This is a genomic window from Phenylobacterium immobile (ATCC 35973) (genome assembly GCF_001375595.1).
GTDB lineage: Bacteria > Pseudomonadota > Alphaproteobacteria > Caulobacterales > Caulobacteraceae > Phenylobacterium > Phenylobacterium immobile.
Genome location: NZ_CVJQ01000001.1, coordinates 1,776,855 through 1,833,708 on the forward strand (window position 1 = coordinate 1,776,855; position 56,854 = coordinate 1,833,708).

General features: G+C 66.9%; 49 protein-coding genes and 2 tRNA genes (2 of these 51 only partly in view). 28 read left to right on the forward strand and 23 right to left on the reverse strand.

All coding sequences use genetic code 11. The features are described from left to right. Nucleotides 1-222: the end of a GNAT family N-acetyltransferase gene (locus tag BN1313_RS08720; RefSeq protein WP_245620146.1), read on the forward strand. Its footprint begins 915 nt before the window's first position; only the last 222 of its 1,137 coding nucleotides appear in the window; its start codon lies off the left edge, out of view; the stop codon is at nucleotides 220-222. A 103-nt stretch (nucleotides 223-325) separates the two neighbouring features. Next, nucleotides 326-763 carry an HIT family protein gene (locus BN1313_RS08725; protein ID WP_091739181.1) on the forward strand — a complete coding sequence of 146 codons (438 nt, stop codon included), beginning with the start codon at nucleotides 326-328 and terminating at the stop codon, nucleotides 761-763. 52 nt (nucleotides 764-815) lie between these two features. Here the strand turns inward: BN1313_RS08725 and clpA are convergent, their stop codons facing one another. From clpA to BN1313_RS08740, 3 genes are all read right to left on the reverse strand, one after another. Beyond that, nucleotides 816-3,155 (reverse strand): ATP-dependent Clp protease ATP-binding subunit ClpA, encoded by a 2,340-nt coding sequence (gene clpA / locus BN1313_RS08730; RefSeq protein WP_091742538.1) that lies wholly within the window; start codon nucleotides 3,153-3,155, stop codon nucleotides 816-818. Between the two features lie 4 nt (nucleotides 3,156-3,159). Further along, nucleotides 3,160-3,495 (reverse strand): ATP-dependent Clp protease adapter ClpS, encoded by a 336-nt coding sequence (gene clpS / locus BN1313_RS08735; RefSeq protein ID WP_091739184.1) that lies wholly within the window; start codon nucleotides 3,493-3,495, stop codon nucleotides 3,160-3,162. A gap of 150 nt (nucleotides 3,496-3,645) precedes the next feature. Continuing rightward, nucleotides 3,646-4,920 carry a DNA polymerase IV gene (locus BN1313_RS08740; RefSeq protein ID WP_091739186.1) on the reverse strand — a complete coding sequence of 425 codons (1,275 nt, stop codon included), beginning with the start codon at nucleotides 4,918-4,920 and terminating at the stop codon, nucleotides 3,646-3,648. A 160-nt stretch (nucleotides 4,921-5,080) separates the two neighbouring features. Between BN1313_RS08740 and BN1313_RS08745 the strand changes: the two genes are divergently transcribed. Continuing rightward, nucleotides 5,081-5,458 (forward strand): response regulator, encoded by a 378-nt coding sequence (locus tag BN1313_RS08745; protein ID WP_091739189.1) that lies wholly within the window; start codon nucleotides 5,081-5,083, stop codon nucleotides 5,456-5,458. Nucleotides 5,459-5,518: 60 nt separating this feature from the next. Here the strand turns inward: BN1313_RS08745 and rpmG are convergent, their stop codons facing one another. From rpmG to ruvX, 10 genes are all read right to left on the reverse strand, one after another. Continuing rightward, nucleotides 5,519-5,686, reverse strand: coding sequence for a 50S ribosomal protein L33 (rpmG, locus tag BN1313_RS08750; protein WP_091739192.1), 168 nt, complete (start codon nucleotides 5,684-5,686; stop codon nucleotides 5,519-5,521). 119 nt (nucleotides 5,687-5,805) lie between these two features. Continuing rightward, nucleotides 5,806-6,504, reverse strand: a complete 699-nt coding sequence (locus BN1313_RS08755) for an NUDIX hydrolase (RefSeq protein WP_091739195.1) — start codon at nucleotides 6,502-6,504, stop codon at nucleotides 5,806-5,808. Between the two features lie 2 nt (nucleotides 6,505-6,506). Next, a complete protein-coding gene (rnr, locus tag BN1313_RS08760) occupies nucleotides 6,507-8,849 on the reverse strand; it encodes a ribonuclease R (protein ID WP_091739198.1) in 2,343 nt (780 codons plus the stop codon). Between the two features lie 61 nt (nucleotides 8,850-8,910). After that, nucleotides 8,911-11,541 (reverse strand): type I DNA topoisomerase, encoded by a 2,631-nt coding sequence (gene topA / locus BN1313_RS08765; protein WP_091739201.1) that lies wholly within the window; start codon nucleotides 11,539-11,541, stop codon nucleotides 8,911-8,913. 119 nt (nucleotides 11,542-11,660) lie between these two features. Further along, complete coding sequence (gene dprA, locus BN1313_RS08770) at nucleotides 11,661-12,731, reverse strand: DNA-processing protein DprA (protein ID WP_091739204.1); 1,071 nt, start codon at nucleotides 12,729-12,731, stop codon at nucleotides 11,661-11,663. After that, complete coding sequence (gene plsY, locus BN1313_RS08775) at nucleotides 12,728-13,348, reverse strand: glycerol-3-phosphate 1-O-acyltransferase PlsY (protein ID WP_091739207.1); 621 nt, start codon at nucleotides 13,346-13,348, stop codon at nucleotides 12,728-12,730. The genes dprA and plsY overlap by 4 nt, the downstream gene beginning before the upstream one ends. A gap of 1 nt (nucleotide 13,349) precedes the next feature. Beyond that, nucleotides 13,350-14,636, reverse strand: a complete 1,287-nt coding sequence (gene pyrC / locus BN1313_RS08780; protein WP_091739209.1) for a dihydroorotase — start codon at nucleotides 14,634-14,636, stop codon at nucleotides 13,350-13,352. Further along, nucleotides 14,636-15,625 (reverse strand): aspartate carbamoyltransferase catalytic subunit, encoded by a 990-nt coding sequence (locus BN1313_RS08785; RefSeq protein ID WP_091739214.1) that lies wholly within the window; start codon nucleotides 15,623-15,625, stop codon nucleotides 14,636-14,638. Before BN1313_RS08785 ends, pyrC begins: the two co-directional genes overlap by 1 nt. Nucleotides 15,626-15,665: 40 nt before the next feature. Then, on the reverse strand, nucleotides 15,666-16,112 hold the full coding sequence (locus BN1313_RS08790) for a VOC family protein (RefSeq protein WP_091739217.1): 447 nt from the start codon (nucleotides 16,110-16,112) through the stop codon (nucleotides 15,666-15,668). 158 nt (nucleotides 16,113-16,270) lie between these two features. Next, the gene (gene ruvX, locus BN1313_RS08795) at nucleotides 16,271-16,723 is read right to left on the reverse strand and encodes a Holliday junction resolvase RuvX (protein WP_091739220.1); all 453 of its coding nucleotides are present in this window, start codon (nucleotides 16,721-16,723) and stop codon (nucleotides 16,271-16,273) included. Nucleotides 16,724-16,794: 71 nt separating this feature from the next. On the opposite strand from ruvX, the gene gatC reads away from it, so the two are divergent. Genes gatC through gatB form a run of 3 tightly spaced genes read left to right on the forward strand, consistent with a single transcriptional unit; the run spans nucleotide 16,795 to nucleotide 20,059 of the window. Then, the gene (gene gatC / locus BN1313_RS08800; RefSeq protein ID WP_091739223.1) at nucleotides 16,795-17,082 is read left to right on the forward strand and encodes an Asp-tRNA(Asn)/Glu-tRNA(Gln) amidotransferase subunit GatC; all 288 of its coding nucleotides are present in this window, start codon (nucleotides 16,795-16,797) and stop codon (nucleotides 17,080-17,082) included. After that, nucleotides 17,083-18,555, forward strand: a complete 1,473-nt coding sequence (gatA, locus tag BN1313_RS08805; RefSeq protein WP_091739226.1) for an Asp-tRNA(Asn)/Glu-tRNA(Gln) amidotransferase subunit GatA — start codon at nucleotides 17,083-17,085, stop codon at nucleotides 18,553-18,555. A 4-nt stretch (nucleotides 18,556-18,559) separates the two neighbouring features. Further along, nucleotides 18,560-20,059: an Asp-tRNA(Asn)/Glu-tRNA(Gln) amidotransferase subunit GatB gene (gene gatB, locus BN1313_RS08810; protein ID WP_091739229.1), complete on the forward strand. Its 1,500-nt coding sequence runs from the start codon at nucleotides 18,560-18,562 to the stop codon at nucleotides 20,057-20,059. 3 nt (nucleotides 20,060-20,062) lie between these two features. Here gatB and BN1313_RS08815 read toward each other — a convergent pair whose 3' ends face one another. Beyond that, on the reverse strand, nucleotides 20,063-20,464 hold the full coding sequence (locus BN1313_RS08815; protein ID WP_176695949.1) for an RcnB family protein: 402 nt from the start codon (nucleotides 20,462-20,464) through the stop codon (nucleotides 20,063-20,065). Between the two features lie 149 nt (nucleotides 20,465-20,613). On the opposite strand from BN1313_RS08815, the gene BN1313_RS08820 reads away from it, so the two are divergent. The 7 genes from BN1313_RS08820 to BN1313_RS16970 all read left to right on the forward strand — a co-directional run bounded on the left by BN1313_RS08820 (nucleotide 20,614) and on the right by BN1313_RS16970 (nucleotide 28,471). Beyond that, a complete protein-coding gene (locus tag BN1313_RS08820) occupies nucleotides 20,614-21,342 on the forward strand; it encodes a glutathione S-transferase family protein (protein WP_091739235.1) in 729 nt (242 codons plus the stop codon). A 109-nt stretch (nucleotides 21,343-21,451) separates the two neighbouring features. Continuing rightward, a complete protein-coding gene (locus BN1313_RS08825; protein ID WP_091742541.1) occupies nucleotides 21,452-21,727 on the forward strand; it encodes a hypothetical protein in 276 nt (91 codons plus the stop codon). 74 nt (nucleotides 21,728-21,801) lie between these two features. Continuing rightward, nucleotides 21,802-21,891: transfer RNA gene (locus BN1313_RS08830), tRNA-Ser, on the forward strand. Nucleotides 21,892-22,008: 117 nt separating this feature from the next. Further along, entirely contained in the window at nucleotides 22,009-22,935 is a 927-nt protein-coding gene (locus tag BN1313_RS08835; protein WP_245620147.1) for a DMT family transporter, read from the forward strand. Nucleotides 22,936-23,073: 138 nt separating this feature from the next. Further along, nucleotides 23,074-24,012, forward strand: coding sequence for a DMT family transporter (locus BN1313_RS08840; RefSeq protein WP_091739238.1), 939 nt, complete (start codon nucleotides 23,074-23,076; stop codon nucleotides 24,010-24,012). Between the two features lie 75 nt (nucleotides 24,013-24,087). After that, entirely contained in the window at nucleotides 24,088-25,137 is a 1,050-nt protein-coding gene (locus BN1313_RS08845) for an aldo/keto reductase (protein ID WP_091739241.1), read from the forward strand. Nucleotides 25,138-25,228: 91 nt separating this feature from the next. Beyond that, complete coding sequence (locus BN1313_RS16970; protein ID WP_141653106.1) at nucleotides 25,229-28,471, forward strand: beta strand repeat-containing protein; 3,243 nt, start codon at nucleotides 25,229-25,231, stop codon at nucleotides 28,469-28,471. Between the two features lie 4 nt (nucleotides 28,472-28,475). Here BN1313_RS16970 and BN1313_RS08865 read toward each other — a convergent pair whose 3' ends face one another. Both BN1313_RS08865 and BN1313_RS08870 read right to left on the reverse strand, forming a co-directional pair. After that, a complete protein-coding gene (locus tag BN1313_RS08865; protein WP_091739250.1) occupies nucleotides 28,476-30,326 on the reverse strand; it encodes an ABC transporter ATP-binding protein in 1,851 nt (616 codons plus the stop codon). A gap of 3 nt (nucleotides 30,327-30,329) precedes the next feature. Then, nucleotides 30,330-32,228: an ABC transporter ATP-binding protein gene (locus BN1313_RS08870; protein ID WP_218054337.1), complete on the reverse strand. Its 1,899-nt coding sequence runs from the start codon at nucleotides 32,226-32,228 to the stop codon at nucleotides 30,330-30,332. A gap of 144 nt (nucleotides 32,229-32,372) precedes the next feature. On the opposite strand from BN1313_RS08870, the gene BN1313_RS08875 reads away from it, so the two are divergent. After that, complete coding sequence (locus tag BN1313_RS08875; protein WP_091739253.1) at nucleotides 32,373-32,780, forward strand: DUF2513 domain-containing protein; 408 nt, start codon at nucleotides 32,373-32,375, stop codon at nucleotides 32,778-32,780. A gap of 1 nt (nucleotide 32,781) precedes the next feature. Here BN1313_RS08875 and BN1313_RS08880 read toward each other — a convergent pair whose 3' ends face one another. Then, complete coding sequence (locus BN1313_RS08880; RefSeq protein ID WP_091739256.1) at nucleotides 32,782-33,456, reverse strand: peroxiredoxin-like family protein; 675 nt, start codon at nucleotides 33,454-33,456, stop codon at nucleotides 32,782-32,784. Nucleotides 33,457-33,629: 173 nt separating this feature from the next. Between BN1313_RS08880 and BN1313_RS08885 the strand changes: the two genes are divergently transcribed. Further along, nucleotides 33,630-34,958, forward strand: a complete 1,329-nt coding sequence (locus BN1313_RS08885) for an LLM class flavin-dependent oxidoreductase (RefSeq protein ID WP_091739259.1) — start codon at nucleotides 33,630-33,632, stop codon at nucleotides 34,956-34,958. Between the two features lie 12 nt (nucleotides 34,959-34,970). Next, nucleotides 34,971-35,918, forward strand: coding sequence for an ABC transporter substrate-binding protein (locus BN1313_RS08890; protein ID WP_091739262.1), 948 nt, complete (start codon nucleotides 34,971-34,973; stop codon nucleotides 35,916-35,918). A 39-nt stretch (nucleotides 35,919-35,957) separates the two neighbouring features. On the opposite strand, the gene BN1313_RS08895 is transcribed toward BN1313_RS08890, so the two are convergent. After that, a tRNA-Cys gene (locus tag BN1313_RS08895) sits at nucleotides 35,958-36,031 on the reverse strand. A gap of 127 nt (nucleotides 36,032-36,158) precedes the next feature. Here BN1313_RS08895 and BN1313_RS08900 point away from each other — a divergent pair. From BN1313_RS08900 to BN1313_RS08920, 5 genes are all read left to right on the forward strand, one after another. Next, the gene (locus BN1313_RS08900) at nucleotides 36,159-36,731 is read left to right on the forward strand and encodes a protein-L-isoaspartate O-methyltransferase family protein (protein ID WP_091739264.1); all 573 of its coding nucleotides are present in this window, start codon (nucleotides 36,159-36,161) and stop codon (nucleotides 36,729-36,731) included. A 101-nt stretch (nucleotides 36,732-36,832) separates the two neighbouring features. After that, on the forward strand, nucleotides 36,833-38,392 hold the full coding sequence (locus tag BN1313_RS08905; RefSeq protein WP_091739267.1) for a TolC family outer membrane protein: 1,560 nt from the start codon (nucleotides 36,833-36,835) through the stop codon (nucleotides 38,390-38,392). 59 nt (nucleotides 38,393-38,451) lie between these two features. After that, nucleotides 38,452-38,943, forward strand: a complete 492-nt coding sequence (locus BN1313_RS08910) for a DUF2497 domain-containing protein (protein ID WP_218054338.1) — start codon at nucleotides 38,452-38,454, stop codon at nucleotides 38,941-38,943. A gap of 59 nt (nucleotides 38,944-39,002) precedes the next feature. After that, nucleotides 39,003-41,669, forward strand: a complete 2,667-nt coding sequence (locus BN1313_RS08915) for a valine--tRNA ligase (RefSeq protein WP_091739270.1) — start codon at nucleotides 39,003-39,005, stop codon at nucleotides 41,667-41,669. Nucleotides 41,670-41,677: 8 nt separating this feature from the next. After that, entirely contained in the window at nucleotides 41,678-42,427 is a 750-nt protein-coding gene (locus tag BN1313_RS08920) for a TlyA family RNA methyltransferase (RefSeq protein WP_091739272.1), read from the forward strand. A 63-nt stretch (nucleotides 42,428-42,490) separates the two neighbouring features. On the opposite strand, the gene BN1313_RS08925 is transcribed toward BN1313_RS08920, so the two are convergent. Continuing rightward, nucleotides 42,491-44,839, reverse strand: coding sequence for a TonB-dependent receptor (locus BN1313_RS08925; protein WP_176695950.1), 2,349 nt, complete (start codon nucleotides 44,837-44,839; stop codon nucleotides 42,491-42,493). Between the two features lie 326 nt (nucleotides 44,840-45,165). Then, nucleotides 45,166-45,777 carry a glycine zipper 2TM domain-containing protein gene (locus BN1313_RS08930; protein ID WP_091739278.1) on the reverse strand — a complete coding sequence of 204 codons (612 nt, stop codon included), beginning with the start codon at nucleotides 45,775-45,777 and terminating at the stop codon, nucleotides 45,166-45,168. Between the two features lie 232 nt (nucleotides 45,778-46,009). On the opposite strand from BN1313_RS08930, the gene BN1313_RS08935 reads away from it, so the two are divergent. Then, nucleotides 46,010-47,239, forward strand: a complete 1,230-nt coding sequence (locus BN1313_RS08935; RefSeq protein ID WP_245620227.1) for a class I SAM-dependent RNA methyltransferase — start codon at nucleotides 46,010-46,012, stop codon at nucleotides 47,237-47,239. Between the two features lie 5 nt (nucleotides 47,240-47,244). Next, a complete protein-coding gene (locus tag BN1313_RS08940; RefSeq protein WP_091739283.1) occupies nucleotides 47,245-48,237 on the forward strand; it encodes an LLM class flavin-dependent oxidoreductase in 993 nt (330 codons plus the stop codon). Here BN1313_RS08940 and BN1313_RS08945 read toward each other — a convergent pair. Then, entirely contained in the window at nucleotides 48,234-49,334 is a 1,101-nt protein-coding gene (locus BN1313_RS08945) for a PA0069 family radical SAM protein (protein ID WP_091739286.1), read from the reverse strand. The genes BN1313_RS08940 and BN1313_RS08945 overlap by 4 nt on opposite strands. Nucleotides 49,335-49,476: 142 nt before the next feature. Between BN1313_RS08945 and BN1313_RS08950 the strand changes: the two genes are divergently transcribed. Then, nucleotides 49,477-49,896 carry a VOC family protein gene (locus tag BN1313_RS08950; RefSeq protein ID WP_091739288.1) on the forward strand — a complete coding sequence of 140 codons (420 nt, stop codon included), beginning with the start codon at nucleotides 49,477-49,479 and terminating at the stop codon, nucleotides 49,894-49,896. A 17-nt stretch (nucleotides 49,897-49,913) separates the two neighbouring features. Then, nucleotides 49,914-50,342, forward strand: a complete 429-nt coding sequence (locus BN1313_RS08955) for a hypothetical protein (protein WP_091739290.1) — start codon at nucleotides 49,914-49,916, stop codon at nucleotides 50,340-50,342. An 11-nt stretch (nucleotides 50,343-50,353) separates the two neighbouring features. Here BN1313_RS08955 and BN1313_RS08960 read toward each other — a convergent pair whose 3' ends face one another. After that, a complete protein-coding gene (locus BN1313_RS08960) occupies nucleotides 50,354-51,175 on the reverse strand; it encodes a uracil-DNA glycosylase (protein WP_245620148.1) in 822 nt (273 codons plus the stop codon). Nucleotides 51,176-51,308: 133 nt separating this feature from the next. Here BN1313_RS08960 and BN1313_RS08965 point away from each other — a divergent pair, with 133 nt between their 5' ends. The 3 genes from BN1313_RS08965 to BN1313_RS08975 are packed head-to-tail and all read left to right on the forward strand — an operon-like array spanning nucleotide 51,309 to nucleotide 55,638. Further along, on the forward strand, nucleotides 51,309-52,985 hold the full coding sequence (locus BN1313_RS08965) for an electron transfer flavoprotein-ubiquinone oxidoreductase (protein ID WP_091739295.1): 1,677 nt from the start codon (nucleotides 51,309-51,311) through the stop codon (nucleotides 52,983-52,985). Nucleotides 52,986-53,032: 47 nt separating this feature from the next. Beyond that, nucleotides 53,033-54,757 (forward strand): tetratricopeptide repeat protein, encoded by a 1,725-nt coding sequence (locus BN1313_RS08970; RefSeq protein ID WP_091739298.1) that lies wholly within the window; start codon nucleotides 53,033-53,035, stop codon nucleotides 54,755-54,757. Continuing rightward, the gene (locus BN1313_RS08975) at nucleotides 54,757-55,638 is read left to right on the forward strand and encodes a 4-(cytidine 5'-diphospho)-2-C-methyl-D-erythritol kinase (RefSeq protein WP_091739301.1); all 882 of its coding nucleotides are present in this window, start codon (nucleotides 54,757-54,759) and stop codon (nucleotides 55,636-55,638) included. Before BN1313_RS08970 ends, BN1313_RS08975 begins: the two co-directional genes overlap by 1 nt. Nucleotides 55,639-55,707: 69 nt before the next feature. Here the strand turns inward: BN1313_RS08975 and BN1313_RS08980 are convergent, their stop codons facing one another. Continuing rightward, nucleotides 55,708-56,854: the 3' portion of an ammonium transporter gene (locus BN1313_RS08980; protein WP_218054340.1), read on the reverse strand. Its footprint extends 371 nt past the window's final position; the window shows 1,147 of its 1,518 coding nt (coding positions 372-1,518); its start codon lies beyond the right edge, outside the window; it ends in the stop codon at nucleotides 55,708-55,710.

Here is a 56,854-nt window from a genome sequence, read left to right on the forward strand (position 1 = left end):
TGGGCGATCGACCATGGCCTGAAGCGCGTGGAGGCCGGCGCCCAGGGCGAGCACAAGATCGCCCGCGGCTATTTGCCGAGCCCCGTCTACTCAGCCCACTACATCTCCGATCCGCGGTTCCGCGCTGCGGTGATGGACTTCCTCGCCAATGAGCGCGCCCAGGTCGAGGAGCGTATGGAATGGCTGGAAGAGGGTTACTCGCCCTTCAAGACCGCAGGTTAGGGGCGGGCGGCGCCATCCTGCCGCCGCCTGCTGGTCTCAAGGCCATGGGCCGCCCCTCGACTGTCGTGTTACAGCCGAAACCTGCATCTTGCGGGAGTAAGCCATGAGCCTGGACGGGACCTACGACGAAGGCAATATCTTCGCCAAGATCATCCGCGGCGACATGCCGGCGGTGCGGGTGTTCGAAGATGACCGGTTGCTGGCCATCATGGACGTGTTCCCGCAGTCGCGCGGCCACGCCCTGGTGATCCCCAAGCTGAGCCAGGCGCGCAACCTGCTCGAAGAGACCCCGGAGAACGCTGCGGCGCTGATGCTCGGCGTACAACGGTTGGCCAAGGCCTGCCGTGCGGCCCTTTCCCCGGATGGGATCCGGATCGCGCAGTTCAACGGCGAAGTCGGCGGCCAGACCGTGTTCCACCTGCACGTGCACGTTCTGCCCGTCTGGGACGGCCAGCCGATCGGCCGTCACGGTCAGACCGGCATGGCTGACCTCGATGAACTGAAGGCGCTGGCTGAACGGATCGCCGCAAAACTCAGCTGAATGCAAAAAGGCCCGGGCGAGCCCGGGCCTTCCGCATTTTCTGTCTGGAAACCTAGTCCGCGAGCGCGGCCTTGGCGTCCTCGGCCGGGTGTTCGATGATCGGCGCGCCGGGTTCGGTCTCATCGCCCTCGATATCGAAGGCCAGCTTCCCGTCGCGCAGCACCACCTTCACGTGGCCGCCCTTGGTCAGCTTGCCGAACAGGATCTCGTCGGCCAGCGGCTTCTTGATGTTCTCCTGGATGACCCGGGCCAAAGGCCGGGCGCCATAGAGTTCGTCGAAGCCGTTCTTCGCCAACCAGTCGGCCGCTTCGTCGGTGGTTTCGATCGTCACGTGGCGGTCGGCGAGTTGCGCTTCCAGCTGCATGACGAACTTCAGCACCACTTGGCGGATGATTTCCGGCGTGAGGCCGGCGAAGGCCACGATCGCGTCCAGACGGTTGCGGAACTCCGGCGTGAAGACCCGCTTGATCGCCTCATCCGCCTCATCCGCATTCTTCCCCCGGCCGAAGCCGATCGAGTTGCGTTGAGCGTCCGACGCGCCGGCGTTGGTGGTCATGATGAGCACCACATTCCGGAAGTCGATCTTCTTGCCGTTGGAGTCGGTCAGCTGGCCGTTGTCCATCACCTGCAGGAGGATGTTGTAGACGTCCGGGTGAGCCTTCTCGATTTCGTCCAGCAACACGACCGCGTGCGGGTGTTGATCGACAGCGTCGGTTAGGAGTCCGCCCTGGTCGAAGCCGACATAGCCCGGAGGCGCCCCGATCAGGCGGCTCACCGTGTGGCGCTCCATGTACTCGCTCATGTCGAACCGCAGGAGTTCGATGCCGAGCGTGGAGGCCAGTTGGCGGGCCGTTTCGGTCTTGCCGGTGCCGGTAGGACCGGAGAACAGGTAGCAGCCGATCGGCTTGTTTGGATCGCGGAGACCCGCCCGGGCCATCTTCATGGCTGAGGACAGCTGGTCGATCGCATTGTCCTGGCCGTAGACGGCGCGCTTCAGGTCGCTTTCCAGCTGCTTCAGGGCCTCCGTGTCGGTCTTGGACACCGACTTCGGCGGGATGCGGGCGATCTTGGAGACCACCGCTTCGATCTCCTTCACGCCGAGGATCTTCTTGCGGCGACCTTCCGGCAGCAGCATCTGGCTCGCGCCAGCCTCGTCGATGATGTCGATCGCCTTGTCCGGCAGCTTACGGTCGTTGATGTAACGCGCGGACAGCTCCACCGCCGACCGGATGGCGTCGTTGGTGTAGCGCAGCTTGTGGAAGTCCTCGTAGTAGGTCTTGAGGCCCTTCAGGATCTTTACCGTGTCTTCGATGGTCGGCTCGTTCACGTCGATCTTCTGGAAGCGACGCACCAGAGCGCGGTCCTTCTCGAAGTGCTGACGGAACTCCTTGTAGGTCGTCGAACCCATGCAGCGGAGCGAGCCTGACGCCAGCGCCGGCTTCAGCAGGTTCGAGGCGTCCATGGCCCCGCCGCTGGTCGCGCCGGCGCCGATCACCGTGTGAATCTCGTCGATGAACAGCACCGCGTCCGGATGGTTCTCGAGTTCCTTCACCACCTGCTTGATGCGCTCTTCGAAGTCGCCGCGATAGCGGGTGCCGGCCAGCAGCGCGCCCATGTCGAGCGAGAAGATGGTCGAATTGGCCAGGACTTCAGGGACCTGCTTGTTGATGATCTTGCGAGCAAGACCTTCGGCGATCGCCGTCTTGCCAACGCCCGGGTCGCCTACCAGAAGCGGGTTGTTCTTGGTTCGGCGGCAGAGAATCTGGATGCAGCGTTCGACCTCGGCGTGACGGCCGATCAGGGGGTCGACCTTGCCCTGCTTGGCCTTCTCGTTGAGATCGACGCAGTAGGCCTCGAGAGCCTCGCCGCCGGTCTTCACCGGCGCCTTGTCTTCATCCTCGGGCGGAGCCGAAGAGGCGCCCTTGGTCTGCTTCGCCGAGGCCGACGAACCCGCTTTCTTGGCGATGCCGTGGGCGATGTAGTTCACGGCGTCATAGCGGGTCATGTCCTGCTCTTGCAGGAAGTAGGCCGCATGGCTCTCGCGCTCGGAGAAGATCGCCACGAGGACGTTGGCCCCGGTGACTTCTTCGCGGCCCGAGGACTGCACGTGGATGACGGCGCGCTGAATGACGCGCTGGAAGCCGGCGGTCGGCTTGGCGTCCTCGCCATCGTCGACGACAAGCGAGCGCAGCTCGTTGTCCACATAGTTGGTGAGGGTGGTGCGCAGCGACGTAAGGTCGACGTCGCAGGCGCGCATCACTCCGGCGGCCTCCTCGTCGTCGACCAGTGAGAGGAGCAGATGCTCCAAGGTCGCGTATTCGTGCTTACGCTGGTTGGCGTAGGCGACGGCGCGGTGAAGGGTCTCTTCGAGGTGGCGCGAGAATGACGGCAGGGTACTAGTCCTTCTCCATGGTGCACTGAAGCGGATGCTGATGCCGCCGTGCAGTATCAACGACCTGGGCCACTTTTGTTTCCGCCACTTCGTATGTGAAGACCCCGCACACACCGATACCGTGTTGGTGGACGTGTAACATGATCTTCGTCGCTTCTTCGCGCGACTTGTTAAAATACTGCTCTAAAACGTACACCACGAATTCCATCGGTGTGTAGTCGTCGTTGAGTATAAGCACCCGGTACATCGAGGGCTTTTGAGTCTTCGGCTTGGTCTGCGTCACCACCGCCGAACGGACGCCGGCGCCGGAATCTGCATCACTGAGTTTGCGTTCGGCCATTTAACCGGTCTCCTGGCGACGCGACCGCGACACCCACAGGAGATTAGATATGGAAAACATCTCCGTTTGAAAGGGCGGAATCGTCACGCGTGGTGGATATCTCCGGTCAAGGCAGAGCCCAGGCGCCGCGCCAGGGCGCAGAAAACAGCCTCAATCATCTTCCGACGCTGCTTTTGCGCGCAGAATCCGTCCTGAGGTCACCGCGCCCGCGCCGAAGCGGTCTCGCAGCGAGTCGAGCGTTCGCTCGCTGGCCAGCGTCTTCTTCTCGGCGCCGGCGAAAAAATCTGCTTCCGCGGCATCCGCCGGCGCCAAATCAGAGAAGCCAGCGCCGATCAGACGCCAGGACCGGCCGTCCGCCTCGCGGGCCAGCAGTTCGCGCGCCACCGCGAACAGGGTGCGCGCAGTCTGAGTCGGCAGGGCCAGCGTCCGCCTGCGGGTGACGATACGGAAGTCGGTGGCGCGTAGCTTCAGGGTCACCACGCGGCCCGCTACGCCAGCGGCGCGGGCCTGGCGGGCGACGCGCTCGCAGAGCGGCGCAAGCTTATCCTCCAGGTCGGAGACCGCGCTCAGGTCGACGTTGAAAGTCGTCTCGGCGCTGATACCCTTGCGCGATTGATCGGGATCGACCGCGCGCGCGTCCTGGCCATGGGCGAGCCGGTGAAGCCGTAGCCCGCCAGAACCGAAGCGCTCGGCCAGTTCGCGGATATCCGTACGGGCGATATCGCCCACGGTGCGAAGACCCGCGCGCTCCAGACCCGCCACCATGGCCGGCCCCACGCCGGGCAGTACGCCGACCCTGAGGGGCGCCAGGAAACTCTGGGCTTCGGCGGCGCCAATGATGGAGAACCCGCGCGGCTTGTCGAAATCCGAAGCGACCTTGGCCAGGAACTTGTTGGGCGCAAGCCCGATGGAGACGGTGAGGCCCGTCTCGGCCTCGATGCGGGCCTGCAACTTGGCGAGCGTCAGGGCCGGCGCCGCTCCATGTAGCCGCGCGGTGCCCGACAGGTCCATCCAGGCTTCGTCCAGCGACAGGTTCTGGACCAGAGGCGTCAGCTCCGCGGCCATGCCCAGGATCCTCTGGCTCTCGGCGCGGTACTTGGCGAAGTCCGGCTTGATGACCACGGCTTCCGGGCAAGCCTGAAGCGCCTTGAACATCGGCATGGCCGAACGCACGCCTTTGATGCGGGCGATGTAACAACAGGTGGTGACGACGCCGCGCACCCCGCCGCCGACGATCACCGGCTTGTCGCGGAGCTCTGGCCGATCCCGCTTCTCGACCGAGGCGTAGAAGGCGTCGCAATCCATGTGGGCGATGGCGAGGGTGTCGAGCTCATCGTGGGCGACCAGGCGTGGCGACGCGCAGACCGGACAGCGTGCAGGCCGGTATTCGAACTTGGCGAAGCAGTCGCGGCAGAAGCTCTTCATCTCAGCGCCGGCGGATCACCCTGCGGATATACCTGATTTGTTCCATCTCGTCCGCTCTTCAGCGCAGGGCCACTAACGAAGTTTAAGGGAAGGCCGTGGAATCAGTCTCGCTTCGCTGGCGGTCTTGCGCCTCTGGCCCCACGGGACTCGTGCGCCGCCAATGGCCAAGACCATCCTCATCGTCGAGGATAACGAGCTCAACATGCAGCTCTTCAGCGACCTGGTCGAGGATGAAGGCTACGCCGTCCTCCAGGCCCGCGAAGGCGTGAGCGCCCTGGCGCTTGCCCGCGAGCATCGCCCCGACCTCATCGTCATGGACATCCACTTACCCGAGATCTCCGGTCTGGAAGTCACCAAATGGCTGAAGGACGACCCGGCGCTGGCCGGCATCCCAGTCTTCGCGGTGACGGCCTTCGCCATGAAGGGCGACGAGGAGCGCATTCGTGAGGGCGGAGCAGAGGCCTATATGGCCAAACCCGTCTCGATGGACCCGTTCCTCGCGACGATTCGGCGCTTGATCGGATCCGTCGGGGACTGAAAATGAAAACGCCCGGCGGTGAGGCCGGGCGTCTCGAAATTTTCAAGCGGGAAGGCGATCCTACTTGATCTTGCCTTCCTTGAACTCGACGTGTTTGCGCACGATCGGGTCGTACTTATTCATGACCAGCTTCTCGGTCTTGGTGCGGGCGTTCTTCTTCGTGACGTAGAAGAAGCCGGTGTCCGCCGAGGAGTTCATGCGGATCTTGATGGATGCGGGCTTCGCCATGGGCGGGTCCTTGGTGCGGGGCTGACAGGCGACGCCGTCGGCGGTGTTCTAAAGAGCGGCGGAAAATACGAATCTTCGCCGCGAAGTCAACCTATCTCCCTCGGCGCGCCGTCTGTCGATCAGAGCGCCGAGATCATTCGCCTGGCGCCGACGAAGCGGAAGCTGGGACGCGGTCGACTTGAATCGTCGAGTCGGGCGATGGCTTCGGCCAGGATCAGCCGGGTAATGCCTGGCAGCGGCAGCGCGTCGGCTTCAGGGGGCGTGATCCAGGCGATCTCGTCCAGTTCGCCGCAGTCCGGTTGGCGATCCTGGCTCAGCAGCCGCGTAGCCTCCGCCATGAAGAACCAGGTATCGTAGCGGCGAGCGATGTCCGGCGGGGTGATGGCGCGCGCAAGAACCTCCAGCGCTGAGAGATCGGGCAGGGCGCCCTGGGCCAGGAAGGGCCGCCACGCGCCCGCGCCGGGGCGTGTTGGGGCGGGGGTCGCGATCAGAAGACCCGCCTCCTCGAAGGTTTCACGGATGGCGGCCAGGGCCAGGCCGCGGGCGCGGGCGGATTGGCCGTTGCGTTCGAATAGCGCGACGACGTCGGGTGCGAGTTCCGTTGCGGCCGGCGCACGATGGTCGCCGCGGTCCATGCGGCCGCCAGGGAAAACCCAGCGGTCAGGCATGAAAGCGTGGCCGCTGTGGCGGCGGCCCATCAGCACCCGCAGGCTGTCGGCGTCGCGCCGGATCAGGATCAGGCTCGCGGCCGCCTTGGGCCTTACCGTCTTGTCGCCTTGCGGAAGGGGTGGGCCGTCGCGTTTGGGACGAACCGCCATGTCTAGCGTTTCCCCTTGCGCCCGCCGGGCTTGCCGCCGCGCGCGCTGGGCTTGCGTGGCGCAGTCGAGCGGCCTGGGTCGCGGAATTCCGCGCGCGCACGCACACCGGGCCGCGGCCGCGCGGCGGTGGGATCGGGCGGCGCCGGCTCGCTCTGCATGTCGAACAGGAGGCCGCCGGTGATGGGGGTGGCTTCGACGAGGCGAACCTCGACGGGCATGCCGAGCGGCCAGCGTGCGCCGGAGCGTTCGCCGACCAGGGCGTGGCTGCGGTCGTCGTGGACGAAATACTCGCCGCCCAGGCGCGAGACCGGAACCAGGCCATCCGCGCCGGTTTCGTCCAGGCGCACGAACAGGCCGAAGCGGGTGACACCGGTGATCCTGCCGGCGAAGATCGCGCCGACGCGGTCGGACAGGAAGGCCGCCACATAACGGTCGGTGGCGTCTCGCTCAGCGGCCATGCCGCGGCGTTCGGCGTTGCTGATCTTCTCGGCGGTGTCCTTCAGCTTGCCGATCTCGGAGTCGGTCAGGCCATCATCGCCAAGGCCCAGCGCCCGGATCAGGCCGCGGTGTACGATGAGGTCGGCATAGCGGCGGATCGGTGAGGTGAAGTGGGCGTAGCGGCCGAGGTTCAGGCCAAAGTGACCGATGTTGTCGTTGGAATAGACCGCCTGCATCTGGCTCCGCAGGACCACCTCATTGACGATGTCGGCGTGGGGCGTTTCGCGCGTCTGCTCCAGTAGTCGGTTGAAGCGATCGGTGCGCGGCGCCTCACCCTTGGTCCAGGGCACGCCGATGGTCTCAAGGAAGTCGGCCAGGGACTGGACCTTTTCCTGGCTGGGCGTGTCGTGGATCCGATAGATCAGCGGGGTCTTCTTGCCTTCGAGCTGTTCCGCCGCGGCGACATTCGCCTGGATCATCATCTCCTCGATCAGCCGGTGAGCTTCGAGGGATTTGCGCGGCATGATCGAGGCGACCTTGCCGTCCTCGCCGATGATGATGCGGCGCTCCAGGCTTTCGATGGCCAGGGGCGAGCGGGCCAGGCGGCCCTTCAGCATGCAATGATAAGCCTCCCAGAGGGGCTTCAGGATGGTCTCGAGGATTGGGCCGGTCTTATCGTCCGGCTCGCCGTCGATGGCCGCCTGGGCCTGTTCATAGGAGAGCTTGGCGGCAGAACGCATCAGGCCGCGGACGAAACGATGGCCGCGCTTGCGGCCATCGGCGCCAAAGACCATGCGCACGGCCATACAGGCGCGGTTCTCGCCCTCGACGAGGGAGCACAGGCCGTTGGACAGGCGCTCGGGCAGCATGGGCTCGACCCGGTCGGGGAAATAGACGCTGTTGGCCTTCTCGCGCGCCTCGCGGTCCAGGGCGGTGTCGGCGCGGACGTAAGCCGCGACATCGGCGATGGCGACCCAGACGATCCAGCCGCCGGCGTTCCCCGGCTCTTCGTCGGCCTGCGCATAGACGGCGTCGTCATGGTCGCGGGCGTCGGAGGGGTCGATGGTGACGAAGGGTACGGCGCGCAGGTCTTCGCGCCCGGTAAGGGTGGGGGGTTGGGCGGCCTCGGCTTCGGCCTCGGCGGCGGCGGTGAAGCCGGTCGGCAGGTTGTGGGCGTGGATGGCGATGATCGAGGCGGCGCGAGGCTGGTCCTCGCGGCCGATCACCTCCAGGACCTTGCCACGCTTCGGTCCGAAGCGGCCCTCCGCGGCGGTCTCCTGGGCGACCACCAGGTCACCATCGCGCAGGTCGTAGGCGGAGGGGTCGGTGAGCAGCAGGCTGGTCTTGGAGCGGCGATCGACGGGCTCGACCCGAACCTCGCGGCGCGCTTTGCGAATCACGCCCAGCACCTTGTCGGCGCCGCCGCCGACGGTCTTGATCAGACGGGCGATCCAATCGCCGCTCTCGAGCTTCTCAAAACGCACCAGCAGCCGGTCGCCAACGCCCGGCGCAGGCCCCGTGTCGCGGCTTGAGGACGGCGCGAGCGGGACCAGCGGGGCGTCGTCACCCTTGGTGAGGCGGACGAGCAATTCACCATCAGCGTCGCGCTCGACGACATCGGCGACGCCGACCTCGGGCAGGGCGCCGGCCTCGGCGTAGCCGCGCCGGCCGCGCCGGCCCAGCGCGCCTTCGGTCTCCAGAGATTGCAACATTTCGCGCAGGGCCCGGCGTTCGGCGCCCTTCAACCCAAAGGCCTGGGCGATGTCCGCCTTGGCGGCCTCGCCATTCTCACGAAGGTATTTAAGCAGGGTCTCGCGGTCGGGCAGCCCTTGGGGCGCGCGAGCCGCCGCCTTCTTGGCGGCGGCGGGGAAGCGACTCGACTTCGGCGTGCGGGGCGGTTTGGCCATGAGGAAGCGTTAGCACTTTTTCCGTTGGGAGCCCTTCATCCCTGCGCGACGGGCAGGAGGGTTAGGCGTCCGCCACCTTCTTCGCCGGCGCCTTCTTCCTGGCGGTGGCTTTCTTGGCCGGCGACTTGGTCTTGACGACCTTGGCGGTGGTCTTGGGCGGGGCCTTCGCCTTGGCAGGGGCCTTCTTGGCGGCGGGCTTCTTCTTGCCGCCGCCCTTGGCCTCGCGTTCCGCGATGAGCTTGACGGCCTCTTCCAGGGTCAGGTCCTGGGGGTCGGTCCCCTTGGGCAGGTTGGCGTTGGTCGAGCCGTGCTTGATGTAGGGGCCGTAGCGGCCAGAGAGCACCTTGATCGGTGCGCCGTCGACGGGGTGGGCGCCCAGGTCCTTGAGCGCGTTCGCCTCGCCGCGGCCGGCGCGGCCGGCGCGCTTTTCGGCGAGGAGGGCCACGGCGCGGTTCACGCCGACATCGAAGACCTCGTCGGCGCTCGGCAGGTTCGCATAGGTGCCGGCGTGCAGGACGAAGGGTCCGAAGCGGCCGATTCCAGCGGTGATCGGCTGGCTGTCTTCGGGGTGCAGCCCAACTTCGCGCGGCAGGCGCAGCAGGCGCAGGCCCTTCTCCAGGTCCATGTCCGGCGCCGACCAGCCCTTGGGCAGGCTGGAGCGCTTGGGCTTTTCGCCCTCTCCCAGCTGGACGTAGGGGCCGAAGCGGCCGGACTTCAGAAAGACCGTCTCGCCGGTGACGGGGTCTGTGCCCAGTTCACGGTCGCCGCTGGGCGCATCGCCCTCGGTCTGCTGGCCGATGGGACGGGTGTAGCGGCATTCCGGATAGTTGGAGCAGCCGACAAAGGGGCCGAAGCGGCTGGTCTTCAGGCTGAGATGCCCCGTGCCGCAGGTCGGGCAGACGCGCGGGTCGGCGCCTTCCGAGACCTGCGGAAAGAGGAAGGGCGCGAGGACATTGTTCAGTTCGTCAAGCACGTCGCGGGTGCGCAGGCCGCTGACCTCCTCGGTCTTGGCGTGGAAGTCGTTCCAGAACTCGCGGAGCAGGACCTTCCAGTCGAGATCGCCCGCCGAGACCAGGTCGAGCTTTTCCTCAAGGTCGGCGGTGAAGTCGTACTCGACGTAGCGACGGAAGAAGCTTTCCAGGAAGACGGTCAGCAGCCGGCCGTTGTCCTCGGGATGGAAGCGATTCTTCTCCATGCGGACGTAGCCGCGGTCGCGAAGGACCCCCAGGACCGAGGCGTAGGTGGACGGCCGGCCGATGCCGAGCTCCTCCATCTTCTTGACGAGGCTGGCTTCGGAGTAGCGCGGGGGCGGCTCGGTGAAGTGCTGGTCCGCGCGGGCTTCGGCGACCCGGGCGTCGGCGCCTTCATGGACGATGGGCAGGCGGCCGCCTTCCTCGTCGTCGGCGTCGTCGCGGCCTTCCTCATAGACGGCGAGGTAACCGTCGAAGAGCACGACCTGGCCGGTGGCGCGCAGGCCGATACGGCCGTCGGAGGTCTCCATGTCGATGGTGGTGCGCTCGAGCCGCGCCGATTCCATCTGCGAGGCGATCATCCGCTTCCAGATCAGCTCGTAGAGCCGGCCGAGGTCGGGATCGAGGCGCATGCGGCCGGGGTTGCGGGCCAGCGACGTCGGGCGGATCGCTTCGTGGGCCTCCTGAGCGTTCTTGGCCTTGGTCGAATAGATGCGGGCCTTCTCGGGCACATAAGGCGCCCCGTACAGACCACCGATGACATCGCGCGCCTCGTCGAGGGCTTCGGGCGCGGTCTGCACGCCATCGGTCCGCATGTAGGTGATGAGGCCGACGGTCTCGCCGCCGATGTCGACGCCCTCATAGAGTTTCTGGGCCGCCTGCATGGTGCGCTGAGCCGAGAAGCCGAGCTTGCGCGAGGCCTCCTGCTGCAGGGTCGAAGTGGTGAAAGGCGGCGGCGGTGAGCGCCGGGCCGGCTTCTTCTCGAGCGCCGTGACAGTGAACTGCGACTCGCGCACCGCGTCGCGGGCGGTGGTGGCGGCGGCCTCGTCGCCCAGGTCGAACTTGGTCAGGCGCTTGCCGCCGAACTTGGCGAGGCGGGCGGTGAAGGGGTCGCCGCCGGCCGAGACGTCGGCCTCGACGGTCCAATATTCCTGGGTGCGGAATTTCTCGATTTCGATCTCGCGGTCGACCACGAGACGGAGCGCCACCGACTGCACGCGGCCGGCCGAACGCGAACCCGGCAACTTGCGCCAAAGCACGGGCGAGAGGGTGAAGCCCACAAGATAGTCGAGGGCGCGGCGCGCGAGATAGGCCTCGACCAATTCCATGTCGAGGTCGCGCGGGGCCTTCATGGCTTCGGTGACAGCGGACTTGGTGATGGCGTTGAAGACGACGCGCTGGACGGCGATGTCCTTCAAGCCGCGCTTCTTCCGCAGAACCTCCAGGACGTGCCAGGAGATGGCCTCGCCCTCGCGGTCGGGGTCGGTGGCCAGGATGATCTGGTCGGCGCCCTTGGCGGCTTCGGCGATGTCGGACAGGCGTTTGGCGCCCTTGGCGTCGGCCTCCCAGGTCATCGCGAAGTCGTCGTCCGGCTTCACCGAACCGTCCTTGGGCGGCAGGTCGCGGACGTGGCCGTAGGACGCCAGGACCGTGTAGTCCGAGCCCAGATACTTATTGATGGTCTTAGCCTTGGCCGGGCTTTCGACGACGACGAGCTTCACTTATGCGGCGCTTTCCGAGGGCCGCTGAGGCCCCCTCTCAGGGAGGCGGAAAGTGGGGGCGGCCCTAGGGCTCTGTCAACGCCCCAGCTTTCCGCCGGCCAGCAGCCTGCTTCGCAGGCTTAAATTCGCGACGCCATGCCGCCTGGCGCGAGCTCGCAGCGGCCGGCGATGGAGAGTTCCACCAGCGCGGCGAAAACCAGCGACGCCGGCGCAGCGCACGCGCGGACGATCTCGTCGATGGGGGCCGGGGTCGGCGAGAGGAGGGCGTAGATCCTCTCTCGCAGGGCTTCGTCCGGGTCGCTTGGCGCGCCGCGGTAGGGATGTTCGGGTTCGCGCAGGCCGGACAGGCCCTCCAGGGCGCGCAGGACGTCGTCGGCGCCTTCGCAGAGTGCGGCGCCCTGCCGGATAAGGTCGTTGGCGCCGCGGGCGCGCGGATCCAGCGGCGAACCGGGCACGGCCAGGACTTCGCGGCCCTGTTCAGCGGCCAGGCGGGCGGTGATCAGGGAGCCGGAGCGAATCTCCGCCTCGACCACCACGACGGCGCGGCTGAGGCCGGAGATGATCCGGTTGCGGCGGGGGAAGTCGCGGGCGACGGCCTTGCGGCCGGGTTCGTTCTCGGAGACCACGCAGCCGGATTCCACGATCTGGCCGTAGAGGGCGGTGTTCTCGGCCGGGTAGATGTCGTCGACGCCGCCGCCGAGCACGGCGACCGTGCCGGTGCGCAAGGCGCCCTCGTGGGCGGATTTGTCGATGCCGCGGGCGAGGCCGGAGACGATGACCAGGCCTGCCGCGCCAAGCTCGGCGGCCATGCCGCGGGCGAAACCTTGCGCCGAAGCTGAGGCCACACGAGCGCCGACGATGGCGACAGTGGGCCGGACCAGCAGTTCGGCGTTCCCCCGCGCCCACAGCACCGGCGGCGGCGGGTCCACGGCGGCGAGAAGGGGCGGGAAGGTGAGTTCGCCCGAGCAGAGGAGCCGGGCGCCGAGGGTCTCGCCGGCGGCGAGCTCGCGGTCGATGGCAGCGTCGCTGGGCGGTATGACCGAGCGGCCGGCGTTGCGGGCGAGGTCGGGGAGGGCGGCGAGCGCGGCCTCGGCGTCGCCGAAGCGGTCGATCAGGTGGGCGAAGGCGACGGGGCCGACCGTCTCGGTCCGCGCGAGCTTCAGCCAGGCGCGACGTTCGTTCGGGCTCACGCCTTATCGCCGCCGATCTTCGGCTCTTGGCCCTTGAGCAGGCGACGGATGTTCTCGGCGTGCCGGAAGTAGACCAGCGTGGCCATGACGGCGGCCAGGAGCGCGATAGGCCAGGGGCGGCCGAGCGCCAGGGCGACGACCGGTGCGGTCGCGGTTGCGACCAACGCCGACAGCGAACTGAATTTGAAAAGTTTCGCCACAACCAGCCAGGTCGCGCAGGCGATCAGTCCGACCGGCCAGGCGGCCGCCAGCAGCGTGCCCAGGAAGGTGGCCACGCCCTTGCCGCCGCGGAACTTGAGCCAGACCGAAAAGAGGTGGCCGAGGAAGGCCGCCCCGCCGGCCAGGGCCGTCAACTGGACCTGGACCATGGGACCGGCGTCACGGGTGGCTAGCCAGGCGCAAAGGACCGCCAGCGCGCCCTTGCCGCCGTCGCCCACCAGGGTGACGAAGGCCAGGCCTTTGCGGCCCGTTCGCAGGACGTTGGTGGCGCCGATGTTGCCCGAGCCGATCTGGCGCAGGTCGCCGGCGCCCGCCAGGCGCGTGACGATCACGCCGAAGGGGATCGAGCCCAAAAGGTAGCCGCCCATGACGGCGGCGAGGATCAGGGTGGGCGTCATCTCAACCAGCCTGGAAGACGGTGCGACCGTCGACAAGGGTGCGCAACACCTTGCCCTGCAGGCGGCGGCCGTCGAACGGCGAGTTCTTGGACTTGGAGGCGAGCTTGGCGGCGTCGATCAGCACCGGCGCGTTGGGATCGCAGAGCACGAGGTCGGCCGGGGCGCCTTCGTTCAGGCGCCCGGCGGGCAGGCGCAGCAGGTCGGCTGGCGCAGCGGTCACCGTGCGGATCAGGTCGATGAGCGGGATGCGGCCATCGTGATGGAAGGCCAGCAGGGCCGGCAGCAGGGTTTCGAGCCCCACGGCGCCGGGGGCGGCCTCGTCATAGGGTAGGCGCTTGTCCTCGGCCGGGGCGGGGGCGTGGGCGGAGACGACGATCTTGATCAGGCCTGAGGCGACGGCGTCGATGACCGCCTGGCGGTCATCTTCGCTCCGGAGCGGCGGCTCGACCTTGCAGAAGGTGCGGTAGTCGCCGATGTCGATCTCATTGAACGACATGTGGTTGATCGAGGTGGTGGCGACGGCGTTCACCCCGCGACCAAGGGCTCGCTTCAGGCTGTCGAGCGCGCCGGCGGTGGTGATCTGGTCGACCAACAGCCGCGCGCCAGTGACTTCGGCCAGGGCCAGATCGCGCTCCAGCATGATCCGCTCAGCCACGGCGTGGACGGAGGGCAGGCCCATGCGGCCGGCGAACTCGCCCGAGGTGGCCGCGGCGCCCTTGGACAGCCAGGGGTCGGCCGGTCGGTGGGCGACCAGGACATCGAAGCCCCTGGCGTAGGCGAAGATCCGCTGCAGCACCTTGGAGTCGACGATCGGGTGGTCTGCGTCGGTGATGTAGACGCAACCGGCCTCGGCCATGAGGCCGATCTCAGCCATCCGCTCGCCCTTTGCGCCCTTGGTGGCGGCGCCGGCGGCGTAGACGTGAACCAGTTCAATGTCGCGGGCGCGGCGCAGGATGAAATCGACCACGGACGGGTCGTCGACCACGGGATCTGTGTCGGGCTGGACGACGATGGAGGTGACGCCGCCCGCCGCCGCGGCGCGGGAGGCGGACTTGAGCGTCTCCTTGGGTTCGGCCCCGGGCTCGCCGGTCTTGACCCGAAGGTCGATAAGGCCGGGCATCATTAGCTTGCCCTGGCCGTCGATAATCTCGGCGCCGGCGGGGGCCGCGATCTCGCCGCCCTGGGCCACCTTGGCGATCTTACCGCCCTCGACAAGGAGGGCGCCCGGGCCCTCATAGCCGCTGGCCGGATCGACAAGGCGGACGTTGGTGAACAGCGTCGCGGCCATCAGGCGTTGTCCAGGCGCTGGGCGAGCGTCGCCAGAACGGCCATGCGGGCGGCGACGCCCATCTCGACCTGATCCTGGATCAGGCTGATGGCCAGGTCGTCGGCGACGTCGGAGTCGATCTCGACGCCGCGGTTCATCGGACCCGGGTGCATGACGCGCACGCCGGGGTCGGCATAGGCCAGCTTCTCGCGGTCGAGGCCGAAGTAACGGAAGTATTCACGCTGGGAGGGGGCCATGACCCCGTCCATGCGCTCCAGCTGCAGGCGCAGCATCATGACCACGTCGCAGCCGGCGATACCGTCGCGCATGGTGTTGTGGACGGCGGCGCCCCAGCGCTCGGCCTGTGCCGGCATCAGGGTGGCGGGGCCGACCAGCCGCACTTCGGCGCCCAGCATCTGCAACATGGCGACGTTGGAACGGGCGACGCGGCTGTGCAGGACGTCGCCGCAGATGGCGACCTTCAGCCCGGCGATCCTGCCGAAGGCGCGGCGCATGGAGAGCGCGTCGAGCAGCGCCTGGGTCGGGTGTTCATGCTGGCCGTCGCCGGCGTTGATCACCGAGCAGGTGACCTTCTGCGCGAGCAGGGCGGCCGCGCCGGAGGAGGCGTGACGCACGACCAGCAGGTCGGGCTGCATGGCGTTCAGCGTCACGGCGGTGTCGATCAGGGTCTCGCCCTTGGCGATCGACGAGGAGCGCGGGCTCATGTTGACGACGTCGGCCCCAAGTCGCTTGCCGGCCAGCTCAAAGGAGCTCTGGGTGCGCGTCGAGTTCTCGAAGAACAGATTCATCAAGGTCCGACCGGCCAGGAGGTCGAGCTTCTTGGACGTCTGACGGTTCAGGCTGACGAACCGGTCGGCGAGGTCGAGGAGGTTCGCGACCTCGACCTCGTTCAGGTCCAGCACCGACAGGAAATGGCGTTTCGGGAACGGCGCGATGCGCCCAAGCGCCTCGCTCAAGCCGGGATCGGTGAAGGGCGCTCTATCGTTCATCAAAGCTGCGTCTTAGGGGGCTTCTGGGGGGAAGGGAAGGTCAGGACGGCGAACGTTCCCCAAGATCAGCGGCCATCAGGACAAGGTATCCGTCAGGATCCTGCACGACGAACTCACGCTTGCCGCTCTCGCGGTCACCCGTGCGACGCCAGACCTCGCGCGGTTGGGCGTAGAGGGGGTGAGCCCGCGCGCTCAACCGTTGCAGTTCAGGTTCGATATCGCCGACGAAGACCTGGATAATCACGCCGCGCCCAAACGGCGGAACAAGCTCGGCGGTTTCCCACTTGGCGGATCGGTCGCACAGCATGATCTGACCGCCTTCAGGCCGTTCCAGATACACGAATCCCGGCCGTTGATAGGCCTGGCCGAAGCCGAGGACATCGATCCAGAAGGCGCGGCTGACCGCAAGGTCGCTGACCAGCAACTCCGGCGCGAGCTTCGCCCAGCCGCCTTTTGGAGGTGATCCAAAGTCAAAAGTTTCGGTCATGCCTAACCTTAACCGTCATCCCGGGCGTAGCGAAGCGCAGACCCGGGACCCAGGGGTCGTTGCACGCGCCGTCTCCTCCGTACCGACGGCGCAGCCGTGCAGAACCCTCCTGGGTCCCGGATAGCCCCTGCGGGGCTTCCGGGATGACAGTGGATTTCTTAGCCCTGCCGCAACCGCTCCAGGGCGCCTTGCAGGATCCAGGCGGCGGCGGCTTTGTCGACGAGGTCGGCGCGGCGGGTGCGGCTGACGTCGGCTTCGTCGATCAGCATGCGGTTGACGGCCGCCGAGCTCAGACGTTCGTCCCAGAAGGCGATCGGGATGTCACGCAACCGCAGCAGGTTGCGGGCGAAGGCGCGGGAGGACTGGCAGCGCGGCCCCTCGGTCCCGTCCATGTTCACCGGCAGGCCGACGACGATCCCGCCAACGCCGCGGTGATCGATGACCTTGAACAGGGCCTCGGCGTCCTGGGTGAACTTGGTCTTGCGGATCAGTTCGAGAGGCGAGGCGATGATCCGGGCGCCGTCTGAGACGGCGACGCCGATGGTCCTTTCGCCCAGGTCGAGGCCGACGAGGGGCGCCACGGGGAGGTCTTGCAGGTCTACGATGGCCATGGCGGCTCCCATATCATTGAAAAAGCGCTTCGCGGCGGCTAACCCAGCGCGACACATTCAAGGAGGCCCTCATGGCCATCGACGCGGCGACCGTGCGCAAGGTCGCCAGGCTGGCGCGTCTCGCCCAGCCTGAAGAGACGCTGGACGAGACCGCCCGGCAGCTGTCCGGCATCATCGACTGGATCGAGCAGCTGGCGGAGGTCGACACCGACGGGGTCGAGCCGATGACCTCGGCGGTCGCCGTGACCCTGCCGATGCGTGACGACGTCGTGACGGAGGGCGGCGATCCGGACCGTGTGCTGGCCAACGCCCCGAAACGCGTCGGCGACTTCTTCGTGGTGCCGAAGGTGGTGGAATAGATGTCGTCGCTCACCTCGCTGACGTTGAAGGCCGCTCTGGACGGCCTGAAGGCGAAGACCTTTTCCGCAGAAGAGCTGACGCGCGCCCACGTGAACGCTGTCGAAGCGGCCCGCGCATTGAACGCCTTTGTGCTGGAGACGCCGGACAAGGCCATCGAGATGGCCAAGGCCTCGGACGCGCGCCGCGCCTCCGGTGACGCCGGCCCGCTGGACGGTGCGCCGCTGGGGATCAAGGATCTGTTCTGCACCGAGGGTGTCGAAGCGACCGCAGGGTCGAAGATCCTCAAGGGCTTCAAGCCCCCTTACGAGTCCACGGTCACCGCGAACCTGTGGCGCGACGGGGCGGTGATGCTGGGCAAGCTGAACATGGATGAGTTCGCCATGGGCTCGTCTAATGAAACCAGCGCGTTTGGCCCCGTGATCAATCCCTGGCGCGCCCAAGGCGGCAACACCCAGCTGACGCCGGGCGGCTCGTCGGGGGGGTCGGCGGCGGCGGTGGCTGCGGAGCTCTGTCTAGGGGCGACTGCGACCGACACGGGCGGCTCGATCCGCCAGCCTGCGGCCTTCACCGGCACGGTTGGCATCAAGCCGACCTACGGCCGCGTCTCACGCTGGGGCGTCGTCGCCTTCGCCTCGTCGCTGGACCAGGCGGGGCCGATGGCGCGCACTGTCGAGGACACGGCGCTGCTGTTGACATCGATGTCGGGCCACGATCCGAAGGATTCCACCAGCCTGCCCGTCGCGGTTCCGGATTTCGCCAGCTTCGTGGGCAATTCGGTCAAAGGGCTGCGGATCGGCGTGCCGAAAGAATACCGCGTCGACGGCATGCCCGAGGAGATCGAGAAGCTCTGGGAACAGGGGATCGCCTGGCTGAAGGAGGCCGGCTGCGAGATCGTCGAGGTGAGCTTGCCACACACCAAGTACGCGCTGCCCGCCTACTACATCGTGGCGCCGGCCGAGGCCTCCTCCAACCTCGCCCGCTATGACGGCATGCGCTACGGCCTGCGGGTCGAGGGCGCGAACCTGACTGAGACCTACGAGAAGACCCGCGCAGAAGGCTTCGGCGCCGAGGTTCGCCGCCGCATCATGATCGGCGCCTATGTGCTCTCGGCCGGCTATTACGACGCCTATTATGTGAAGGCGCTGAAGGTGCGCCGCCGCATCGCCGACGACTTCGACCAGGCCTTCCAAAAGGTCGACGCCCTGCTGACGCCGACGGCCCCGTCGGCGGCCTTCGCGCTCGGCGAGAACGCCGACGATCCGGTGGCGATGTATCTAAACGACATCTTCACCGTGACGGTGAACCTGGCCGGGCTGCCGGGCATGAGCGTGCCGGCGGGCGTCGACGCCAACGGCCTGCCGCTCGGTCTGCAGCTGATCGGTCGCCCTTTGGACGAAGAAACCCTATTTTCACTGGGTGGGGCGATCGAGAAAGCTGCGGACTTCCGCGCCAAGCCTCAGAAGTGGTGGTGATCCGATGAGCGAAGCTAAGAGCAAGCTGATCAAGGGCCGCACCGGCGATTGGGAGATTGTCCTTGGGTTGGAGGTCCACGCCCAGGTGGCGTCGAACGCCAAGCTATTCTCCGGCGCGGCGGTGGGCTTTGGCGCAGGCCCAAACGCCCAGGTGAGCCTGGTTGATGCGGCCATGCCGGGCATGCTGCCGGTGCTCAACCGCTACTGTGTCGAGCAGGCGGTGAAGACGGGCCTGGGCCTGAAGGCGCAGATCAATCTGAAGAGCCACTTCGACCGGAAGAACTATTTCTACCCGGACCTTCCCCAGGGCTATCAGATCAGCCAGTTCAAGGACCCGGTGGTCGGCGAGGGCGAGGTCATCGTCGAGCGCGACGACGGCACGACCTTCACCGTGCGGATCGAGCGGCTGCACCTGGAGCAGGACGCCGGCAAGAGCCTGCACGATCAGGATCCGAACGCGACCTACATCGACCTGAACCGCTCGGGCACGGCGCTGATGGAAATCGTCTCCATGCCCGACATGCGCTCGTCGGACGAGGCCGCGGCCTATGTGAAAAAGCTGCGGACGATCCTCGTCTACCTCGGCACCTGCGACGGAGACATGGAGAAGGGCAACCTGCGGGCCGACGTGAACGTCTCGGTGTGCCGGGTGGGCGCCTACGACAAGTTCCGCGCGACGGGGGACTTCAGCCATCTCGGAACGCGGTGCGAGATCAAGAACGTCAATTCCTACCGCTACATTCAGCAGGCGATCGAATACGAGGCGCGCCGCCAGATCGAGATCATCGAGGACGGCGGCGTGATCGATCAGGAGACCCGGCTGTTCGACCCGACGCGTAACGAGACCCGCTCGATGCGCTCGAAGGAAGACGCCCACGATTATCGCTACTTCCCCGATCCGGATCTCTTGCCGCTGGTGCTGGATCCGGCGTGGGTGAAAGCGATCGAGGAAAGCCTGCCGGAACTACCGGACGCCAAAAAGGCCCGGCTGCAGAGCCAGTATGGTCTTTCGGCCTATGACGCCGGCGTCCTGATCACCGAACAGGCGCGCGCGGCCTTCTACGAGGAGGCGGTGAAGGGCCGCGACGCCAAGCTGACGGCGAACTGGGTGACCAACGACCTGGCCGCCCGCCTGACGGCGGCGGGCCTCGATATCACCGACAGCCCGATCAAGCCGGAGGCGATCGCCGAACTGGTGGCGCTGATCGAGGAGGGGGTGATCTCCTCCAAGATCGCCAAGGACGTCTTCGAACGCATGTGGGCCGGCGAGGGCCGGGCTGGGGAGATCGTCGACAAGGCCGGCCTGAAGCAGGTCTCGGACACCGGCGCGCTGGACGCGATTATCGACAAGCTGATCGCCGCCAATCCGGGCCAGGCCGCGCAGGTGAAGGAAAAGCCGCAGGCGATCGGCTGGTTCGTAGGTCAGGTAATGAAAGAGACCGGCGGCAAGGCCAATCCGGGCGTCATCAACGGCATGCTGAAAGCGAAGCTGGGGGTGGAGTAGGGGCTACTCCACCACGTCCAGCACCTGGCCGGTATACTGGTCGAGCAGCATGTAGCGGCCGTTCTCGCGGTACCAGCCATAGCCTTGCGGCGGCGGCCGCAGGCGCGCGCGATTGTAGTCGCCGACGGGCGCGCCCCGGCGGTCGTCGGGCAAGAAAGCGCCGCGCCGGACATTGGCCGGCGGACGTCCATAGTCGCGTTGATCGCGGCCTTGCTGGCCCACCCGGCGGTCATTGTCGCCGTTGCGCCCACCGCGGTCTTGATAGCGCGAAGCGTCGCGATCCGGGCCGCGGCCACGGTCATTGCGCGGCGCGGCGTCGGTCGCCGTCGCGCTGACAGCCAGGGCGGCGATCATCGCCAGGACGCCGAGGCGGATTTTCGTCTTTCCAAGGTTGCGGGTCATCATGTTGGGTTCATTAACGCCCAGCCTGCCTGAACTGTCCCTGAACGGCTCAAGAAAGCCGCAGCGCGTCATCAGAAAATCCCTACTTGCCGCGCAACGCGGATGCGCCATCTATCCAAACTCAAGCTCAGAAACGAAGAGGGAGACACGCCATGGTCCAGCCGATCCAGGTTCACTACTGGCCGACGCCGAACGGCCACAAGGTCACGATCGCGCTGGAGGAGATGGGCCTTCCCTACGAGATCGTGCCGGTGAATATCGGCCGCGCTCAGCAGTTCGAGAGCGGCTTCCTCGCGCTCAGCCCCAATGGACGCATGCCGGCGATCGTTGATCCGGAGGGCCCGGACGGTCAGCCGATCTCGGTCTTCGAGTCCGGGGCGATCCTGCAGTACCTGGCCCGCAAATCCGGTCAGTTCTATGGCGCGAACGCTCGCGAGCAGGTCGAGGTGGAGCAGTGGGCCTATTGGCAGATGGCCGGACATGGCCCGATGAGCGGCCAGGCCAACCACTTCCGCAACTATGCACGGCAGCTGTTTACGGACTCCCGTTTCTTCGCCTATGGCGCAAACCGCTACAGCAATGAGGTCAACCGCCTTTACGGCGTGCTGGAGGAGCGGTTGAAGGATCGCGAGTACGTCGCCGGACCCTATTCCATCGCCGACATGCTGATCTGGCCGTGGTCGCAGGGGATGGAGAACGTCGGATCGCCAGAAGCCGAGTTCCCGAATGTGGCGGCCTACAAGAAGAGGATCGCCGCCCGGCCAGCGGTGCAGCGCGCCATGGCGGCCGCCGACCCCGTGCGCAAGGCCGCCGCCGAAGGGCCTCAGCCCACAGCGGAACAACGCCGGATGTTGTTCAACCAGCGGGCTCGTCGGAGCTGAAGGCGAGGCTACAGGGCGCTTAATCCTGCGTTCAGACGAACGGGGGTCTGATCATCCCAGCACTTAGCCGACGCGGCTGGTCGCGAAGGCTCAAGAAGGGATGAGGATCATGCTGCACGGCATGGATTTCGCGCCCGTCGCCGGCCTTCCTGAGCCGCCTGCGGACGCATCGGCGGACGAACTCTTTCGGCTCGGGATGCTCTATTCGACGGGCCAAGGCGGCGCGCCGCGCGACTACGTCAGTGCGCACATGCTGTTCAACCTGGCGGCGATGCGCGGCTCGCTCGAGGCCAAGATTTACCGCCGTGAACTGTCCGACGAGATGGCCGCCGACGACGTGGCGGAGGCCCAGCGTCACGCCCGCGAATGGCTGTCACACGCCTGACGCGGTGAGGACTTGGCGCGGGGCGCCGGCTCGGCTAGATAGCCCAACTCCCGGGCCCGCCCGGGTGCTGAGCTGGTGACGTGGCCGAGTGGCTGAAGGCAACGGTTTGCTAAATCGTCATACCCTAACGGGTATCCAGGGTTCGAATCCCTGCGTCACCGCCAGCCACCCCTGAGGGGGTGTGGATCGCTTCTTCGCATTGTTCGCGCCCGGGCAAGCGCCTATCAGGCGTCGGTTGACGCTGGAGCGGCGCGCCCTTGGCGAGATGGTGGGGGACGGGGATGAGCACGCAAGCTGCGCCTGGCGGCCAAGGCTGGTTCGCCAGCTTGCCGCCCAACGCCCGCGGGGCCCTGTGGATGGTGGCCTCGGCCGGCTGCTACAGCACCATGACCAGCCTCGTGAAGTATCTGGGTGAGGACTATCCCGCGCCGCTGCAGATCTTCTATCGCCAGTTGGCGAGCTTCCTCGTTCTGCTGCCCCTTATCCTGAAACATCGCGGGGCGATCTACGCCACGACCAAGCCCTGGGCCCTGAGCGGGCGGGCCCTGTCGCAGACGGTGGGGCTCATCCTGGCGTTCTACTCGTTCCAGCATATGCCATTGGCGGACGCGAACGCCCTGTCGTTCACGCGCACGCTGTGGATCGTGCCGTTGGCGGCCTTTGTCCTGCGCGAGAAGATCGGACCGCTGCGTCTTGGCGCGGCCCTTGTCGGGTTCTGCGGTGTAATGGTGATGATCCGCCCGGGCGCCAGCGGCGACTTCGCCATGGGCTGGCCGGCGGTGGCGGCCTTGAGCTCAGCCTTCTTGCTGGCCTTCACAGTCACAGGGACGAAGTTCGTCAGCCGCGACCATTCGCCAAACACGCTGCTGGTCTGGTCGGTCACCCTCGGGCTGTTCCTGGGCCTTCCGGGCGCCTTCATGACCTGGGTGTGGCCGGCGCCGCTCGACCTCGCCCTGCTGTTCACCATGGGCGCGGTGGCGACCCTGAATCAGTACTGCTTCATCAACGGCATGAAGGCGGGCGATGCGGCCGCCATGGCGCCGATCGATTACCTGCGCCTGGTGTTCGCCGCGGCCATCGGCTTTTTCGTCTTCCACGAGATCCCATCCATCTGGACCATTGCGGGAGCGGCTATCGTGGTCGCCTCGACGCTGTTCATCACCTGGCGAGAGTTGGTCGCTGCGAAGCTCGCACGAGCCGCTGCCTAGCGGACATTGTTTCTGCACTGATTTCGCACGCACGTGTCCTGGATAATGCTGAACGACATCTGGCCGTTGTCGTCGCGCCGTGAACCGCCTATCAACCTCGCAAGATTACGCCCGAAGGGGGCGTGGGGGAAACGGCTGATGACGGCCACTCAGCCGACAACCCTGCGAGGCTATTTCGCCACGCTGTCGCCAAACGCCCAAGGCGCGCTCTGGGTGATGGCGTCTGCGGCCGCCTATACCTTGATGACCACCTTGGTGAAGTATCTGGGCGAAGGTTATCCGCCGCCCGTCCAGATCTTCTACCGGCAGGTGGCGGGATTTCTCGTCCTGCTTCCGTACATCTTCAAGCACCGCGCGGCGGCCTATTCGACGACGCGCCCGGTCATGCTGACCTTCCGCTCCCTGGCGGCGACCTCCGCCCTGGTCCTGTCATTCTATTCGTTCCAGAACATGCCGCTGGCCGACGCCAACGCCCTGTCGTTCACGCGGACGCTGTGGATCGTGCCGCTCGCCTTCTTCCTGTTGCGCGAAAAGATCGGCCCGGTGCGGTTGGGCGCCGCCCTCCTGGGTTTCGTCGGGGTGCTGGTCATGGTTCGGCCCGGTTCGAGCGGCGGTTTCGTTTTCGGCCTACCGGTGCTGGCGGCCCTGGCCTCGGCCTTGCTGTTCGCCTTCACGACTACGGGGACCAAGGTCATGACCCGCGAGACCTCGCCGACGACCTTGTTGGTGTGGTCGGCCACCCTGGGCCTTGTGCTGTCGATCCCTGGAGCGATCTTGATGTGGCGGTGGCCGGCGCCGGTGGACCTGGCGTTGTTGTTCACCATGGGCGCGGTGGCGACCCTGAACCAATTCTGCTTCGTCAACGGCATGAAGGTGGGCGACGCGGCCGCCATGGCGCCGATCGACTACATCCGTCTGGTGTTCGCCGCGGCTGTCGGCTTCTTCCTGTTCGATGAGACGCCGACCATTTGGACCGCTCTCGGTGCGGCGATTGTCGTGGCCTCGACGCTGTTCATAACCTGGCGCGAAATCGCCGGAGCGCGGAAAGCGCGTGTCGAGGCCCCCGCACCAGCCTAGGCGGCTAAAGCGTCGGCGGCGTTCCATCGGGCGGCGCAGGACGCTAGGCTGAGCTCCAGCCCCAGGAGCCGACCCATGAAATATAAGCAGCTTGGCCGCACCGGCCTCTATGTGTCCGAGATCTGCCTGGGGACCATGACCTTCGGCGGTAACGCCGAGGCGGGGATGTGGAAGGCGATCGGCGCCTTGCCGCAGGGCGAGGTGAACGCCGTGGTCCAGCGCGGCCTGGAAGCAGGGGTCAATTTCTTCGACACCGCTGACGTCTATTCGTTCGGCGCGTCCGAGGAACGCCTGGGTCAGGCGTTCAAGGATCTGGGCGTGGCGCGCAAGGACGTGGTGATCGCCACCAAGGTCTATGGCCAGATGGGGCCTGGGCCGAACGATCGCGGCGCCAGCCGGGGCCACATCATGGATTCGGTCAAGGCGAGCCTGGACCGGATGCAGACCGATCACATCGATCTCTACCAGATCCATGGCGACGACCCGGTCACGCCGATCGAGGAGACCCTGCGCGCCTTGAACGACCTCGTGAGCCAGGGGATGGTACGCTACGTCGGCGTGTCGAACTGGACGGCCTGGAAGATCATGAAGGCGCTGGGGATCGCCGAGGCGAAAGGCTTCGCGCGCTTCGAGACCCTGCAGGCCTATTACACCATCGCCGGCCGTGACCTGGAGCGCGAGCTCGTGCCGATGATGAACTCAGAGGGGCTTGGCCTCATGGTCTGGTCGCCGCTCGCTGGCGGGCTGCTGTCGGGAAAGTTCGGACCAGGTTCGAACGGACCAGACGGGGCGCGCCGCACGACCTTCCCATTCCCGCCGGTCAACGAGGAGATGGCCTGGAGGTGTGTGGACGTCATGCGCGAGATCGCCAGGGCCCATGAGGGAGCCAGCGTCGCCCGGGTGGCGTTGGCCTGGCTGCTGGCGAAGAGCCACGTCATGAGCGTGATCATCGGCGCCAAGACCGTCGAGCAGATGGACGATAATCTCGCCGCGGTCGATCTGAAATTGACGGCTGAAGAGATGGCGAAGCTGGATGATGTCAGCACGCTTTCATCAGAATACCCTGGCTGGATGCTAGCTCGGCAGGCGGGCGTGCGCGTGCCGGAGCCGTTTAAGCGAGCTTAGGCTGGTATATTCAATTTTACATACTTCGTTATTCCGATTGTCGCAGCGGCGCGTTAAAGTTTTCCCACAGTATTAGCGCGGGGATGCGGCCATGCCGACGGGAACAGCGGGCGACGACACGCTCACAGGCGGCGCGGGCCCCGACATCCTTTCGGGCGGGGCAGGCAATGACACCCTGATCGGCGCGGGCGGCGACGACCAGATCAACGGCGGGGCCGGCGCGGACAGCCTGGTTGGCGGGGCCGGCAACGATTTTTATGTAGTCGATGACCCGGGCGACCTGGTCGTCGAGCTTGCCGGCGAAGGCTATGACCGTATCGATATCGGCTTTTCCTACAGTTGGACCTACGTCCTGAGCGACAATGTCGAGGCCGCGCGGGTAATCGCCGGGACGCGGGTGACGACGCAGGCCGGGCTGACGGGCAATGGGCTGAACAACACCCTTACCGGGCATGACGGCGTGAACACCCTGGACGGCGGCGCCGGCGCCGACACCGTGGCCGGAGGCGGCGGGGACGATCTCTATCGGGTGGATAACGCCGGGGACGTGATCTTCGAGACGGCGTCCGGCGGCATGGACCGCGTCGAGGTCAACTTCGCCGGCGCCTATGCGTTGGCGGCCAATGTCGAGGACGCGCGCGTAGTCTCCAACGCGGCGGTTCGCACAGACATCGCCGGCAATGGCTTGGCCAACCGACTGACGGGTCACGATGGCCTGAACAGTTTGTTCGGGGGCGCGGGCGATGACTTCATGGTCGCCGGCCTGGCGAGCGGCGCGTCGGCCTTTGACACGGTGGACGGCGGCGAGGGCTATGACACCCTCACGGTGCTGGGCGCGGCGTCGGCCTATGCGATCGCCCGGCCGTCGGCGTCGGAGGCGACGCTGGTGAACTCCGCCACGGGCGAGCGAATCCTGCTGCGCAACATTGAGGTGGTTCAGTTCACCGACGGGCCGAAGACCCTGGCGTCGCTGGGCGGTGACGGGACGGCGGGCAACGACCTTCTGGTGGGCACGGCCTTTGCTGACGCTTTGAGCGGCAAGGGGGGCGACGACACCCTGGACGGCGGGGACGGAGACGACGTGCTCAACGGCGGCCCGGGAACCGACCGCATGGTCGGGGGCGCCGGCAACGACCGGTTCATTGTCGATACGCCGTTGGACGTGATCGTTGAGAACCCCGCTGGGGGCGTCGACCAGATCGACATTTCGACTTCGACCAGCGCCGTCTTCACGCTCAGCGCCAATGTCGAGAACGCCCGCATCCTGTCGCCGGTCGCCGTCCGCACCGATGTGATCGGCAATGGACTCTCGAACTATGTCGTCGGCCATGATGGGGTGAGCAGCATCGCCACAGGGGCTGGTGACGACCGGATCTATGCCGGTCTCTCAGGCACGGCCTGGGGATACGATACGGTGGATGGCGGCGAAGGATCTGACACGGTCGTGGCGCGCGGCGCAGCGGCCAACTACGCCATGCGCAACCTGGGCGGCGGCGACTATGAGATCGCCCACAAGACCGACATGGAGCGGGTGATCCTGCGGGGCGTCGAGTTCGTCCAGTTCACGGACCAGAAGATCGCAGTTTCGACGTTCACCGGCACGACGTCGAACGCCGACAACCTGTCCGGAAGCGGCTCCATCTTCGGCGGATTGGGCAACGATACCCTGACCGGCGTCGCTGGGCCCGACACCCTCGACGGCGGGCGCGGCATCGACACCCTGATCGGCGGCGGCGGCAATGACGTCTTCATCGTCGACCGGCCCGAGGACCTGGTGGTCGGCGGCGGCGGCGTCGACCTGCTGCATGTTCAGGTGGGCAAGACCGGGACATTCGTCCTGACCGCCCAGGTGGAGAACGCCCTGGCGGAAAGCACTACTGGCGGGGTGACGGCCTTGGCGGTCAACTTCACCGGCAATGGGCTCAACAACACACTGACAGGCAACGATGCGGCCAACATCCTGGCGGGCGGCGCCGGGGCCGACTCCCTAATCGGCGGGGCTGGGAACGACACCTACGTCCTCTCCGACTTCGACACGATCGTCGAGCTGGCGAACGAGGGGGCGGACACGGTGGAGTTCACCTTCACGGGCCAGGGCACCTATGCCCTGCCGGCCAATGTCGAGAACCTGAAGTTGCTGGGGGCGAACTCGCTGCCCTTTGTGGGGGTCGGAAACGCCCTCGCCAACGAAATCACCGGCCACGACGGGCGCGACGTGATCTGGGGCAATGACGGGAATGATATCCTCACGCCGGGGGCCACGACGCATGACACTGCGCGTGACACGGTCCTGGGCGGGACAGGTTCGGATACGCTGGTCGTCCGCGGCGCCTTCGCCGAATACACCGTGACTGGCAATGTTGGCGGGGCATTCCAGCTGACGAACGCCGCGCGGAATGAATATATCCACGCGGAATCCATTGAGTTTGTTCAGTTCACGGACGGTGTCCGCGCGAGCGGTAATATCGGTGGAGGACCGAGCTCGGGGAACGACACCCTCAACGGGACTTCCGGCGCAGACACGATTGACGGGCTAGCGGGGAACGACCGGCTGAACGGCTTGGGCGGGGATGATTCCCTGATCGGCGGGCTGGGCAACGACACGCTGAACGGTGGCGCCAACGGCGACACCATGATCGGTGGCCAAGGCAACGACTATTACTATGTGAACGCCTGGGGCAGGGACATCGACGAGGGTCGCAATGACATGGTGGTCGAAGCCGCGAACGAAGGCGTCGACACCATCGAGCTGAATTGGACTGATGACGTCGGGTTCTCTGATCTGCCGAGTGACTTCTACCTGCCGCCCAATGTCGAGAACCTGGTGATCGTCTCAGCGCCTAGCTACGTCTATGGCAATGAGTTGAATAACGTCATCAGCGGCAATGCGATGTTGAATGGCGAAGGCGGCAACGACACTTTGCTTGGCGGCAGCGGGGTGGACTGGATCGACGGTGGTTCGGGGGCGGACGTTCTGACAGGCGGCGGTGGCGCTGACCGATTCCTCCTGACCTTTAACGGCGTCTCCCCTGCGTCAGCCGGTCAAACCGATGTCATCACCGATTGGAATGTCATTGACCAGCTGCTCTTCGGCGTCGCGGGAACGGTGAGCAACTACCGCGAGATCGTCGACAACAGCGTCACCACGTTCGCCTCAGCGAAGGCTATCGCCGAGCAAGCGCTGGCGAACGACGGCGCCGTGAAGCTGGTGGTGGTGCAGGTCGGCTCTGACCTTATCGTCTTCGGCCATGCCGCCGCCGGAACGTTCGGCGACGCGGTCGTGCTGACGGGCGCCAGCCTCGGGAACATCAGCGTGGACAACTTCGTCGCCTAGGCGATCACGTCCGCGTCGCGAACTCCGAGTCACCTGTTTGGTCCACCACCGCGTCGTCGAAGGAGGCGTGGGCTGAGGCGTAGAGGCGGCTGTAGAGGCCGCCGAGGCCGATCAGTTCGCCGTGGTTGCCCTGCTCGAGGATGCGGCCCTGCTGCAGGACGATGATGCGGTCGGCGTCGCGGATGGTCGCCAGGCGATGGGCGATGACCATGCAGGTGCGGCCGGCGAACAGGACCTTCAGCGCCTTCTGGATCGCCTGCTCGGTGAAGCTGTCGATGTTGGCCGTGGCCTCGTCGAGGATCAGGATCTGCGGGTCGGCGACCAGGGCGCGGGCGAAGCTGATCAGCTGGCGCTGGCCCATGGAGATGTTGCGGCCGCGCTGGCCCAGCACGGTGTCGTAGCCGTCGGGCAGGCGCATGATGAAGTCATGGGCGGCCACCGACTTGGCCGCCTCGACCACCTGCTCGCGGGTCGCCTTGGTGTTGTAGCGGATGTTCTGTTCGATCGTGCCGGTGAACAGGAACGGCTCCTGCAACACCATGCCGATGGTGCGGCCCAGGCTGTCGAGCGTGACGTCGCGCACGTCATGGCCGCCGACGAGAACCTGCCCCTTGTCAACCTCATAGAAGCGATGCGTGAGGGCGATGATCGAGGTCTTTCCTGAGCCCGTCGGGCCGACCAGGGCGACGACCTCTTTGGGCTTCACGGTGAAAGACACGTCGTGCAGCACCGGGCGCTTGGGATCGTAACCGAAGGTCACGTCGCGGAACTCGACGGTGGCGGCGGCGTCGGCCAGGGCCGGAGCGCCGACCTTGTCGGCGATGGTGATCGGCACGTCGATCACCTCGAAGATGCGGTGGGCGGCGGCCATGGCGCGCTGCAGGACCGTGTACTGCATCGAAAGCATGCGCACCGGCTCGAAGAAGCGCTGCACATAGAGAATGAACGCGACCATCACGCCGACCTCGATCCGGCCGTGCAGCACGGCCTGACCGCCGACGATGACGACGATGGCCATGGCGAAGCCCGTGAGGATGTCGACCGTCGGCACCATGATCTGGGTGAGCCATGAGGCGCCGGCCTGGGCCTTGAAGTTGTCGAAGGCCTTTTCCTTGTAGAGCTCGAAGTTGAGCGCTTCGCGGCGGGTTTCCTGGACCGTGCGGATGCCGTTGATGTTCTCGGCCAGCGCCGAATTGGCGGTTGAAGAGGCGTCGCGGGCGTGGCGGAAACCGCGCTTGGAGTAGGGCAGCCAGACCGCCCGGATGACGATCAGGATCGGCAGGACCGTGAGCGTCAGCAGGCCCAGCTGGAGGTCGGTCATCAGCAGCACGACGGCGATGCCGATCAGGGTGACGAGGTCGCCCAGGGCGCCGTTCATGTTCTCCAGGAACTCCTGCAGGGCGTTCACGTCGCCCTGCAGCCTGGCCATGATCCGGCCGACGTGAGTCTTGTCCATGAAGGACAGCGACACGTCCTGGAAGTGGACAAACATCTTGCGGCGAATCTCGAAGATCACGCCCTGCGCGATGCGCGCCGACATCCATTCGCCGAGGAAGAAGGCCGCCGCATAGCCCGCCGCGACAAAGGCGAAGGCGATGAGCGTACGATCCAGCGCCGGGGCGTTGCGGGTCACGGCGAAGTTGACCGCCGATCCCGTGAGAAATGGAATGGCGAGCGAAAGCCCCGCCGCCGCCAACACAGCGGTCTGAGCGAGGAGGATGCGGACCTTGTAGGGCGCGAGGTAGGTCAGAAAGCGCCGGGCGACGCCGACGTCGAACGTCCCGAAGATGTCGTCGCCATCGGAGGAACCCAGGGAGGCGCGTGCGGTGGTGCGGGGAACGGCGGCTTCGCTCATGATCTAGGCCTCCTCGGTGGGGCGCGGCGCCCGGGCGGAGTCGTCCAGCACAGCCTCGGCGTCGGAACGGGTCTGCAACTCATAGAGCGCGGCGTAGGCGCCGCCGGCGCGGACCAGGACGTCGTGGCCGCCCCGCTCGACGACGCGGCCCTCGTCGAGGACGAGGATTTCATCGGCGTGCATCAGCGACGACAGGCGATGGGCGATGATGATGGTCGCCTTGGTGGCGGTCGCGCGGGCCAGGGCCTCGCGGACGCGCCGCTCGGTCACCGCGTCGATCGCGGCGGTGGAATCGTCGAAGATCATGACGCCGGGTCCGGGTACGACGCCGCGGGCGATGCTCATCCGCTGGCGTTGGCCGCCCGAGAGCGCGACGCCGCGTTCGCCGACGCGGGTCTCGTAGGCCTGCGGAAGGCCGGCGATATGCTCGTGGATCTGGGCGACCTGCGCGGCGTCGGTGATGCGGTCATCCGCGGCCCACGGATCGGCGTAGGCGACGTTGTTGCCGATGGAGCTGTCGAACAGGAAGGCCTCCTGCTGCACCAGGCCGACGTATTCCCGCAGGGAGGCCAGCGTCACGTCGCGGATGTCGACGCCGTCGATGGTGATGCGCCCGCCGATGACGTCGTAGAAGCGCGGGATCAGGTTGGCGATGGTCGACTTGCCTGAGCCGGGCGGCCCGACGATGCCCAGCGTCTTGCCGGGCGCGACGGTGAACGAGATGTCGGTGAGGATGGGCTTGGCGCCCGCGGCATAGGCGAAGGAGACCCTATCGAAGGCGAGCACGCCCTTGTTCGGCGCAAGCGGCTGCGCGTCCGGCGCGTCGGCGACGTCAGGGTCCAGATCCAGCACTTCGAAGAGACGGCCGCCGGACGAGGTGGCCCGTGCGGCGGAGTTGAAGATCATGGCGATCTGCCGGATAGGCTGCTGCAGCAGGGTCATGTAGGTGAGGTAGGCGGTGAGCGTGCCGACGCTCATCTGGCCATTGGCGACCCGGTGGCCCCCGTAGAACAGCAGACCCGCCATCGAGGCGTTGAAACTGAGCTGCATGATTGAGACGGAGCGGACACGAAGCGTGATGCGCTGGTTCGAGAAGGCCAGAGCCTTGGCCGAGGCTTCGTCGAACTTCTCCATCTCATAGGTCTTGCCGGCGAAGGCGCGGACCACACGGATCCCCTGGAGGTTCTCCTCCATGGTGAGCGTCAGTGCGCTCATCAGCTCCTGGAAGCGCAGCCAGGTGACGCGCAGGAGGAAGCCCATGCGGCCGAGCACGATCGCCGCGACGGGAACGAAGCCAAGGCCGATCAGGCCCATGGTCAGGTCGGTGCGCAGCATCTCCGTGCCGGCGAAGGCTAGGAGCAGGATCAGCGTCAGGCTCTGCATCAGGCCGGACTGGATGAAGATTCGCGTGCCCTCGAGGTCGAGCATGCCGCGGGTGATCAGATCACCAGAGTGAATCTTATCGTGAAAGCCGAAGCTCAATCTTTGCAGCTGCTGGAAAAACTGCAGGCGCAGGTCGTAGCCGACCTTCTGCGAGACATATTCCGACAGATAGCCCGACATCATGGTCATGCCGCCCCGAACCACGGTGGCGACAATGATCAGGCCGGCCGAGACGTAGAGAGCGTGCCGCGCGGCGTCGCCGTCGACGGTCGCACTGACCAGCAGCTGGTGGGCCTGGTCGACCGAGCGGCCGAAAAGCCTGGGCAGGGCGAGGCTGGCTAGCGCGGCCCCCAGGGCGCAGCCCATGGCGAGGATCACGAGGCCGGGATAACGGAAGGCGAGGCCGACCACCCGCTTGAGGACGTGCGGCATCGCCCGGGCGTCCACCCGGGGCCTGGAATCGAAGGTCGGCGCTTCGCCAGTCGCCGCATCCCGGTTGGAGGGATGGGTCGCGGTCATGGATCACCTGTCGTTAGGTATGCGAACGATCCTGGACTGCCGCGCTCGCTGTTGGAAGAGCTTTTGTTGCAAAAGGTGTGGATCAGGCGGTTGGTCATACTCGGGCCGCTCGCCGATTCCGGCTTAGCGGACGGAGGCTGACCGATGGAGCGAGACCTGCAACTGGTGAAGGCCATCGCCCTCAGCGTGCGGGAGAAGCCTGACCTCACGCCGCAGGCGATCAATCTTCCTGGCTTCGACGCCGATCTCGTCTCGCGACATGTCGAGCTGATGATTCACACCGGTCTGCTCGACGGTAAGGTCGGGGGCAAGACGGCGGCGGGGCCGACGCCGTCGGTGGTTCGCGACCTCACGAGCTATGGCCATGACTTCGTCGGGGCCGCGACCTCGCACAGCGTCTGGTCGCAACTCCGGGAGCTGTTTCCCGACGAGAAGCTGCAACAGGTTCCGCTACGGGTGGTCGCGGGCGTGGCGATTCGCTTGATGGAGATTATTGTCGAGCAGGCGACGGGGATCGGCGACCCGACCCATGAGACCCGGGATCGCCGGTAGGCTATTCGGCGGGAACGGCGGCCAACGCGCGCATAGCCGCGATAATAGGACCGGGCTCGGTGCGGGTCAGCCAATCGGGGCTGACATCCACGAACTTGAAGCGTTGATCCTGGCCGATGACGATCACGGCTGGCTGGGGCAATTCCCACGTTCCTGTCCCGGTGACATCGCCGATGAACGATCCGCTGGCGCGGCTTGCGGCCTGCGAGGCCTCGTTGGCGGTGAAGAGCAGCCCGAATTTGCGGCTGAGGAACGCGTCGCGGTCGGTGGCGACGTCGAAGCTCAGCCTATGCCGAGCTTTGATATCCCCCAGGCGATCGGGAATCTGCGGACTGACAGCCACCAGCCTCGCGCCCAGGTCACGAAGCGCTGGCGCCAGGGTCCGGTCATAGTAGGGCAGGGCGATGTTGCAGGCCGGGCAGGTGGCGAAGCGGAAGAACACGAGCACCGCCGGGCCTGTCGCGGTCAGCGTGGCCAGATCGAGCCGAGCGCCGTCCACCTCGTCGAGAACGAAGTGCGGCGCGAAGTCTCCGACCTGCGGCCAGCTTGTCGGATCTGCGGCGGCGACCAGCTCTTCGCGCTGATCGATGTTGAGCTTCAGTTGCTCAGAGCTCCAGGTGCGGAGGCGCTCGGCATGCAGCGCGCCTAGCAGGTCCTTGAGGGTCTCGTTCGCCATCGGAGCTTCCTGATCTTTCGCGCCCTTTGGTGAACCCGCCTGACCCGACCCGACAAATGAGATTTCGTCAGGTGGATCATTGCCAAATGTCATGATCGCCGATGGCGCGACGCGCTATTCCAGGTCGCTGGATCCCGGCCTAGGTTGGGCCCTCGCTTACCGGAACCCCGCTCATGACGCCGACCCGCCAACTCAAGCTCGGCGCCTTCATGCGCCCGGTTTCGATCCACACTGGGGCATGGCGTTACCCGGGCGCGTTTCCCGATGCGAACTTCAATTTCGAGCACCTGAAGCGGTTCATCCAGACCCTTGAGCGGGGCAAGTTCGACGCCTTCTTCATGGCCGACCACCTGGCGCTGCTGGACATGCCGATCAGCGCGCTGAAGCGCAGCCATACCGTGACGTCATTCGAGCCCCTGACGCTGCTGTCGGCGCTGGCGACGGTGACGACGCATATCGGCCTGGTGGCGACGGCGTCGACGACTTTCGACGCGCCCTATCACATCGCCCGGCGGTTCGCGTCGCTGGACCACATCTCAGGCGGCCGGTCTGGTTGGAACATCGTCACCACCGCAAACCCCGACGCTGCGCTCAACTTCGGCCTTGATGAGCACATGGAGCATGACGCGCGCTATGCCCGCGCCTTCGAGTTCTACGACGTGGTGACCGGGCTGTGGGACAGCTGGGCCGACGACGCCTTCGTCCGCGATGTGGAGGATGGTCTCTATTTCGATCCGGCCAAGATGCACGTGCTCGACCATAAGGGGGAGCACCTGAAAGTGCGCGGTCCCCTGAACATCGCCCGGCCAATCCAAGGTTGGCCGGTCATCGTCCAGGCCGGCGCTTCGGAAGCCGGACGCAGCTTCGCCGCGGCGACCGCGGAAGTGATCTTCGCCGGTCAGCCGAACCTCGCGGCGGGCCAGGCCTTCTACGCCGACATGGCCGCGCGCGTGGCGGCGGAAGGGCGCGACCCCGAGATGGTGAAAATCCTGCCAGGCGCCTTCGTGGTGGTGGGCGACACGGTCGAAGAGGCGCAGGAGAAGCGCCGCCTGCTCGACAGCCTGGTGCATTACGACAGCTCGATCGCCTCGCTCTCCAGCACGCTCGGCGTCGACGCCTCAAAGTTCGATCCGGACGGCCCGCTGCCGGAAATCCCGCCAACTAACGGCAGCCAAAGCGGCCGCCAGCGGCTTGTGGACCTCGCCGCGCGAGAGAAGCTGACGGTCCGGCAGCTGGCCCAGCGCGTCGGCGGCTATGGCGGATTGAGTTTTGTCGGCACGCCCCAGACCATCGCCGACGGCATGCAGGAATGGCTGGAGACCCGCGCCTGCGACGGCTTCAACATCATGTTCCCGTTCTTGCCCGAAGGCCTTGACGATTTCGTCGACCAGGTCGTGCCAGAGCTGCAGCGCCGCGGTCTGTTTCGGAATGAATATGAGGGCGTCACCTTGCGCGAGAACCTGGGTCTTGCACGTCCGACGAACCGATTCTTCCCCACCTAAGGTCCGCTACCTATGCTTCGACGCAGCTTCTTGCAGGCCTCGCTCGCGCTCCCGCTCGCCGCGGCGGCCTGCGCTCGGCCATCCGATCCCACCGTCCTGAATGTCGCGAGCCAGAAGGGCGGCACGAAGTCTCTGATGACCTCCGCCGGGGTGCTGGCGGGAGCGCCTTACAGGATCGAGTGGAGCGAATTTCCAGCGGCCCAACACCTGCTGGAGGCGGTCAGCGCTGGGGCGGCGGATTTGGGCGGGGTGGGTGATGCGCCGTTTCTTTTTGCGTTCGCGAGCTCTGGACGAGTGAGGGCGGTTCACGCCTCCCGCAGCCTAGGCCGCGGCGCGAGCACGGCGATCCTGGTCAAGAAGATTTCGCCCGCCCGGTCGATCGCCGACCTTCGCGGCAAGCGGTTCGCGACAGGGCGAGGCTCGATTGGCCATTACCTGTTGCTTTATCGTCTGCGGGAGGCTGGGCTGAAGCCTGAAGATGTGACGATTTCCTTCCTCACGCCGGCTGACGCCAAGGCCGCTTTCTCCACCGGGGCGATCGACGCATGGTCGACCTGGAACTCCTACATCTACCTCGCCGCGAGAGATGACGACGCGAGGGTGCTGACCGACGGGCGGGGCGCCTTGAGCGGCATTGGATTCCAGGCCGCCAACATCAACTCTATCGAGACCAAACGGCCTCTGATCGCTGACTTCCTCATGCGCCTTTCGCGCGCGCAGCGTTGGAGCATCAATCACAAAGATGCCTATGCCGCGGCCCTCGCGAAGGAGACCGGGATGGACAAAGATATCGCGCTGCAGACCGCAGAGACGGGCCGCGGCCAGCCGGCCCCGATCGATGAGTCGGTGATCGCTGAGGAGAGCCAGGTGCTGGCGACTTTCCGCGACGCCGGCGTGATCGCCAGTGCGCCCGACATCCGCCAGGCCTTTGACGCAAGTTTCAACAGCGCCGCAATCTAAGGCGGCGGCGCGCGGCGCACGTCATGTCAGGGCGATGCTTGGAGGCCTGACCGGGAATCGAACCCGGGTGCACGGATTTGCAGTCCGCTGCGTCACCACTCCGCCATCAGGCCGCCGAAGGGAGCGGATCGCTATCAGAACGCCACGCTTGGGGCAATCGCCCCGCGGCATGATTGCCTTGACGGAGCTCGCGGACCTATAAGCCGCTCATCGAACGCCTGTCCGCATTAGAGAGACCCGATGGCCGCTGATCTCGCCGCCGCCCGCCTGAACATGGTCGAGAGCCAGGTTCGTCCCAGCGACGTCACTGACGTGCGGATTCATGACGCGATGCGCGCTTTTCCGCGCGAGAGCCTGATCCCTGCCGACAAGGCCTATCTGGCCTATGCTGATGTGGAGGTCCCTTATGCGCCCGGCCGCTGGCTGTTGAAGCCGCGTGACGTGTCCAAGCTGTTGCAGGCTTTGCGGCCGATGCCGGGCGAGCGCGCCCTGGCCGTGGCCGCGCCCTATGCGGCGGCGGTCATGGAGGCTCTCGGTGTGACCGTGGAGCGTCTCGACGGTGACGATCTGAGCGCTACGCCTGTCGGCCCCTACGATATCATCGTCTGCGAAGGCGCTGTCGCACGCTGTCCGCAGGTGTGGCTGGACGCCTTGGCGGAGGGCGGGCGTCTCGGCGTCATTGAGCGTGACGGGCCGGGCGGCAAGGCCTGCCTCTATATCCGCGCTGACAAAGGCGTTGGTCGCCGCGACCTTTTTGATGCGACACAGGCGGTCCTGCCGGGCTTTGAAGCGCGCCACGGTTTCGCCTTGTGAGCTTGATTGAAACACTCGGGAAACGTTCCAGGACTTAAGAGTCGAATGTCCCGGCGCTTGCGCCTGGGACCTCTGGGGTTGGCCCGGGTCGGGGATAGCTGATGTCGAACCGCTTTCGCGCGCGCCTGGTCGCGGCGATGGTCACTACGGGTCTGGCGGGAATTCTGGTCGCAGGCTCAGGCGCGCAGGCGAAGGCGGAGACCCTCGCCGAAGCCATCGCCATGGCCTACCGCAACAACCCAAACCTGGAGGCCCAGCGCGCCACGCAGCGGGCTCTGGATGAGACCTATGTTCAGGCGCGGTCCGGTTGGCGGCCGACGCTGACGGCGTCAGCTTCCGCGACCTACAGCGAGAGCCGGGGCCGGCGGCGCGTGCCGTATCTGGCGAATTACGACGAGACCAACAGCGCCACGATCGGCCTGACGTTCAATCAGCCGCTGTGGACGGGCGGGCGCGTGGCGGCCGCCGTGACGGCAGCGAACGCCGACGTTCTGTCCGGCCAGGAGTCACTCCGCCGGGTCGAGGCCCAGGTGATGGCCGCCGTGATCGCCGCCTACGCCGATGTACGGCGCGACACGGCCGCGCTGGAGATCCAACGCCAGAACCTGGCGACTCTGCAGCGTCAACTTGATGAATCGAACGCCCGCTTCACCGTCGGCGAACTGACCCGGACAGATGTAGCCCTGTCGCAGGCGCGCCTGTCAGCCTCCCAGGCTCAGTTGAGCTCGGCCCAGGCCCAACTGGAAGTCAGCCGCGCCAACTACGCCGCCTTGGTCGGCCAAAATCCGGGCGACCTCGCGGGGGAGCCGTCGCTCTCTTACCTGATGCCGGCGACCCCGGAGGAGGCCTTCGAGGTCGCCGAAAAGTTCAGCCCCTTGCTTCGCGCCCAACAGTTTGCGGAGGAGGCCAGCCGGGCCCGCGTGGTTCAGGCCCGCGCTGATCGGAACCCATCGCTTTCCGTTTCGGCGACCTACGGTCACACCGGACCGGCTGATCCCTTCGAACGCGGGCTCTATGACCGCGAGGTCGTGGGGCGTGCGACGGTGACCGTACCCCTCTTCACCGGCGGACTGACGACGTCGCGCATCCGCCAGCAGATTGAGCGCAACAACGCCGACCGCATTACCGTGGAGACGCAGCGGCGCTCGGTGCTGCAGACCGTGACGCAGACCTGGAATCTGCTGACCGCGGCGCGCGCCAACATCATCGCGACGGCTGAGCAGGTGCGGGCGGCGCGAATCGCCACAGAAGGCACGCGCCAAGAGTTGCAGGTTGGCCTGCGAACGACCTTGGACGTGCTGAATACCGAGCAGGAGCGTCGGGCAGCCGAACTCAACCAGGTGACTGCGCGGCGCGACGAATACGTCGCCTCGGCCAATCTGCTGGCGGCTATGGGCCGCCTGGAAGCCCGCAACCTGACGCCCGATGTCCCGCAATACGACGCCAAGGCCAATTTTCGTCGCCTGCGCGTGACCTGGGGCTGGGTGCCATGGGAAGAGCCGCTGGGCGTGATCGACCGACTATTGTCGCCGTCGCCGCTGATGACGGTGCGCAGCCGTGCTGTTGAGCCGAGCATCGGCCCTGGCCTGCAAGCGGCGCCGGGCGCAACTGCGCCGATTGAGGCCCCGCCCAAAGCGGCGGGCGACCCGCCGGCGAACTAGCCGCCTTCCCCTGAGGGGCGGTGCGAACTAGGCTCCGGGCTTATCCAGGAACGAGCGGCATGTCTGAGCAGAACGACCCCAAGCAAGACACGAACATGGAGGACATCTTGGCCTCCATCCGCCGGATCATCGCTGAAGAACCAGAAGATGGCGCGGTGAGCGCTGAGGCCGCCTCGGCCGATGGCGAGGAAGAGCCGCTGGAGTTGACCGAACGTGTCGACGCGGCAGCCCCGCCGCCGCCCGCTGCTGTCCTGGAAGAGCCGCCGGAGCCGCCCGTCGCGCCGCCCGAAGCGGTGGTTGAGGCGGCCGCTGCGGCGCAGCCTGAGTCGGTCGAGACCCTGGTCAGCGCGCCCGCGGCGGCGGCGGCCGGCGCGGCGTTCGCCGGGCTCGCCGCCGCCGTCGCGCCGCAAGGGCAGGGGGCCACGGTTGAGGATCTCGCCCGCGAACTGCTCAAGCCGATGCTCAAGGCGTGGCTCGACGAAAACCTCGAGGCTGTCGTGCGCAAGGCGGTCGAGGTCGAGGTCGAACGGGTCTCCCGCCTGGCGCGCTGAGCCGACGGCCGCCGCAGCCTCTTCCGCTGGGGCGGTGGGCGCCCTATTGACGCTGACCCATGCTTGAAAAGTCATTCGATCCCAAGACCGCCGAACCACGCCTGTACAAGGCGTGGGAGGAGAGCGGCGCCTTCGCCCCGACGGACGATCCCGCGGCCGAGCCGTTCAGCATCGTCATCCCGCCGCCGAATGTGACCGGGTCCCTGCACATCGGGCATGCGCTGAACAACACCCTGCAGGACGTTCTGATCCGCTTCGAGCGGATGCGCGGCAAGGCGGCCCTGTGGCTGCCCGGGACCGACCACGCCGGCATCGCCACCCAGATGGTGGTGGAGCGCAAGCTCGCCGCCGAGGGCAATATCGGCCGCCGCGAGATGGGCCGCGAAGCCTTCGTCGACAAGATCTGGGAATGGAAGGCGGAGTCCGGCGGGACGATCGTCAACCAGTTGCGCCGGCTGGGCGCGTCCTGCGACTGGAGTCGTGAGCGCTTCACCCTGGACGAGGGGCTGTCCGCGGCGGTGCGCAAGGTGTTCGTCCAGCTGCACCGCGAAGGCCTGATCTATCGCGACAAGCGGCTGGTGAACTGGGACCCGCAGTTCCAAACCGCCATCTCTGACCTGGAGGTCGAGCAGCGCGAGGTCGACGGCCACTACTGGCACTTCGCCTATCCGCTGGAAGATGGATCCGGCGAGATCGTCGTGGCGACGACGCGGCCTGAGACCATGCTGGGCGACAGCGCGGTCGCCGTTCACCCGGACGACGAGCGCTACAAGCACCTCGTTGGCAAAAAGGTGCGCCTGCCGATCGTCGGCCGGCTGGTCCCGATCGTCGCCGACGACTACGCCGATCCTGAGAAGGGCTCGGGCGCGGTGAAGATCACCCCGGCGCACGACTTCAACGACTTCATGGTCGGCAAGCGTCATGACCTGCCGCAGATCAACATCCTGGACGACTTCGGCAAGATCAACGACAGCGCGCCGGAGGCCTACGTGGGCCTGGATCGCTTCGTCGCCCGCGACAAGATCGTCGCCGAGTTCGAGGCCCTGGACCTGCTGCGCGGGATCGAGAAGACGCGCCATGTGGTGCCGCACGGCGACCGCTCCGGGATTGTCGTCGAGCCGTACCTGACCGACCAGTGGTGGGTGAACGCCGAGGTCCTGGCGCGGCCGGCGATCGCGGCGGTCGAGAGCGGTGAGACCGCCTTCGTGCCCAAGCACTGGGAGAAGACCTATTTCGAGTGGATGCGGAACATCCAGCCGTGGTGCATTTCGCGCCAGCTGTGGTGGGGCCATCGGATTCCGGCGTGGTTCGGGCCGGACGGCGCCTGTTTCGTCGAAGAGACGGAAGCGGCGGCGCTAGCCGCCGCGCGGGCCCACTATGGCCGCGATGAACCGCTGAAGCAGGACGAGGACGTCCTCGACACCTGGTTCTCTTCAGCGCTGTGGCCTTTCTCGACGCTCGGCTGGCCGGATGAGACGAACGATCTGGCGCGGTTCTATCCGACGCACACGCTGATCACCGGCTTCGACATCATCTTCTTCTGGGTGGCCCGGATGATGATGCAGGGCATCCACTTCATGGACGCCGCGCCCTTCAAGCGGGTGTTCATCAACGCCCTGGTGCGCGACGCCTCGGGCGCGAAGATGTCCAAGTCCAAGGGCAATGTCCTGGACCCGCTGGACCTGGTGGACGAGTTCGGCGCGGACGCGCTGCGCTTCACCCTGACGGCGATGTCGGGCGCGGCGCGGGACATCAAGCTCTCGCGCGAGCGCATTGAAGGTTATCGCAATTTCGGCACCAAACTGTGGAATGCGGTCAACTTCGCTCAGCGCAATGGATGCGCCCGCGCCGAGGGCTTCGACCCAGCGACGACCAAGGTTCCTCTGAACCGCTGGCTCGTGGGCGAGACCCAGCGGACGGCGGCGGCGGTGACCCGGGCGCTCGCCGATTGCGCCTTCGACGAGGCGGCCAATGGTCTCTATCGGTTCAGCTGGAACCTGTTCTGCGACTGGTATGTCGAGCTCGCCAAGCCGATCCTGAATGGGACCGATGAGGCCGCGCGCGACGAGACGCGGGCGACGGCGGCCTGGGCTCTGGACGTGATCCTGACCTTGCTGCACCCGGTCTCGCCGTTCCTGACCGAGGAGTTGTGGAGCCAGACGGCCGACCTGGGCGCGCCGCGGGCGCACAAGGGCCTGCTGATTTCCGCGCGGTGGCCGGACTTGCCGGAAAGGCTGGCGGACGCGCAGGCTGACGCCGAGATCGCCCTGGTGATCGCCGCGATCAGCGAGGGCCGCTCGGTGCGCTCGGCGCTGAACGTGCCGCTGTCGGCCAAGCCGCCGCTTCTGGTGGTCGAGGCCGATGCGGCCCAGGCGGCGATCCTTGCGGCCGCTTCGCCGCAGATCAGCCAGATGTTGCGCGTGTCAGGCGTCGAGACGGTGGCGTCGGCGCCGGCCGGCTCTATCCCTTACGTCGTCGAAGGCGTGACGCTGGCCCTGCCGGTCGCCGAGTTCATCGACTTGGCGGTGGAGAAGGCGCGCCTGACCAAGGAAGTCGCCAACCTGGGCGCCGACATCGATCGCACGGCGAAGAAACTGGGTAACGCCGACTTTGTCGCTCGGGCGCCGGAAGAGGTTGTCGAGGAGAACCGTGAGCGGCTGGCGGAATCGCAAGCCGCCAAGGCCAAGCTGGAGGCCGCGCTTGGCCGCCTGGGCGAGGCCGCCTGAGCTAGCGCATGAAGCAACGCGCCGACCTTCTGCTGGTCGCGCGTGGCCTCTTCGACAGCCGCGCCAAAGCGCGCGCGGCGATCGAGGCCGGCGGGGTGACGGCGGATGGCCGGCCGGTGACGAGGGCGGCGGAACTGATTGGCCTTGACGCGGAGATCGTCGCTGCGCCCGCCCACCCGTGGGTCGGCCGCGGCGGACTGAAACTGGCGCACGCCTTCAAGCTCTGGGAGATCGAGGTAGTCGGCAAGACCGTTGTGGATGTCGGCGCCTCGACCGGCGGGTTCACCCAGGTCTGTCTGGAGGCGGGGGCGGCGCGGGTTTTCGCCGTCGATGTCGGGCGTGGGCAGTTGCACCCGAGCCTAGCGGTCGATTCGCGGGTCACGAACCTGGAGGCGACTGACGCGCGCGCGCTGACGCGTGCGCTTGTGCCTGCGCCCATCCATCTGGTCGTGAGCGACGTCAGCTTCATTGGTCTGGCCAAGGCGTTGCCTGCCGCGCTTGAGCTTGCTGAGGCGGGCGCTGTGCTGGTCTGTCTGGTCAAGCCGCAGTTCGAGGCGGGACCGGGCGTGGTGGGCAAGGGTGGGATCATCAAGGATCTTGCGGTTCGGCGAGGCGCGCTGGAGCGTGTCGTCGGCTGGCTGAACCTGGAGGGCTGGACGGTTCAGGCCACGGCGGACAGCCCCATCGTCGGCGGCGACGGGAACCACGAGTTTCTGCTGTGGGCCGTCAAGCGCCGCTGGACGTCCCATGTTATCTGACGGCCAAAGAAAAAGGCCCCGCAGCTGGGGCTGCGGGGCCTTCTCCTTACGCGTTTACTAAACCTAGTACTTCTTCACCACCCGCAGACCGAAGGTGCGCGGATAGGGCATGTTGATCAGGATCGACGGCTGTTGACCGAGCCGCGGGCTGGGGGGTTGTTCCGCCAGGTTGCCGTAGCCGAGACCGGCGTCGAACACCGTCTTCTCGCCAGTCGCATTGTTGACGAACAGCGTGACGTCCGTCTCCTGGTCCAGGAAGGTATAGGTCGCCGACAGGGTCAGGCGGTTATACGGCTTCAGCTTGATCAGGTTCGCGATGTCGACGAAGCGCTCGCCGGTGTAGGTCCAGTCGCCGCGGAACGACAGCTGGTTGCTCCCCATCGGGATGCGGTATTCGCTCGACCCGGTCATCGTCCACCGCGGCGTCTGTTGCGAGGTCAGGCCTTCGAGCGTGGCCCGGTCGCTGTTGATGCCAAAGAGGTTGATCAGGGTCGAGTTGGTGGCGCCGCCGCCCGTGTATTTATGGCGGGCGTAGCCGACACCGTAGAAGATGTCCCACTGCGGCGTGGCGTAGAAGGTGCCGGAGAACTCGGCGCCCTTAATGTCCGACTGGCCGCCGTTGCCGTTGGTGGTCGTCAGCAGACCGGCCGAGTTCAGGGCGAAGGTCGAAACCTGCTGGTTCGAGACCTTCATCTGATAGACCGCCGATTCGAAGCTCACGCGGCGATCAAACAGCGTGCCCTTCAGGCCGACTTCGTAGTTCTTGACGTATTCCGGACGCAGGTAGTTGGCGTTCTGGAAGTCCAGGGCCGCCTGGCGCGTCAGAGCCGAGTTCGAGGCGCTGATGATGCCGCTCTTGGTGCCTTCCGAGTAGAGGGCGTAGCCGAGCAGCGAGGGCGTGAACTTATAGTCCAGGGTGAAGCGGGGAAGGAAATCCTTCTCCGTCCGCGAGAACGCCGCGGTGTAGCGTTGGCAGAACGACAGGTCACAGTCGTTCACGAAGAGCTTCTCGGACTGATAGCGACCTTCCGCCGTGAGGTTGAGGTTCTCCAGGATCGGGTAGCTCACGCTGCCGTAGATGGCCCGGTTCAGCGTGCGCTGAGCGGCCTGCGTGCGGCGCGGCGAGTCTGGCACCAGGGTGAATGGCGAGAAGACGATCCGGCCGTACTGGGCGTAGTTGGAGTAGGAGTCCTTGAAGTGGAAGGCGCCGAGCGTCCACTTCAGCTTCTGTTCCGCCGGCGACGACACGCGGATCTGATGCGCGACGGTGCGGGTTTGGTTCTGGATGGGGTTTAGGACTTCCTTGGCGCCGACCAGCATCGGGTCGCCCAGCCAACGGTTGGTCGCATCAGCCCACCAGCGGTTGTACTCGCTGAAGTACTCCCCCGAGTAGTTGAACTGATAGCCGCCCGGCAGCTCCTGGTCGATGATGGCGTAGAGCATCAGGCGGCGACGGTCGCGGTCGCCACCATGGTCCGGCAGGACGCCGAGCGAATTGCCGAACTTGTCGGTGCGGTAGAACGAATCCGGGATGGTGAAGGTCGGGTAGGTCTGGCCCGTCGGATAGGTCACGTCGAACGCGGCCATGTCCTGACGATAGGCCGTCCAGGAGATTTGGTGACCGTCGTCGTCCTCGTCGTACATGGCGCGGAAGCGGATCGAGGTCGTGTCGGTGGGACGGGCGATGAACGCCGCGGCCAGGTTGATCGAGTCTTGCTCGCCCAGCTTGCCGCCGTAGTTGCGCTCGGTGAACACGCCGCCGCGGTGGAACTTGCGGCCGGAGAAGCTGGCGTACAGCTTATCTTCGATGATCGGCACGTTGATCACGCCGTTAACGTCGTAGCTGTTTTTCGTCTGCACTTCAGCCGTGACGCGGCCTGAGACCGTCATCGATTCCGGAATGCGCGTGATGTAGTTGATCGCGCCGGCGTAGGTCGAACGGCCGAAGTGCGTCGACTGCGGACCCTTCAGCACTTCGACGCGCTCCAGATCCTGCAGGTTGAAGGAGGTCGCTTCACCGGCGATGTAGACGCCATCCACGAAGAACGACACGCCCTGCTTCTGGGTGTTGTAGGTGTTCGGGTTCAGGCCGCGCATGCTGATGAAGGCTTGGCCGCGCAGGTTGGCGATGTAGTTGAAGCTCGGCGCGAGGCGCGACAAGTCCATGACGCCCTTCAGATTCGCCTTCTGAATCGCATCAGCGCCGATGACGTTGATGGTCAGCGGAATGTCAGCAAGACGCTCGCCACGGCTCCGGGCCGTGACAACCAGTTCCTCAACGCCGCCATCGGCCGCAGCGTCAGCCGCGACGGTCTGGGCGTGCGCCGCACCAGCCGAAAGGGCGAGCGCGCTGGCCCCAGCGATGCAGAAGCGCCGGAAATTATGAGACTTATTAGGTGGTAGGTGCGTCATGCTTAGTCCCCAACTTGTTGTTCGGGTTTGGTATAATGATATACCAAGCATAACTTTAGGTCATTTGGACAAGCAAGGCGCTTTCCGGGAAATCGCCTAAGTTTTGGCTATTTCTTGCCTCGGAGACCAAAAATAGGGCGCCGCTCACTGGGCGTGTCTTGCGCGCCGCTGCCAAGAATGTCTTCCGCCCACGGTAGGACCGACGCCAGTCCGACCAGCGGGGCGGCTCGCCGCCCGATGACTGCGGCTCCGCATCCGCATAGAGAATGGCCCCACGACGGGGCGTGGGGCCATTCATACGTCAACGGCTATCTGTCGAAGCCCGTCTAGTCGACGACTTGATAGCGCCCGTTGTTATCCGGGCAGACGCGAACCATGCGCTTCTGCGTGCGGCCGTCCGGCATATAGATTGGGCTTTCGGCCAGGGTGCAGCCGTCGGCGTCCGCGCCGCCCTGGACGACTGGGCGCTCGATGACCGTCACATGGTCGCGTGGGTCGTAGCCGCCGCCGTAGCCCCCGTCATAGTAGTTGCCGCGATAGTAGCCCCGGCCGCCGGTGTAGAGGTCGTCGCGGTAGCCGCCCGTGTAGCCTCCATTGTAGCCATAGACCGGGCGCTGAGCGGGATAATAGGCGCGGCTGGACTCGCAGGCGGCGCCACGGTTGCCCACAACGCCGCCGACCACGGCGCCCAGGACGCCGCCCAGGACTGAGCCCTCGGTGCGGCGGCCACGGGCGGCCAGTTGCGAACCGATGACAGCGCCGCCGCCGCCGCCGAGCAGGGCGCCGACCGTAGCCCGCGAGGTCGCCTCGCGCTGGCAGGGATCATAGTAGTAGCCGCCGCCGTAAGGCTGGGCCATGGCGGCGGGCGCCTGGGCGGTAGCGAAGGCGCCGGCCACGGCGGCCAGACCCAGAGCAGCAGCGGTGAAGCGCTTGGTCATCGGAATAGTCCCTCGTCTCGAATGCGACGCCTTCATCGGCGTTTCGGCGGCTGTTTTGGCCCACGCAAGCTGAACGATCGTTGAGCGGGCCGTTCATCTTCATTCATCTTCCGGCATCTTGGCGTATATGGGGCGGCTTCGCCTGGATCGGACCCTCCCTTTGAGAAACGCACGTCACCACCGGAAGACCCCGCCCAGAGGGGACAGGGGTGACAGGCCGGTGGGCGAACCCATCGAGGCGGCGATCGTGGAGGTGGCGGGCGAGGGCGACGGCGTCTCCGACCGTGGCGTCTATGTGCCCTTCACCCTGCCGGGCGAGCGCGTGCGCGCCACCGGCGCGGGCGATCGGCGCGAGTTGCTGGAGGTGCTGGAGGCCAGCGCCGAGCGCGTGACCCCGCCGTGCCCGCATTTCGGCGTCTGCGGCGGCTGCGCTCTGCAGCACTGGGCCGATGCGCCCTATCTGGCCTGGAAGGTGGAACGCCTGCGCAAGACGCTCGCGCTGCAGCACCTGGAGACCGAGATCCTGCCGCCGACGGCGGCGCGGCCGCACACGCGCCGCCGGTTGGCGCTGCACGCGCGACCGGGCGGGCGCGAGGTGGCCAGGCTGGGCTACAAGGCGCGCAAGTCCTGGTCGCTGGTCGAGATCTCGGTCTGCCCGATCGCCGATCCCGCCCTTGAAGCCGCCCTGCCGGCGCTGCGGCGCCTGGCCGCCCCGCTGTTCGAACACCCGAAGTCCGCGCCGACCCTGCACGTGACGCTCACCCAGACGGGTATCGACGTCGACATCAGCGGCGTTGAGCGCAAGAGCGGCGGCCTGTCGGCCGATGCGCGCATGACGCTCGCCGAGCGGGCGGCCGAGGCCGATTTCGCCCGGGTGACGATCGATGGCGAAGTCGCCTACCTGGCGCGCCACCCGAGCGTGCGGATGGGCCCGGCGATTGTCGACCTGCCGGCGGGGGGCTTCCTGCAGGCGACCGCGGACGCGGAAGCGGCGATGGCCGCCTTCGCCGTGGAGGCTGCTAGGGGCGCGACGCGGATCGCCGATCTCTATTGCGGAGCAGGCACCTTCACCTTCCGGCTGGCGGCGATCGCGCCCGTCCATGCGGCTGATTTCACCGCACCGGCGATCGCGGCGCTCAGCCGCGCGGTCGCCTCTGCGCCGGGTCTGCACGGGATCACCGCCGAGGCGCGTGACCTGGTGCGCCGGCCGGTCCTGGCGGAGGAGCTGCGGAAGACAGACGTGGCGCTGTTCGACCCGCCGCGGGCGGGCGCCGCCGAACAGACCGCTGAGCTGGCGCGATCGAAGGTCGCCCGGGTGATCGGGGTGTCCTGCAACCCCGCGACCTTCGCCCGCGACGCACGTATGTTGGTCGATGCGGGCTTCCGGCTTGAAAAGGTCGCGCCCATTGACCAGTTCCTTTGGTCACCGCACATCGAACTCATCAGCATATTCAGCCGGTAGGGCCCATGATTCCGTTTTCTGTCCTCGACTTGTCGCCGGTTGTTGAGGGCGGAAACGTCTCGCAGTCCCTGAAGAACAGCGCCGATCTCGCCCAGTATGTGGAGAAGGCCGGCTATAACCGCGTGTGGTTGGCCGAGCACCACAACATGGCGGGCATCGCCAGCGCGGCGACCTCGGTGGTCATCGGCCATGTGGCGGCCGCCACCCGCGAAATCCGCGTCGGCGCCGGCGGGGTGATGCTGCCGAACCATGCGCCCATGGCGATCGCCGAGCAGTTCGGCACGCTCAACGCCCTGTTCCCCGGCCGCATCGACCTGGGTGTCGGCCGCGCGCCGGGATCGGACCAGTACGCCGCGCGCGCCTTGCGCCGGACGCTGGACGGCGACGTCGACCGTTTTCCGCAGGATGTGTTGGAGCTGATGGCCTATTTCCAGCCCGCGCAGGAGGGCCAGCCGCTGCAGGCCGTCCCCGGCGAGGGGCAGGACGTGCCGGTGTGGATTCTGGGTTCGAGCCTGTTCGGCGCGTCGCTGGCGGCCGCGCTGGGCCTGCCGTTCGCCTTCGCCTCGCACTTCGCCCCGGAAATGCTGGACCAGGCGGTGGAGATCTACCGCGAGCGGTTCACGCCCTCTGAGACCCTGGATAAGCCCTATCTGATGCTGGGCGTCAGCTGCCTGGCCGCGCCGACCGACGAAGAGGCGCAGTACCTGTTCACCAGCCAGAAGGCCTCCTTCTATCGCTCGCGCACGACGGGGCGTGGCCGCATGCAGCCGCCGAGCCGGGATTGGGATGACGCGTTGCTGCAGAACATTCCGCACGCCGGGATCAAGGCCGCCGTCGTCGGCGGTCCGGCGACGGTGAAGGCCGGTCTTGAAGCGATCATCGCCAAACACAAGGCCGATGAGCTGATCATCGCCTCCAGCGTCTTCGCCCATGAGCTGCGCAAGCGCTCCTACGGTCTGATCGCAGAGGCCGGCGGCCTGACGCCGCGGGCGCTTTAGCGAAACAGGTCGTCCTGGTCGCCAGTGCGGGCGGGGGGCTTGAACTGGCTGTGGTCGAGACGGCCGAACTTCTGGTCCAGGCCGTAGCGGCGGGTCGCCGTGGCGAAGCGCTTGGCCGTCAGGGCGGCGATCGGACCTTCGCCCTTCATCCGTGAGCCCCATTGGGCGTCGTACTCCTTTCCGCCACGGATCTGCCGGACGAGGGACATCACGCGGCTGGCGCGGTCCGGGTGGTCGCTGGCCAGCCATTCCTTGAAGAGGTCCTTGATCTCCAGCGGCAGGCGCAGGGCGACATAGCCCGCCGCGTTCGCCCCCGCCGCCGCGGCGCGTTCGAGCACCGCCTCCATCTCGTGATCGTTCAGTCCCGGAATGCAGGGAGCGAACATGACGATCACCGGCACGCCGGCATCGGAGAGCCGGCGCACCGATTCCAGGCGCTTCTCCGGCGTGGCGGCGCGGGGTTCCATGGAGCGGGCCAGCTTGCGGTCGAGCGTCGTGATCGAGATCGCCGCGCGGGCCAGGCCGCGCTGGGCCGCCGGCGCGATCAGGTCTAGGTCGCGCTGCACGAGGGCTGACTTGGTGATCACCGTGAACGGGTGGTTGAAGGCCGCCAGCACCTCAATGACCTGGCGGGTGATGCGCAAGGTCCGCTCCTGCGGCTGGTAGGGATCGGTGTTGCCGCCGATGTGGATAGTTTGCGGGACGTAGTCCGGTTTGCGCAGGGCTTGGTCCAGCAGCTTGGCGGCGTCGGGCTTGAAGAACAGCTGGCTCTCGAAGTCGAGGCCGGGCGACAGCCCCATGTAGGCGTGGGCCGGGCGGGCGTAGCAGTAAACGCAGCCATGCTCACAGCCGCGATAGGGGTTGATCGAGGCTGAGAAGCCGATGTCGGGGCTGTCGTTATGGCTGATGATCGACTTGGCCTTCTCCGGCGTGAGCGTGGTTGTGATCTTTGCGGGCGGCGCGTCGTCCAGGGTCCAGCCGTCGTCGAACCCCTCGCGCGTCAAGGACTCGTAGCGGCCGGACTCATTTGAGCGCGCCCCGCGGCCGCTGGTCGGGAGCGGGGCGGGGGGCAGGGGATGGAGAGGCCGCTCGGACATGCCGAGACCGTAGCGTGGTATTCGAACAAAACAAGAACATACTCAGTTGGCGGCGCCAGCCTTGTGCGCCACCTTGCCGGGCTGGGAGACCGGTCGGCCAGGTTTCGCGTTCAATCGCCGAAGGTCGGAAAGGCGCCAAGTGATGCAGCAGCAGATTTCGGTGATCACTCTGGGGGTGGCGGACATCGCCCGGTCGCGGCGGTTCTACGTCGAGGGCTTCGGCTGGACGCCGGTGTTCGAGCAGGACGACATCATCTTCTACCAAATGAACGGGCTGATGCTCGGGACCTGGGCGAAGGCGTCGCTGGAGGAGGATATGCAGCGGTCGATCATGACGCCGGGCGCCTTCGCGCTGGCGCACAATGTGGCTTCGGCCGACGCCGTCCAGCCGTTGCTGGACCAGCTGGTGGCTGCGGGCGGCAGGCTGCTGCGGGCGGCGGATGCGCCGCCGCATGGCGGGATGCGCGGCTATGTCGCCGATCCGGACGATCACGCTTGGGAGATCGCTCACAATCCGGCTTGGCCGATCGATGCTGAGGGACGGGTGACCTTCGGCCTGTGAGCGGTTAGAGCGGAGCCATGCTCTCCGTGATCATCGATGCGCAAATCCAGCCTGAGCGGCTGATGGGCCTGCTCGCCGCCCTGGCGGAGGGCGTGGTCGAGGGCGTTGTGCGCGAAGTGCAGATCGTCGCCGCGACCCTGACGCCGGATATCGAAGCTCTCTGCGAGGAGACCGGCGCGCGCACTGCATCTGATGTGGCGTCGGCTGTCGAACGCGCGCGGTCGGAGCTGCTGCTGATCGCGCCCACGGGCTTCCGGCCGCGCGACGGCTGGGCCGAGGCGGTCGCTCGTCATCTGCGAGACGGCGGCGTCACGGCGAAACTGGCGGGGCGCGGCGGCGGATTTCTGAGGCCGGCGGCGGGGGCCGTCATCCTGCGGCGCGATCAGGCGAGGGGCGCGGACTTCGGCGCGGTCAGTCGCGGCCTGAAGGGCGCGGCGCGGCTCTAAGGTCGCTCATCCTAGGGTCGTTCGGGCCGGTCCAGACGCTCGGCCAGCATGGACAGGTCGGCCCACGCGCGCTTCTTGGCGGCGGGTTGGCGCAGCAGGAAGGCGGGATGGAGCGTCGGCATGGCGGGGAGTTCGATGGCGCCGTCGCTGGACCGCCATTCCGACCAGCGGCCGCGGAGCGACAGGATGCCTTCCTCGGTCTTCAGCATCGACTTGGCCGAAGCGCCGCCGACCAGCAGCAGCGCCTTGGGTTTCAAGAGCGCGATGGCCCGTTCAACAAAGGGGGCGCAGATCGCCTGCTCGACGGGCGTCGGCGTGCGGTTGCCGGGCGGGCGCCAGAAGACGGTGTTGGTGATGAAGACGCGTGTCTCCAGGCCGGCGGCGGCCAGCATGCGGTCGAGCAGCTGGCCCGAGCGACCGACGAAGGGCTTGCCTTGCGCGTCCTCATCGGCGCCGGGGCCTTCGCCGATGACCATGAGCGGGGCGTCGGCGACGCCGCGGCTGAAGATGGCGCGGGACGCTGCGCCCTCGAACCGCAGGGGGCAGCCTTCGAAGGCGGCGATCGCTTCGCCGAGGGCGGTAAGGTCGGTGGCCGCCGCCGCGGCGGCCTGGGCGGCGGCGACCGCTTCGGGCGCGGCCTGGGGCGTCTGGCGAACCCGGGGCGCTGCGGCGGGGGCCGGGGCGGCGGCGGTTTGTGGGCGGACAGGCGGGGCGATCTTGCCCGCGGCGATCCTGTCGACGGCCGTGTCCAGCAGCATGGCGTCGACGCCGGCTTCAGCCCAGAAGGCGAGCAGGCTTTCGGCTTCTGCAGGGCTGAGGGCCAGGCCGGACAATCCCAACTCCAAATGACCTAAGACTATACCATTTCACTTGACCTGCGCCGCCGCAGGTTCCGATAAGCCTAGCACTGATCAATGTCGCTTTCGTGCGTTAAAGGGGAATTGAGTTTTGGCTGGAGGGGACGCCATGAGTGAGGACGCCATCGAACGCGAGGCCATGGAGTATGACGTCGTCATCGTTGGCGCGGGGCCTTCCGGCCTGGCCGCGGCGATCCGGCTGAAGCAGCTGGCGGCGACCGCCGGGACTGAAATCTCGGTCGCTGTGCTGGAGAAGGGTTCGGAAGTCGGCGCCCATATCCTTTCAGGCGCCCTGATCGATCCGATCGCCCTACACGAGCTTATTCCCGACTGGCAGGCGCAGGGCGCGCCCCTTGAGACGCCGGTGACCGAAGAGCGGATGGTCTTCCTGGGACCGCAGGGGTCTTTGGACCTGCCGATGTTCGCCTTGCCCAAGCTGATGCACAACGCGGGCGTCTACATCGCCTCGCTGGCCAATGTCTGCCGCTGGCTGGCGGCCCAGGCCGAGGCGCTGGGCGTCGAGGTCTATCCGGGGATGAGCGTCTCCGACCTGGTCTTCCACGCGGACGGCGGGGTCAAGGGCGTGGTCGCCGGCGTTTTCGGCGTCGGCCGCGACGGGCGGAAGAAGGCCGATTACCAACCGGGCCTGGAGCTGCACGGCAAGTATGTCTTTATCGGCGAGGGCGCGCGCGGCTCGCTCGCCAAGGTGCTTAAGGAGCGCTTCGGCCTGAGCGCGGACGCCGACCCCGAGAAGTACGGCTTGGGGATCAAGGAGCTCTGGCAGGTGCCGGCCGAAGTGTTCAAGCCCGGCCTGGTGCAGCACACCGTGGGCTGGCCGCTCGACGACAAGACCGGCGGCGGCTCGTTCCTCTATCACTTCGGCGATCGCTATGTGGCGATCGGCCTGGTGACGCACCTGGACTACGCCAACCCCTGGCTCTCGCCCTTCGACGAATTCCAGCGGCTGAAGCTGCACCCCGAGGTCGCCAAGCACCTGCGGGGCGGAACGCGGGTCGCCTATGGCGCGCGCGCCGTCGTGGAAGGCGGCCTGCAATCCCTGCCCAAGCTGTACTTCCCGGGCGGCGTGCTGCTGGGCGACAGCGCGGGCCTGGTGAACGTGCCGCGCATCAAGGGCAGCCACAACGCCATGAAGAGCGGCATGCTGGCCGCCGAGGCCGCCTTCGCCGCGATCCAGGCCGGCCGCACGGGCGACAGCCTCGCCGAATATGAAGAGGCCTTGCGTACCTCGTGGGTGAACGAGGACCTCAGCCGGGTGCGTAACGCCAAGCCGCTATTGGCGCGGCTGGGCACCTTTCTGGGCGGCGCGGTGGGCGTGTTCGACATGCTGTGCACGTCGGCGCTCGGCGGCTGGTCGCCGTTCGGCACGCTGCATCACAAGAAGTCCGACGCCGCCGCCACGGGCCTGGCGAAGGACTTCAAGCCGATCACCTATCCGAAGCCGGACGGGGTGCTGACCTTCGACAAGCTGTCGTCGGTCTTCCTGTCAGCGACGAACCACGAGGAAGACCAGCCTTCGCACCTGAAGCTGAAGGACCCGTCGATCCCGATCTCGGTGAACTTGCCGCGCTATGGCGAGCCGGCCAGGCTCTACTGCCCGGCGGGGGTCTATGAGGTGCTGTACGACGAGGCCGGGCAGAACCCGCGGTTCCAGATCAATTTCCAGAACTGCGTTCACTGCAAGACCTGCGACATCAAGGACCCGTCGCAGAACATCGTCTGGACGACGCCCGAGGGCGGCGGCGGGCCGAACTATCCCAACATGTAGGAGCCTCGCGCCTTGCGGCGGACGTTTTCACAGCCGATGTTCGCCGCATGCGTCGATCCTTTCTGAATATCGTCCTGTCCTGCGCCGCGCCGGCCCTTCTGCTGGGCGCCTGCGGCACGCTGCCGGGCGCGCAAAGCGCCGGACCACAGGCTAAGGCCACGGCCGCCGAATCGGTGGAGGGCGCATCGACCTACGGCCTGTTCCTGGCCGGCGAGGCGGCCATGGCGAGGGGCCAGACCCAGGACGCCGGGCGGCTGTTCTCGGAAGCCATGACGCGGCCGGACGCCGACCCAATTCTCAGCGAGAGAGCGTTCACCGCCACCCTGCTGGCTGGCGACGTCCCTGGAGCCGCGCGCCTGGCGCCGACCTCGCCGGAGAGCGCCGAAGCCGTGCGCCGCATGGGCGCGCTGGTCCGAGCCGTGGAGGCGTTGGCCGAGGGTGACGGCAAGACCGCGCGCGCCCTTCTGGCGTCTGACGAGATCGCTTTTCCGCATCAGGCGGCCGCTGCCCTTCTGAAGCCCTGGGCCGCGGCCGAAGCGGGCGACATGACCGCAGCGCTTGAGGCGCCGGCCGCTGGCGGCGATCGGGTGCTCAGCTTCTTCGGGCTGCTCGGGCGCGGGCAGATCGCCGAGCGCGCGCGACGCTACGAAGACGCCGATGCGGCTTTCAAGTCGGCCGTGGACATCGGGCTGTCGCCGCGCACAGCGGCGCTCGCCTATGGCGCATTCCTGGAGCGTCGCGGTCGCAAGCTGGACGCCGGTGCGGTCTATGAGACGGCCCTTGCGGCGGATCCTGCCGATCGTGGGTTGATGGCGGCCAAGGCGCGCGCCGCCACAGGGCGCAAGGCGCCGCCACAACCGACTCTGCAACAAGGGGCCTCGCAGGCGCTGCTTGCGCCGACGGCGGCGATGGTCGCGGCCAAGCAAATTCAGATCGCGTTGGGTTACCTTCACCTGGTGCTGAGGCTCGATCCGGGTCGTGACGACGCCTGGGTGTTGGTGGGCGACATGCTGCAGGCAGGCGGCGACACCGACGGCGCGCGGGCGGCCTATGCGCGGCCCAAACCCGGATCGGTTGAATTCGCCGAGGCGCAGTCGAAGCTTGCCTGGACCTACCAAGCTGATGGGGACAACGCCCGCGCTCTGCAGTTGGCCCAGGCCGCCGCCGGCACCGGCGATCGGCAGGCGCGGCTGGGCTATGCCGATCTGCTACGCGGCGAGAAGCGCTATGAGGAGGCGGTCACAATCCTGACCACGGTGATGGCCGAGCAGAAGCAGCCGAACTGGCGGCTGCTCTACATGCGTGGGGTGACGCTCTCGCAGCTGGATCGCTGGACGGAGGCGGAGGCCGACCTGCGGGCCGCCCTGGCCCTGCAGCCTGACGATCCGGAACTGCTCAACTTCCTGGGCTACTCCTGGATCGATCGCGGCGAGCGGTTGCCGGAGGCGTTGGCGATGGTCAAGAAGGCGGTCGCCGCCAATCCGAGTTCTGGCGCGATGGTCGATTCCCTAGGCTGGGCCTACTATCGCATGGGCGACTACAAGGAAGCTCTGGCCAAGCTTGAGGAGGCGGTCGGCCTCGATGCCGGCGACCCAGAGATCAACGACCATCTCGGTGACGTCTACTGGCGCGTTGGCCGCAAGGATGAGGCCATGTTCCAGTGGCGCCGCGTCCTGACCTTGGATCCCGACGCCAAGATCAGGGCCTCGGCTGAGCGCAAGATCGCCGCGGGCGGCCTGGGCGCCGAGCCCCGCAGGGTGGCGGGCAACTAGTGGCGACGGCCGGCCGGACCCTGGCGCCGGCCAAGGTCAACCTCTTCCTCCACGTCGGTCCGCCCCAGGCGGACGGCTATCACTCGCTGTGCAGCCTGATGGCCTTCGCCGACACGGGCGATGAGCTCCGCCTTGAACCGGCGGCGGCGTTCGAACTCGCCATCAAGGGGCCGTTCGGCAAGGGTCTGGCGGCTGATCCGTCGAACCTGGTCTGGCGCGCGGCCGAGGCCTTGGCCCGCGAAGCCGGCGTGGGTCTGCCGCCCGTGCGGTTGATCCTCGATAAGCGGCTGCCGGTGGCGTCAGGGCTGGGCGGCGGTTCCAGCGACGCGGGCGCGGCGTTGCGTCTTGTGCGCGCCAGTCTCGATCAGTCCGTCGATGATGCGCGGCTGGAGGCGCTGGCCGCAGGGTTGGGCGCCGACGGCGCGCCCTGCCTTTGGGGCCGCCCGACGCTGGCGCAGGGCCGGGGAGAGCGGTTGAGCGCGGTCCCGGAGCTACCCCCTCTCTGGGCGGTGCTGGCGAACTGCGGGGTGAGCGTATCGACCCCGGCGGTGTACCGGGCTCTCGACCAGGCCGCCGTCTTCGGGGCGGTGGAGCCGCCGACCTTGCCGACGTGGGCGTCTGCGGCCGACTTGGCCGCGTGGCTGGGTGCGCAGCGCAATGACCTCGAGCGACCGTCGCTGACCTTGGCGGGTGAGATCGGTCCTGTGCTGGCGGCGCTGAGCGGCCCCGAGGCCCTGCTCACCCGTTTGTCGGGATCGGGTGGGACCTGCTTCGCCCTCTGCGGAACAGCGCAAGCGGCGGCGTCGCTGGCGGCGCGTGTGCTGGAAGATCACCCCGACTGGTGGGTCCGCGACTGCCGCCTCGGCGGCCCTTGGACTTGAGCTCAAACGAAAACGGGGAGCCCGAAGGCTCCCCGTTCCGTTGTCCGGCGGGTTGAACCGCAGGGCGTCTTAGGTGTGGTAGGCGCGTTCGCCGTGTTCGACGATGTCCAGGCCTTCTTCCTCGGTCTCAGGCGACGCGCGGAGTTGACCGGCGAGCTTGATGGCGAAGAAGACAATAGCGCTGGCGACGCCCGACCAGCAGATCGTGACCAGCACGCCCTTGATCTGAGCAAGCACCTGCGTGCCCATCGAGTAGGCGAGCGCATCGCAGGTCGACAGGTCGCCGTCCGCGCCGCAGGTGGTGTAGTCGACGATGCCGGCGCCGCCGAGGCCCGGATCCACCAGGATGCCGGTGGCGATGGCGCCGATGATGCCGCCGATGCAGTGGATGCCGAAGGCGTCCAGGCTGTCGTCATACTTCAGTGCGTTCTTCACGACCGAGCAGAAGAAGATGCAGACCGGCGAGACGATCAGGCCCAGCACCACCGCGCCCATCGGGCCGGAGAAGCCGGCGGCCGGGGTGATCGCCACGAGACCGGCGACCAGACCGGAAGCGAGGCCGAGCATCGAGGCCTTCTTGCGGGTGACCCATTCCACCGTGAACCAGGAAATGCCGGCGGCCGCGGTGGCGACGAAGGTGTTCACCATGGCCAAGGAGGCGTAGCCGTTCGATTCGAGGTTGGAGCCGGCGTTGAAGCCGAACCAGCCGACCCACAGCAGGCCGGCGCCCACGAGGGTCAGCGTCAGCGAATGCGGCGGCATGGCTTCAGTGCGGTAGCCCTTGCGCGGGCCGAGGATCAGGGCGCCGACCAGGGCGGCGATGCCCGCGTTGATGTGGACGACGGTGCCGCCGGCGAAGTCGAGGGCGCCGAAGCTCCAGATCAGGCCGGACTTGACCGGATCTTCCGGGGCGAGCGCGATCGCGTTCGGGCCGGGCCACCACCAGACCATGTGGGCCATCGGGTAGTAGGAGAGCAGGGGCCACAGGACCGCGAAGATCACCACGCCGGCGAACTTCATCCGTTCGGCGACGCCGCCAAGCACGAGGGCGGCGGTGATGGCCGCGAAGGTCATCTGGAAGCCGATGAAGGTCAGTTCGGGAATGACGACGCCGGTCGAGAATGTCGCGACGTTCACCGAGGGGTCGACGCCCTTGAGGAACAGTCGACCGTCGCCGCCGAAGAAGAGGTCGTGAGACCCCCCGTCTGTGAACGCC

Coding starts and splice junctions, on each gene's coding strand:
- BN1313_RS08725 (WP_091739181.1), top strand. CDS start 326: ATGAGCCTGGACGGGACCTACGACGAAGGCAATATCTTCGCCAAGATC.
- clpS (WP_091739184.1), bottom strand. CDS start 3,495: ATGGCCGAACGCAAACTCAGTGATGCAGATTCCGGCGCCGGCGTCCGT.
- BN1313_RS08740 (WP_091739186.1), bottom strand. CDS start 4,920: ATGAAGAGCTTCTGCCGCGACTGCTTCGCCAAGTTCGAATACCGGCCT.
- BN1313_RS08745 (WP_091739189.1), top strand. CDS start 5,081: ATGGCCAAGACCATCCTCATCGTCGAGGATAACGAGCTCAACATGCAG.
- rpmG (WP_091739192.1), bottom strand. CDS start 5,686: ATGGCGAAGCCCGCATCCATCAAGATCCGCATGAACTCCTCGGCGGAC.
- BN1313_RS08755 (WP_091739195.1), bottom strand. CDS start 6,504: ATGGCGGTTCGTCCCAAACGCGACGGCCCACCCCTTCCGCAAGGCGAC.
- rnr (WP_091739198.1), bottom strand. CDS start 8,849: ATGGCCAAACCGCCCCGCACGCCGAAGTCGAGTCGCTTCCCCGCCGCC.
- plsY (WP_091739207.1), bottom strand. CDS start 13,348: ATGACGCCCACCCTGATCCTCGCCGCCGTCATGGGCGGCTACCTTTTG.
- pyrC (WP_091739209.1), bottom strand. CDS start 14,636: ATGGCCGCGACGCTGTTCACCAACGTCCGCCTTGTCGATCCGGCCAGC.
- BN1313_RS08785 (WP_091739214.1), bottom strand. CDS start 15,625: ATGAACGATAGAGCGCCCTTCACCGATCCCGGCTTGAGCGAGGCGCTT.
- BN1313_RS08790 (WP_091739217.1), bottom strand. CDS start 16,112: ATGACCGAAACTTTTGACTTTGGATCACCTCCAAAAGGCGGCTGGGCG.
- ruvX (WP_091739220.1), bottom strand. CDS start 16,723: ATGGCCATCGTAGACCTGCAAGACCTCCCCGTGGCGCCCCTCGTCGGC.
- gatC (WP_091739223.1), top strand. CDS start 16,795: ATGGCCATCGACGCGGCGACCGTGCGCAAGGTCGCCAGGCTGGCGCGT.
- gatA (WP_091739226.1), top strand. CDS start 17,083: ATGTCGTCGCTCACCTCGCTGACGTTGAAGGCCGCTCTGGACGGCCTG.
- gatB (WP_091739229.1), top strand. CDS start 18,560: ATGAGCGAAGCTAAGAGCAAGCTGATCAAGGGCCGCACCGGCGATTGG.
- BN1313_RS08815 (WP_176695949.1), bottom strand. CDS start 20,464: ATGATGACCCGCAACCTTGGAAAGACGAAAATCCGCCTCGGCGTCCTG.
- BN1313_RS08820 (WP_091739235.1), top strand. CDS start 20,614: ATGGTCCAGCCGATCCAGGTTCACTACTGGCCGACGCCGAACGGCCAC.
- BN1313_RS08825 (WP_091742541.1), top strand. CDS start 21,452: ATGCTGCACGGCATGGATTTCGCGCCCGTCGCCGGCCTTCCTGAGCCG.
- BN1313_RS08835 (WP_245620147.1), top strand. CDS start 22,009: ATGAGCACGCAAGCTGCGCCTGGCGGCCAAGGCTGGTTCGCCAGCTTG.
- BN1313_RS08840 (WP_091739238.1), top strand. CDS start 23,074: ATGACGGCCACTCAGCCGACAACCCTGCGAGGCTATTTCGCCACGCTG.
- BN1313_RS08845 (WP_091739241.1), top strand. CDS start 24,088: ATGAAATATAAGCAGCTTGGCCGCACCGGCCTCTATGTGTCCGAGATC.
- BN1313_RS16970 (WP_141653106.1), top strand. CDS start 25,229: ATGCCGACGGGAACAGCGGGCGACGACACGCTCACAGGCGGCGCGGGC.
- BN1313_RS08865 (WP_091739250.1), bottom strand. CDS start 30,326: ATGAGCGAAGCCGCCGTTCCCCGCACCACCGCACGCGCCTCCCTGGGT.
- BN1313_RS08870 (WP_218054337.1), bottom strand. CDS start 32,228: ATGACCGCGACCCATCCCTCCAACCGGGATGCGGCGACTGGCGAAGCG.
- BN1313_RS08875 (WP_091739253.1), top strand. CDS start 32,373: ATGGAGCGAGACCTGCAACTGGTGAAGGCCATCGCCCTCAGCGTGCGG.
- BN1313_RS08880 (WP_091739256.1), bottom strand. CDS start 33,456: ATGGCGAACGAGACCCTCAAGGACCTGCTAGGCGCGCTGCATGCCGAG.
- BN1313_RS08885 (WP_091739259.1), top strand. CDS start 33,630: ATGACGCCGACCCGCCAACTCAAGCTCGGCGCCTTCATGCGCCCGGTT.
- BN1313_RS08890 (WP_091739262.1), top strand. CDS start 34,971: ATGCTTCGACGCAGCTTCTTGCAGGCCTCGCTCGCGCTCCCGCTCGCC.
- BN1313_RS08900 (WP_091739264.1), top strand. CDS start 36,159: ATGGCCGCTGATCTCGCCGCCGCCCGCCTGAACATGGTCGAGAGCCAG.
- BN1313_RS08905 (WP_091739267.1), top strand. CDS start 36,833: ATGTCGAACCGCTTTCGCGCGCGCCTGGTCGCGGCGATGGTCACTACG.
- BN1313_RS08910 (WP_218054338.1), top strand. CDS start 38,452: ATGTCTGAGCAGAACGACCCCAAGCAAGACACGAACATGGAGGACATC.
- BN1313_RS08915 (WP_091739270.1), top strand. CDS start 39,003: ATGCTTGAAAAGTCATTCGATCCCAAGACCGCCGAACCACGCCTGTAC.
- BN1313_RS08920 (WP_091739272.1), top strand. CDS start 41,678: ATGAAGCAACGCGCCGACCTTCTGCTGGTCGCGCGTGGCCTCTTCGAC.
- BN1313_RS08925 (WP_176695950.1), bottom strand. CDS start 44,839: ATGACGCACCTACCACCTAATAAGTCTCATAATTTCCGGCGCTTCTGC.
- BN1313_RS08930 (WP_091739278.1), bottom strand. CDS start 45,777: ATGACCAAGCGCTTCACCGCTGCTGCTCTGGGTCTGGCCGCCGTGGCC.
- BN1313_RS08940 (WP_091739283.1), top strand. CDS start 47,245: ATGATTCCGTTTTCTGTCCTCGACTTGTCGCCGGTTGTTGAGGGCGGA.
- BN1313_RS08945 (WP_091739286.1), bottom strand. CDS start 49,334: ATGTCCGAGCGGCCTCTCCATCCCCTGCCCCCCGCCCCGCTCCCGACC.
- BN1313_RS08950 (WP_091739288.1), top strand. CDS start 49,477: ATGCAGCAGCAGATTTCGGTGATCACTCTGGGGGTGGCGGACATCGCC.
- BN1313_RS08955 (WP_091739290.1), top strand. CDS start 49,914: ATGCTCTCCGTGATCATCGATGCGCAAATCCAGCCTGAGCGGCTGATG.
- BN1313_RS08965 (WP_091739295.1), top strand. CDS start 51,309: ATGAGTGAGGACGCCATCGAACGCGAGGCCATGGAGTATGACGTCGTC.
- BN1313_RS08970 (WP_091739298.1), top strand. CDS start 53,033: ATGCGTCGATCCTTTCTGAATATCGTCCTGTCCTGCGCCGCGCCGGCC.